Genomic DNA, 56,495 nt, shown 5'->3' on the forward strand with positions numbered 1-56,495 from the left:
CTAAAAGAGTTCCTGCAGGACAAACTAACCAAATACATGATTCCAACCGCATACATGCAGCTGGATGAAATGCCACAAACACCAAACGGAAAAACAGACGTGAAAGCTCTGCCGGAACCAAAATTAGACCTAGAAAATATTAAACCGGAAACTGAACTGGAAGAAAAACTCTTCGAAATGGCTGTAAAACTCATCAATACCGATCAGTTCGGTGTAACTGATGATTTATACGCAATAGGATTTACTTCATTAATATTAATGAAATTCAACTCAGTCATTTATGCTGAAATGGGAGTTAACCTGGATATTGCAATATTATTCAATGATCCGACTATCAGAAAACTCGCATCAGAAATTGAAAATACTGATGAAGACACCAGTTTAAGCGAAATTATCGAACTGGCAAACAACATGGATTACCTGCCACTGACAGATAACCAGATCGGTGTATACTATGAATGTATGCAGAGTCCTGACGAAATCAAGTATACCATGCCGACTACAATGAGATTAGGCAGCGACGTTGATGCAGATAAATTAAAAGAAGCCGTTATTAAAACTGTAGAAGCTCACCCATATCTTAAAACAAGAATCGTAATGGATGATGAAGGTGAAGTGAAACAGAAAAGATGCGATGATATTGCAATAGATGAAATCGAAATTGCTGAAGTTGATTCCATCAGCGATGAAGAAATGATAGAAAATGACGTAAAAGCATTTTCATTAGATGACGAGCAGCTGTTCAGAGTCAAAATATATAAAACACCTGAAGAGACCGTACTGTTCACTGATTTCCATCATTTAATTACAGATGGAGTATCACAGATTAATTTCTTTGATGATATCGCCAATGCTTATGATGGAAGAGACCTTAACGAAGAAATCGTTGACGGTTATGTATTCAGCCTTCTTGAAGATAAACAGAAAAACAGCGATGCTTATGAAAAAGCTAAGGAATTCTTCGATGAGAAATTATCACATGAAGTCGAATCTACCGTATTAACACCTAACGTTAACGGTGATCCTGATGAAGGTAAATTAAAATATGTTATTGAAACAATTGATGCAAATGAAATTAAAGAATTCTGTAACCGCCATTCATTCAGTCAGAATTCATTATTCCTCTCAGCACTTTCATTGACATTGAACAAATACACCTTCAGCAATAAAACATTAATAACAACTATCTTTAACGGAAGATCAAATCCATACTACTACGATACCCAAGGATTCCTGGTAAAAACACTTCCATTAATATTTATCAGTGAAAACAGACAGGAAACAATCAAAGAATTCATAAACAGTGTTGATAAGACCTGGAAAGACACTATGAGCAACAGTATTTATCCATATGTTAATGTTGCTGAAGATTATCAGCTGAAACCGGAATTTTTCTTCACTTATCAGGAATTCAATGAAACAGAACCTCGTATGATAAACGGAAAAGTTTGTGAAGAAAGAGAACTGATATCAGAAGAGCTGAACGCAACCGAATACAAGATTAACTTTGATATTGATGTTTCAAAAGAGTCAATAGACTTCGTAATTCAGTATAATGATGAATTATACACCGAAGAATACATTAAAACATTTATAGAATCAATAAAACTTGTTTTAAAACAGTTCATGGAAAATGATGTTAATGAACTGATGATTGGCGATGTGGAGCTGGAAACTGCAAAAGAAATACCTACATTCTCTCCTGTAGAAACTCCGTTTATCCACAAACGCTTCGAAAAACAAGTCCAGGCAAACCCCGATAGCATTGCTCTTGTTGCAACAGATGCAACATTAACCAATAATGAGCTCAACATGAAAGCAAATCGCATAGCCAATGCACTTATCAGAAAAGGTGTAAAAGCCAAAAGCAATATTTTAGCAATGCTTCCAAGGGACAGCAACTTAATAGCTGCAATAATTGGTATTTTAAAAGCAGGATGTACATTCATCCCTATTGATTTGGAATATCCTAAAGAGCGTATTGACTACATTTATGAAAACAGTCAGGCAGACTACATCATTACCGCTGACGGAAAAGGAGACAATGCGCTGGACATATATGAACTGCTTGATGAGAAAAATACCGCAAATCCTGATGTGGACATTTCACCTGATGATTTGGCATACATGATTTACACCTCAGGTTCAACAGGACTTCCTAAAGGAGTAATGATCGGACATAAAAACGCATGTAATCAGGCCGAGTCAAATCCTAAATGTGAATACAATAACCTGTTAAGTATCGCTACAATCGCATTCGATACATCCCTGGAGGACATCTTAACAGGTATTACAAACGGCATTAAAATAATATTTGCTAACGATTCAGAAATTAAAAACATTGTCGATTTAATCAGACTGATTGATGAAAACAAACCTGAAGTAATGGAATTCACTCCTTCAAGACTGATATCCTATCTGGAAGTAGAGGAATTCTGCGAAGTAATCAGTTGTGCAAAATGTATTGTAATGGGAGGAGAGCAGTTCTCAGCAAAAGCATTCGACGGAGTCAAACAGTACACAGACGCTAAAGTATACAACAGTTACGGACCGACAGAAGCAACAATCGCATCCAACTACAAAGAAATCACTGATCCTGAAAACATTACAATCGGAAAAGCACTTAAAAATTACGTAACTGAAGTAAGAGATATCGACGGAAAACTCCTGCCTAACGGAGTAATGGGAGAGCTCTACATCGGTGGTGTCGGCGTAGGTAAAGGATACTACAACATGCCGGATAAAACCGAAGAAGTATACCTTAAAATCAACAACATCCCATACTACAAGAGCGGAGACTATGCAATAGAACTTCCTGACGGAGACATCGACATCAAAGGAAGAATCGACAACCAGATTAAACTCAGAGGATTAAGAATAGAAATCGGAGAAATCGAATCAAGCATCAACAAATTTACCAATATCAAAAACGCCGTTGTTGTAATCAAGGAAATCAACAACAACGACCACTTATGCGCTTACTTCACAGCTGAAAAAGAAATTGATAAGGATGCATTGAAGGAGTTCCTGAAAGAGAGGTTAACCTATTACATGGTTCCAACAGTATTCATGCAACTGGACGAAATTCCTCAATTGCCAAACGGTAAGACAGATACCAAAAAACTGCCTGAACCTAAATTGGAACTTGAAAATGTAAAACCTGAAAACGAAACCGAAGAAAAATTATTCGAAATCATCTCAGAGCTGATCGGAACCGATGAATTCGGTACAACTGATGATTTGTATGCTATAGGATTCACTTCTTTAACATTAATGAAACTGAACACATTAATCTATAAAGAAATGAATGTAAACCTTGACATTTCAATATTGTTCAACAGTCCTACCATCAAAAAGCTTGCAGATGAAATTTTAGGCAGTGAAGAGCAGACATCACAATTAAACGAGCTTATTGAAATGGCTGATGAGATGGAATACTTCCCTCTTACTGAAAACCAGTTAGGTATTTACTATGAATGCATGCAGAATCCTGATGAAGTCAAATACACTATGCCTGCAGTTACCAGATTCGGTAAGGAAATTGAAGCTGATAAATTAAGAGAATCAATTATTAAAGTAATTGAAACTCACCCATATCTTAAAACAAGAATTGTAGTTTCAGATGATGGAGAGTTAAAGCAATATAAAAACAATGATGCTGAAATAGATGAAATCGAAATCGTTAAAGTTGATTCAATAACAGATGAAGAAATTACAGAAAATGACGTAAAAGCATTTTCAATTAACAATGAGCAGCTATTCAGATTCAAAATATATGACGGCAATGATGAGACAGTATTATTCTCTGATTTCCACCATATAATTACAGACGGTGCATCACAGGCAATATTATTTGAAGATCTTGCTGAAATCTATGAAGGTAAAGATATTACATCTGAAATCGTTGACGGATATGTATTCAGCCTTATTGAAAATGAAATGAAAAATAGTGAAAGATATGAATCCGCTGAAAAATTCTTTGATGAGAAATTATCACAGGAAATCGATTCCACCGTGCTGACACCTGACCTTAACGGAAATCCTGAAGACGGAAAAATCGAATTTACCGGCAGACATATTGACCTTACAGACATTAATGAATTCTGTCTTGAAAATTCAGTTGGTCACAACTCACTGTTCATGTCCGCACTTATACTGAACCTGAATAAATACACATTCAGTGATGATACCCTGATAACAACAATATTTAACGGAAGAACAAATCCAAACTATTACAACACTCAGGGATTCCTGGTAAAAACACTTCCATTAATTATTAAGAATGAAGACAGAGATCAGACAATTGATAAATTCATCAAATCTGTAGATAAAATATGGATTGATTCAATAAACAACAGCATTTATCCATATACCAAGATTGCAGATAAATATCAGTTAAAACCGGAAATATTCTATTCATATAATGAAGGTTCCGGTTCCGAAAGTCTTGTAATCAACGGCAATGATTATGAAAACTATGAACTCACAGATGCTACTGAAGAGACTGAATATAAAATAGACATTGCAGTATTCAAACAGGACACTACCCTTGGAATCGGTATATCATATAATGACCAGTTATATTCCAAAGCCTATATTGAAACATTCCTGGATTCAATTGAAACTATTTTAGACCAATTCGTCAACAATGACATTAAGACAATGAGAATCTGTGATGTTGAACTTGAAACTACTAAAGAACTGCCGACATTCACACCTCTTGAAAATCCGTTTATCCACAAACGTTTCGAAGCACAGGTTGCTGAAAAACCGGATGAAATTGCACTTGTTTCAAATGGAAAAGAGTTCACATACAAAGAATTGAACGAGTTAAGTAATAGAGTTGCAAACGGATTAATCAGCCGTGGAGTCGAACCAAGACATAATGTTTTAATCATGCTGCCGAGAACCGAATCATTAATTGCATCAATAATCGGTGTTTTAAAAGCAGGCTGCGGATTTATTCCGATAGATATGGAATATCCTCAAGAAAGAATTCAGTACATCTATGAAAACAGTCAGGCAGATTATATAATAGCTAATGTGACATTTGAGGGATCATTGGATATTAAAGACCTGCTTGAAGAGGAAAATATCGAAAATCCTGACGTTGAAATAAATCCTGACGATACCGCATACATGATTTATACCTCAGGTTCAACCGGAAAACCTAAAGGAGTAATGATCGGTCATGAAAATGCATGTAACGAAACTGAAGGAAACCCTAAATGTGAATATGACAATTTATTAAGTATCGCTACAATCGCATTCGATACATCTCTCGAGGATATCTTAACAGGTATTACCAACGGTATTAAAATCATCTTTGCAAATGACTCAGAAATCAAGAATGTCGTTGATTTAATCCAGCTGATTAAAAAAGAAAAACCGCAGGTTATGGAATTTACTCCGTCAAGGTTACTGTCATATCTTGAAGTAGATGAATTCTGTGAAGTAATTGACTGCGCCAAATGTATAGTTATGGGCGGAGAACAGTTCTCAGCAAAAGCATTCAACGGAGTCAAACAGTACACAGACGCTAAAGTATACAACAGTTACGGACCAACAGAAGCAACAATCGCATCCAACTACAAAGAGATTACCGATCCAGAAGTTATTACAATCGGAAAAGCGCTTCAAAACTACGTGACTGAAGTAAGAGACATCGACGGTAAACTCCTGCCGCAGGGAGTGATGGGAGAGCTCTATATCGGAGGTACAGGTGTCGGTAAAGGATACTACAACATGCCTGAGAAAACCGAAGAGGTATATCTCACAATCAATGATATTCCATACTACAGAAGCGGAGACTATGCAATTGAGCTTCCGGATGGAGAACTGGACATTAAAGGAAGAATCGACAACCAGATTAAACTCAGAGGATTAAGAATAGAAATCGGAGAAATCGAATCCAACATATCCAGATTCCCAAATATCAAACAGGCAATTGTTGTAATCAAGAAAATCAACAACAGCGAACATTTATGCGCCTACTTCACAGCAGAGGAAAATATCGATACAAAACTCCTCAAACGTTACCTCCAAAACAAGCTGACAAAATATATGGTGCCTACAGCATTCATCCAAATTGATGAAATGCCTCAGACCCCTAACGGAAAAACAGACATCAAGAGACTGCCTGAACCTTCCCTATCACTTGATCTGGTTGAACCGGAAACAGAAACCGAGAAAAAGATATATGATATCGTTTCATCCCTTACAAGTGCTGAAGAGTTCGGTATTACAGATGACCTCTATTCCTTAGGATTCACTTCACTGACACTGATGAAACTGAATTCAATGATTTACAATGAAACTGAAGTAAACATTGAAATAACTGACCTGTTCAATAATCCGACAATTCAAAGCCTTGCAGATAAAATAGACAATAACCTTGATGTTCAAATTGACATTAAGGAACTTATCAATACTGCAAAATCAATGGATTTATTCCCACTGACATCAAATCAGTTAGGTATCTACTACGAGTGCATGCAGACAGAAGAAATCAAATACACAATGCCTTCCACAATACGCTTCGGCAGTGATATTGATCCGTCAAGACTTAAACAGGCTATTATAGATACTATTGAAGCACATCCATATCTTAAAACAAGAATCATAACTACTCCTGAAGGAGAATTAAGACAGAAAAGATGTGACGATGCAGAAATTGATGAAATTGAAATTGTAGAAGTGGATTCAATCACAAATCAGGAGATGATGGATAACGATATCAAATACATTCCACTGGATGACAATCAGCTGTTCAGATTCAAGATTTATCAAACCCCTGAAGAAACTGTGCTCTTCTCTGATATCCACCACATTATTACAGACGGTGTTTCAATTGATCTTCTTTTCGAAGACATTATCAGCATGTACAACGGTGAAGATATCAATGAGGAAATTGTCGACGGATATGCTTACAGCTTAATTGAAGAGCAGCTCAGTGAAAACGAAGTTTCAAAAGAGTACTATAAAAACAAATTTGCTCAAGGATTTGAATCTACCGTTTTAACTCCGAATTTAAACGGAAATCCTGATGAGGCTGAAATCAAACTTATCGGTGAGAGAATCAACTCCAATTTCGTAAGATTATTCTGTCAGGATCATTCAATAAGTCCGAACGTGCTCTTTATGAGTGCTACAGTCCTGGCCTTAAACAAGTTCACATTCTCAGACAAGGCACTGATAACCACTATCTTCAACGGAAGGTCAAACTCCAATTACTACAATACCCAGGGAATGCTTGTAAAAACACTTCCTATAATGGTGAGCAGTGAAAACAGGGAGATGATGATTGAAGACTTCATCAAAGTAGTGGACAAAACATGGAAAGATTCATTAGTGCACAGCAATTACCCATATACAAAACTTTCCGAAGAGTATCAGCTGAAACCTGAATTCTTCTATGCTTACCACGGTGCATTTGAAACCGATAATCTGGAACTTAATGGAAACCGCTATGCTATGGAAGAACTTGACGGCACTGTTGCAACAGATTATAAAATCAACATGGACATTTACGATGACGGAGAAAACATTGGAATGTATATTGAGTACAATGACCAGATATACTCAGAGGATTATGCAAACGAATTCATGAGATCTATAAAATACATACTCTTCCAGTTCTTCACAAACGACATGGACAAATTAAGAATCAGTGAAATTGAACTTGCACCAAACTTCATGCTTCCTGAGTTTGAAGAGCTTGACAATCCTATCCTGCATAAACGTTTCGAAGCACAGGTAGCTGAAAAACCGGATGAAGTCGCTCTTGTTGCAAGTGATGAAACACTGACCTACCGGGAACTTGACGATAAGGCAAATCGTATAGCAAATGCATTAATCAGAAAAGGTGTTAGACCAAGAAGCAATATATTGATTATGCTTCCTCGTACTAGTGACCTGATTGCTTCAATTATCGGTGTATTAAAAGCAGGTTGTGCCTTCATACCACTCGATTTAAAGTTCCCTAAAGAAAGGATTGAGTACATATATGAAAACAGTCAAGCAGATTACATAATAAATATAGATGGCATCTCACCAAATTCACTATCCATTAAAGAATTGCTTGAAGAGGACAACACATCCGCTCCTGATGTAAGCATTACAAAAGATGACCTGGCATACATGATTTACACTTCAGGTTCAACAGGAAATCCTAAAGGTGTAATGATCAGCCATGAAAATGTATGTAACGAAACTGAAGGAAACCCTAAATGCGAATACAACAACCTCTTAAGCATTGCAACAATCGCATTCGATACCGCACTTGAAGATATCCTCACAGGCATAACAAACGGTATCAAAATCATCTTTGCAAATGACGATGAAATAAAAAGCATTGTTGAGCTGATTAGCCTGATAAAACGTGAAAGTCCGGAAGTAATGGAATTCACACCGTCAAGATTACTGTCATACCTTGAATTTGAAGAGTTCTGCGATGCAATCGGATGTGCTAAATGTATCGTAATGGGAGGAGAACAGTTCTCAGCAAAAGCATTCAACGGAGTCAGACAATACACTGATGCAAAAGTATACAACAGTTACGGACCGACAGAAGCAACAATCGCATCCAACTACAAAGAAATAACCGATCCTGAAAACATTACAATCGGAAAAGCACTCAAGAACTACGTAACTGAAGTAAGAGACATCGACGGCAAACTCCTGCCTAAAGGAGTAATGGGAGAGCTCTACATCGGAGGTATCGGAGTAGGTCAGGGATACTACAACATGCCTGAGAAAACCAAAGAAGTATACATGACCATTGATGATATCCCATACTACAAGAGCGGAGACTACGCAATAGAGCTTCCTGACGGAGACATTGACATCAAAGGAAGAATCGACAACCAGATTAAACTGAGAGGTTTAAGAATAGAAATCGGAGAAATCGAATCCAACATTTCCAACTTCCCAAATATCAAACAGAACATCGTTGTCATTAAGGAAATCAGAAACAACGAACATCTATGCGCATACTTCACAGCAGAAGATGAAATCAACAAGGACGAGCTTAAAGCATATCTGAGTGAAAGACTTACCCAGTATATGGTTCCAACAGTCTTTATGCAGATTGATGAAATGCCGCAAACTCCTAACGGTAAAACTGATGTTAAAGCATTGCCTGAGCCTAAATTAGAATTGACTTACGTAGCTCCTAAAAACAAGATGGAACAGACAATCTGTGCAATATACTCATCCATTTTGGACATAGACATCGTCGGTGCGGAAGACAACTTCTTTGAAATAGGAGGAACATCACTTATAGCATCCAAGCTAATCATTGAACTGCTCAAACAGGACTATAATGTGAAATATGATGATATATTCAGAAACCAGACTCCAAGAAAACTGGCAAGCTTCCTTTCAGGTGATGAAATGTCAGATGACCTGGATGTTGACATCATTGAAAACTATGATTACTCAAGGATTAATAGCCTTCTTGAGAAAAACACCTTTGAAAACTTCGCAAAAGGTACAAATCTGGAATTAGGAAATGTGCTGCTTACAGGAGTTACAGGATTCATGGGTATCCATGTATTATACGAATACATTAAAAATGAAGAAGGAACACTGTACTGTATGCTGCGTAAAGGTAAATTTGACAGCTGTGAAGAACGTTTAATCGATTTAATGAATTATTACTTCGATGAAGACTTAAGCGACCTTATCGGATCACGTATCATATTAAGTGAAGGAGACATAACCGAACTTGATGACTTCAAAAAGCTGGACGAATATCCTATTGACACAATTATCAACTGTGCGGCTATCGTAAAACACTACACTCACGACGATTACATCTTCAGAGTAAACGTAGACGGAGTAATTAACGGACTCGAATTTGCTGAGGCAAATAACATCAATTACGTCCAAATATCCACTACAAGTGTTTTAGATGAATACACAGAAGACACAGACATTACAGATATCCACTGTGATGAAAGAACCCTTTACTGGGGACAGGACTTATCCAACAAGTATCTCAACAGTAAATTCCTTGCAGAAAGAATGGTTCTTGAAAAGGCACTTTCCGGCCTTAACGTGAAAATCATCAGGGTTGGAAACCTTATGGGACGTGACTCAGACGGTGTGTTCCAGAAAAACTTCGATACAAATGCATTCCTGAACAACATCAAAGCTATCAAAAACTTGAAAGCCACTATTGCACCAATATCTGAAGAAATGGTTGAATTAAGCCCGATTGATTACGTTGCAAAAGCAACTCTCGAACTGGCTAAAACACCGAAAGAATGTACAGTATTCCATGCAGTCAGTGACAAATTAATACCTAACAGAGACATATTTGATGTTATCAGCTCATTCGGATATCCTATTGAAGAGGTCAGCCCTGAAGAATTCAGAGAAATCTATGAGCAGAATATGAATGAAAATATTCAGGGAATGATTACAGCCGATTTATCCATCAACGATTTCGATTTGGATGAAGATGCAGACATCGAAGAATATGAAGACGATGACGGCGAACTTGTCATGATTGACCAGACACTTGAAATACTTGATTCATTAGGATTCAACTGGCCTGAATGTGATAAAGATTATCTTACAAGATTTATAAATTACTTAAATGAGGTACATTACTTTGATTAGATGAAGGGGATAAAATGAATTTCAAAATAGCAGACAGCAAATTTAAGGAATTATTACTGCCAACTTTACTTATGGTTATGGCTTTAAACATAAGTTCAGTTGTCGATTCATTTTTCGTAGGGTCATTTATAGGTCCGAATGCAGTTGCAGCAATTGACCTTTTAGAGCCTATGATTCTATTAGTAACCGTTTTTGAATGGTTATTCGGACTTGGAGGACAGATTCTAGCTTTAAATAAAAAAGCAGAATTTGATATTGATGGAAGTAATCGTTACTTTACAACATCCATAGTCGTGTCATTCATAGCGACTCTTATAATGACCGTTTTATGTTTAATGTTCATGGATCCTATCGCTACACTTTTAGGTTCAGATGCAGTTACAAAACCTCTTGTTATGCAATATTCCACATACTTATACGGATGTTTTGTTGTATCTACAGTCGCAGCTGTGCTTGCACAATACATTCGTGTAGACGGTCAGCCAAATTTCGCATCAGCAATTATTATTATAGCTAATGTAGTCAATATCATCTTTGATTATCTGTTCTTATCAGCAGGAATGGGTATGGCTTCAGCAGCACTTGCATCATTTATTGGATACACTGTTGGTCTTGCAGCATGTTTACTATACATCCGCAGCCCGAAAAGAACATTTAGATTCGTGCGCAAAGCACTTGAAATTAAAACTTTCATAAAAACAACAGCTAAAATGATTAAAGTAGGTTTCCCAGGTGCAAGTATCGGTATTTTTGATGTAATATTTGTGTATTTTATGAACCTTTTCCTGGCTGCAACCTTAGGAAATCTGGGACTGACCACATATATGTTATGTATGGATGCGCTGGTACTCGGAAGTATTGTTGATATCGGAATTTCAGAAACCCTGACATCAATTGTTCCGATATATTATGCAAAACACGATTATGCAAATATAAATCATCTGATTAGGCTCTCATTAATAATTACAGTAATCTGTGCAGTAGTACTGACAGTTATCACATGGATATGGCCTCAAGGATTTTTAGCTCTTTACAATTTCAATCATTTAGAAATGGCAGGCTTTGCAATTCATGCACTGCAATTATATTCATTCTTCTTCCTCCTATCAATACTGCCAAACATGTTGGTATTCTATTACGAAGCTATCGAAAGGTCAGTTTTCTCAAGCATCGTATCAGTCCTGTTCACATTAATATTCCCGTTACTTACAGTAATCGGATTATATGAACTGATTGGAAATGATGGAATATGGCTCGGATTTCCGGTCAGCTGTATAATCTCAATGATTTTCATTATCGTGTCTGTTAAAGTTATTCAAAAAAGAGAACCAAAATACGGAGGACTGTTATTTTTTGAAAATGACCTGGTTGATAAAACTGAAAACTTTGTTTTAACAGACAATGATGAAGATGAACGAAAAGAATGTTTGAATCATTTGAAAAACTTGAATGCTGATGAAGAGTTCTGCAACAATACAAATAAGATATTTGATGTGATTTTTGAAACAAATCCTCATGACACATATGTTGAAGTACTGGTTATTGATTATCCTGACAATATCCACCTTGACATCAAGTACGACGGGGAAAAGAAAAATCTTGATAACCTTAAAAAGAAATTCCCTGAAGACCTTCTCAAATATGCGGAAGTTCTGGGATTCAATACCATCGAATATGTTATGGACAAAAGCTAAATATATTTTAGCTTTTAATTTTATTTTTTTTAAAAATTTTGAATTCGGCAATTTTTGCCTGAAAAACTAAAAGTATATTAATGATATTAAACTAAAAATATAATATTATCATATCACTGGATGATAATTTATTATTTTAACACTCTATGTTACTAGTATTTATGGGCATTTACAATACTAGGTCGCTGATAACATAGATTTATACCCAGACTACTAATTAAGAGGTAATAATATGCAAAGATCAAGAGGATTAAAAAGTAGATCCAGAAAAAAAATGACTAAAGTACAAAGACCGGGAAGAACTAACCCAATTACAAACAGACTCCAAAGATTTGAAGAAGGAGATTTAGTTCACATTACTATTATGGTAAAACCGGTAAAATTGTCGGACAAAAAGGAAAAGCTTACTTAGTTGCTTTAAAAGATGGAAACAAAGCTAAAGAGTTAATTGTTAGACCTGACCACTTAAAATTACAAAACTGAGTTTTATGATTGGAAAAGAAGTTATTGAAAGCCAACCTATTCCAGGTTCTAAAGTTAAAGAAGTTCTTGAAGAGTTTAGAGAAAACGATAATGAACTGAACTACGAACAGAACATTACTTTAAACCACCTTGAAAGGTTTAAAAGATTTTCCGTTGAAGACGCAGAGGAAATTGTCGAAAAGCTTCAAAGCGAATTTGGCCTTAGAGAAAAAGTTGCTGTTCATATTGTTGATTTAATTCCACAGGATTTGGCTGACTTAAGATTAATTTTTGCAAAAGAACCGGGCCAAGTTGACAAAGAAGATATGGAAAAAATTTTAGAACTTCTTGAACAATATGATGTTATTGAATAGTTTCATAACTATTCCTTTTTTTATTATTTTTTACCCCATTTAACCGACTTTTTTTAGATATGTTTATTACATTTAAAAATAATATTTATAAATAATATTTATATTATGTCAAATTTTTGACTTATGAAAAACATTAGTGAAGTGATAAAATGAAAAATAATAATAAAAAAGAGAGAACTCCACCAGTGAAAAAAGAAGAATATGCAGTTATTCTTGATTACTTAAGCAGAGGATATGTTAAATCAGACATGTCAAAATTTGGTGGAAAAGCTGTTGCTCAAGCAATTGGTACTGAACAATTCACTTTACTAGAATTAGCTCCGAAAACTGGTGTAGATTTAGAAATTCAAGATACCGTTTACATTGGAAAAGGCAAAAGGGATAAAATCTATAGGGTTTTAGGAAAACTAGATTTCGAAAATTTAACTGCAACCAGTAGAATTGAATTAGAATATGCTATTAGAGATATTGTAGAAGCAAATGAAGAAAAATATGTTGATTTCTTCAATACTACTGATTCATTAAGCACAAGGCTTCACAGCCTAGAGTTAATTCCAGGAATTGGTAAAAAATACATGTGGGACATCATTAAAGCAAGAGAAGAAAAACCTTTCGAAAGTTTTGAAGACATAACCAAAAGACTGCCAACATTAACTGATCCTGCAGGAATGATTGTTAACAGAGTAAAACAAGAATTAGACACCTCCACTGTAAACAGAAGAGGTAAAAATAAATATTACATATTCACTCAAGCTCCAAGAAAACCTAGAAGATAAAGTGATAATTTGACTAATGAGTCTTTATCTAAAACAACTAAAAACATTTTAAATAAGCATGGGATAAAACTGAATAAAAATCTCGGTCAGAATTATTTGATTGATAAAAATAAAAGAGACCAGATTATTAATTTTGGAAATCTCACAAAAAATGATGTTGTACTGGAAATCGGAACAGGTATTGGAACTTTAACAATCGAAATTGCAAAAAGAGCCGGGAAAGTAATAGCTATTGAACAGGATACAAAAATAGCTAATATTTTAAAGGAAAGGCTTGAAGAAGAAAAAATCGATAATGTAGAGCTGATAAATGATGATGCACTGAACGTTGATTTTCCTAAATTCAACAAGATCATCTCAAATCTACCTTATCAAATCTCATCACCAATCACTTTTAAATTTTTACAATACGATTTTGACCTTGCCGTTTTAATGTATCAGAAGGAATTTGCAAGGCGAATGAACGGTCAGGTCGCAACTAAAGACTATTCAAGATTATCTGCAATGCTTTATTTTAAATGTGACGTTACAACATTAACTGATGTAAGCTCAGAAAGCTTTATTCCAAAGCCGAAAGTTGATTCGACCGTTGTCGGCCTAACTCCAAAAGAAAATAAAATCAGTGCCGACGAGTTTAAGGTCTATTCAAATTATACAAAAGCACTCTTTCAGCACAGAAACAAAAAAATCCGCAATGCATTAATCGACTCCAGACATGTAATCTGCGCTCTTGATAAAAAAGAGATGAAAAATAAGATTAATTCCATTGAAAATGATGAGATAAACGAATATCTTAAAAAAAGAGTAGTGGCTATCGAACCTGAAGAGATACTGTACCTGTCAGGTGAACTGAACCGTATTTTAAACGGGTAGATATTATGAGCGAATTTATTTTAAATACTGACGAGAATGTTTATATTCCTGCTGAAGACAGTTATTTGCTTGCTGAAAATTTAGAAATTAAAGAAGGTGCAAGCGTTTTGGAAATCGGAACAGGTTCGGGAATTGTGGCAATGTATGCATCCAGACTGACAGATAAAATTGCCGTAACCGACATCAACTTTGACGCATGCGAACTTGCAAGGAAAAACTTTGAAGACAATAATATTGAAAACATTGAAATTCTATTTGGAAATCTCTTTGAACCTGTAAAAAATAGAAAGTTTGATGTAATTTTATTTAATACTCCATATCTACCTACCGAAGAAGACGAAGTTATTGACAGCAATTTAAATTATGCATTCGACGGTGGATTAAATGGTAGGAAAGTTATAGATCTATTTTTAAATGAAGTGCCAAATCATTTAAATGATGGAGGAATTGTCCAGATGATACAGTCTTCATTTTCAGACAATGATTTGACATTGCAGAGATTTGACGAACTGGGCTTTATTGCTGAAATCAAAGCCAAGGAACATTTCTTTTTTGAAGATATTACATTAATCAACGCGTATAAAATATGAGGTGAAAAAAATGGACAGCGGAATGAGATCAATCATAATCGGAATTGTTTTTTTAGTTGTTGCAGTTGTATTCCTTTTAATTACAACAAAATACTCCTATCTGGGAATACTGTTAATTATTCTAGCAATATTAATGATGATTACCGGATTTATGAGAAAAAATAAGTAAAAAAAGGAGAATTAATATTCTCCGTCAAAGACAAGCTCTGCAGGACCTTCCATAAAGGCTCCAAGAGCTTCTTCTTTTTCGTAAACTGTAAAGTTTAAGTCTCCGCCAGGAAGGTGGAGCAATATATTTTCATCAAACAGACCTAGTTTGAAACCTGAAATGGCTGTGGAAGTTGCACCGGTACCGCATGCCAATGTAACGCCAGCACCTCTTTCCCATGTAATCATTTTACCTTCGTTTTTAGATATGACTTCAACGAAGTGCACATTTATTTTTTCAGGGAAAACTTCATGAGCTTCAATAGCAGGACCGTATTTGTTGATGTCAACTTCATCGACGTTATCTACAAATATTATAGCATGAGGATTTCCGACGCTGATTGCGGTTACGTTGAAAGTGGTGTCGAGAACTTCAAGTTCACCGTCAAGGAACTCTTCCTTATCAGATGTCATTGGAATTTCAGGAGTTTTAAATGTGGATAAACCCATGTCCACTTTGAAGAGCACCGGTTCATCATTTTCCAATGTAATTTCAATTGTTTTGATTCCTGCTCTGGTTTCAACAGTCATTTTTTCCTGTTTTAAAATACCTTTTCTGTAAACGAAATCACCGAAACATCTTATACCGTTTCCGCACATTTCAGCTTCGCTTCCGTCAGGGTTGAACATTCTGTATCCAATGTCAGCTACTTCAGACGGTTCTACAAAAAGTACTCCGTCCCCACCTACACCGAAGTTTCTGTGACATAGTATTCTGCATGCTTCCGGTTTGTCTGCTTCAGGAATGACTTCTCCTTTGCTTTCATCGATTATTGGAAAGTCATTGCCTATTCCGTGCATTTTTGAAAATTTCAGTCCTTTTAAATCTACCATGTTATCAACTTATTTTAAATGTGGTGGAATGCTTTGTTTTGCATATAAGTCTTCAAAGGTTTCTCTTTCACGTACTACATTGCATTTACCGTCAGTAACTAATATTTCAGAAGTTAAAGGTCTTGAATTGTAGTTGGATGACATTGTAAATCCGTATGCTCCGGCATTCATTATACCTAATACGTCTCCTTCTTCTACATCAGGCATTGGCCTGTCACGTGCAAATAAATCTCCGGATTCACATACGTTACCTGCAATGTCCACTTCCTGAGTATCTGGAGCGTCCATTCTGCTTGCATCTACGATGTGGTGGTATGAGTCATACATTGCAGGTCTTAAGAGTGTGTGGAAACCTGCATCTACACCGATGAATTTTCTGTAACTTTGTTTTACGCTGTTTACTGTTACTAAAAGTACAGCCGCATCTCCGACAAGGTATCTTCCAGGTTCGAGATACATTGTTGGGTTGCCCATGTCATATTCTTCAAGTTTTTCTTTGAATAATCCTATGTTGACTTCTGCAAATTTGTCCAAATCAAGAAGTTTTTCTTCAGGAGTGTATGGAATTCCTACACCTCCACCGAAATCAACGAATTCAAAGTCAATTCCGGCTTCCTGGTGAACTTTACCTGCAATGTCCATTGTGGATTCAATTGCTAGTTTGAATGGTTCAGGGTCTAAAATTCCGGATCCGATGTGTGAGTGCATACCGACAGGATTGAATCCTAATTCTTTAGCCATGGTATAAACTTCAACAGCTTCATTGTCCATTATACCGAATTTGCTCATTACACCACCGGTGATACAGTGGTCATGGTGTCCTGCACCGACCATAGGGTTTACTCTGAAAGAAATTTTCAGTCCTTCAGGATCTACCATTTTAGCTAATCTTTTAAGTGCTGATACAGAATCGATGTTTAAAACAGCACCTTCATCGTGAACAAATTTTAACTCGTCATTGGTAATGTTGTTACCTGTGAATAATATTCTGTCACCTGAAAAACCTACCATTTTTGCAATGTGGACTTCACCAGGGGAAACTGCATCAATGCAGCATCCTTCGCTTTCCAATATTTTCATTACAGCAATGTTGGTATTAGCTTTACATGCATAAAATACTTTGAAATCAGGATAATATTTTGAAAAAGTAGAGTAAAATCTGTTATAGTTATCTCTTATCCTGTTTTCGTCAATTACATAGGTTGGAGTTCCGAATTCTTCTGCGATGTCTATTGCATCTGCACCACCAATGTCTAAATGGTTTTTATCGTTTACTTTAATATTTAAATCCATAATAAAACTCCTAAAAAGTTGCATTATAAATTTATATATATCTTCCAATCTATTTAAAAGTAATGCAGGAAAAACGTTTTCCGTTCAAAATATTGGTGAAAATATGAAAAAAGCTTATGGACTTACCGTTAGAGGAATAATTAAAGACAATGATAAGATTTTACTCGTAAAAAGACATCCGAAAAGCAGAACCGACCCTGAAATGTGGGAACTTCCAGGAGGCAAGATTGAAAAGGGCGAATTTTTCGCAGATGCACTTGTACGTGAAATTAAAGAGGAAACAAACCTTGACGTTAAGGTTGGTGATTTTTGCGATGCAGTTCAAAACGATTATATGCACAAGCGTACCGTGCAGATTATGATGTATTTTGATAATGTTGAAGGTGAGATAAAAATCAGTGATGAGCACACAGACTGGATGTGGGCAAGTCTGGATGAAATCAGAACCCTTGAGATTTCAACATCACTTAAAAAATTATTGAAAAAAAGAGATTGGGAAATTTAATCGATGAAAGTTCGATTAACTAATTTCAATTCCCCTTTCGCACAGCTTGGACATTTGGAAGATTCTCCCAATACGCTGAGTTCGCCTGCGCAGAGCGGGCAAATTGCATAAGTATCATCAATGAATACTGTCAGTTCGTTAGTATGGTCTTCTAAAATTTCTTTTATTAAAGATTCGTCCAAATCAGCATTGTTTTCAAAAATTACAAATTTGTTGATTTGTTTTGAACAGTCCCTGCAGTAATAACCGTAGTATTTTCCGCTTAAATCAAGTGGCTTGTCTGAAAAATTGAATTTTGAATCTTCTATGCAGAAGTTTCCCTCACTGTCAAGGGCGAATGACTTTTCCAGTTTCAAATCAAGGCTTTTTCCACAGTTTATGCAGTTCTGGAATCTGTTGTCAAAATCGATTATTTTAACATTGTCGTCGAGCTTTTCTAGAAGAAAAATTATTTCCTCATTGCCTATGCCTTCCTCTTTTGAGGTTATGTGGAAGTTATAGATAACTTCCCCGCAGTCATAACAGTAATATTTATAGATTCCTCCGGAAACCAGTGATTTTGAAGCTTCAGAAGATGCTTTAACGGTTAAAATGTCCACATGAACATTTTTATCCCAGTCAATCCAGAAGATATTTGAAGAGTCCTCTAATTTGAATCCGCATTCACTGCAAGAATATTCACTATGGACACCCATCAAATCACCTATAATATTTCATCTAAAGCTTTAACGAACTGGTCTATTTCTTCTTTTGTAATTATTAGTGGTGGAACGAATCTTAAGACATTGCCTGAAGTACAGTTAATTAAAAATCCTGCTTCTCTGAGCTTGTCAACATATTCTGCTCCAGGTTGGGTCAGCTCCAAACCGACCATTAAACCTTTACCTCTTACATCAGCTATAATTTCCTTATCCAATTTTTTAAGTTCGCTGATGAAGTATTCACCGACTTCATTAACATTGTCAAGAATGTTTTCTTCATCAAAAGTATCCAGTACGGCATTTGCTGCTGCACATACTAAAGGACCTCCACCGAATGTGGTTCCGTGATCTCCAGGTACAAATGCACTGGCTACTTTTTCGGTTGCAAGGATTCCGCCCATTGGGACTCCTCCGCCTATTCCTTTAGCCATTGTCATTATGTCAGGTTTTACGTCAAAGAGTTCATGAGCAAACAATGTTCCGCATCTTCCGAATCCTGTCTGAACTTCATCTACAATAAAAACAATGTCTTTTTCATGACAGATTTCTTCAATCTGTTTTAAGTAATCTTTATCAGGAACGTTTACTCCGCCTTCACCCTGAATAGGTTCAACAATGATTGCTGCAGTATTTTCTGTAATAGCATCTTTAATAGCGTCAATGTCATTGTAAGGCACATTAATAAATCCTTCAGGAATAACAGCCTTGAATGGCTCATGATATTCTTCATGACCTGTAGCTGCAAGTGTCATTAATGTTCTTCCGTGGAATGAATCTACAGTTGAGATGATTTCGCTTTTTCCGGTGTATTTGACTGCTAATTTAATAGCTCCTTCGTTTGCTTCAGCACCGCTGTTTGCATAAAATATTCTGTCAAAACTGGTTTTATCGATTAATTTTTTAGCGTAAATCAAAGCAGGTTCATTGTAATAGATACTTGAAATGTGAATAAGTTTTTCAGCCTGATCCTGAATAGCTTTAACTAATGCAGGATGATTGTGACCTAAAGCATTAACTGCAATACCTGCAAACATGTCCAAATATTCATTTCCATCTATATCCCATACTTTAACACCTTCACCATGGTCTAGGACAACTGGTTGTCTTGTAAAAGTATTGATAAAATAATCATCTTCAATCTTAATTAAATCCTGAGTATTCATTTTATCCTCCATTAACTATTTATTCAATAATACTTATAGTATTAGTATTATATAAAAATAGGTGATAAAATGAAAGTCGCAACTATTGAAACTGATAAAGGGAATATCGTTTTAGAACTGTTCCCGAATGAAGCACCTGGAACTGTAGCTAACTTTGAAAAATTAATCAAAGAAGGTTTCTATGATGGATTAACATTCCACAGAGTTATTCCTGATTTTGTAATTCAGGGAGGCTGTCCTAGAGGAGACGGTACAGGCGGACCAGGTTACACTATCAAATGTGAAACTGAAGGAAACCCTCATAAACACGGTACCGGTGCTCTATCCATGGCACATGCAGGTAAAGACACTGGTGGAAGCCAATTCTTTATTACCCACTCCCCACAGCCACACTTAGATGGTGTACACACCGTATTCGGTCAAGTTATTGAAGGCCAAGACGTTGTAAACGCTATCCGTCAGGGAGACAAAATGAACAGAGTGACCGTTGAAGATAGATAATTCTATCTTTCCATTTTCTTTTTTTAAATAAACCTATTTAACCTCGTTAAACATTGAAAAAAACAAAAAATTGTACGGGTGTGTGAAATTGCTCCCGTTTAAAACTGCTTATTTTAAGTATTTAAAGAAATAATGATTTTTTAACTTGCATCACTGGATTTGATTCCCACAAATGAAGCAAATACAGATGCTATACACAATACAATACAAATCAGACAGGTTATCTGACAGCTGCTTATCAGCAGAGGATAGTATTGCTCAATCATAGGCACGTTACCCATCACAAATGCAAATACCAATGTTAATATTCCCATACTCATTGCCTGACCTACTGTACGCATTGTTGCAACAGCCGCTGAGGCGATTGAATTATCCTTTGGAGGAACAGAACCCATAATGACATTTGTATTCGGTGGAGAGAACAGTCCGAAACCTATACCATATATTATCATTGCCACAAATAAAAATAGCATTGGAGTAGCGCTGTCCAGTGATGAGAACAGAAACAGAGACACAGTACCTAATCCCATTCCGATAGCTGCAAGAATCTGCGGTACAAACTTGTCTGACAGTCTTCCTGCAATCGGGGCAAGGACAACCTGACACAATGGTGCTACAAGCAGCATCATACCTGCAGTCTGTGAATCAAATCCCTTGATGTACTGCAGATGATAATTTAAAATTGTTGTAACGGCATATGTCGCCAGATATGCGCAAAGTGATGCAAAATTTGCTGAAAGGAACTTATGATTTTTGAAAAATCTTACATCAAATACAGGATAGTCCTCTTTAAGCTCAATTAAAGCGAAGACAACCAGAATTATTATTCCTAAAATTGTTAAAATGATTCCAGTAGTTGTATTGAGTACTGTAAAGCCGTACATGAAAAGTACCATTCCGACAGCATATGCAAGTGAACCTTTAATATCAAGCGGAAAGTTTTCAAAGGAAGTCCATTCCTTATCGATTTTTGTTAAAAGCAATAGCAAAATCACAAACATGAAAGGTACGGCAAAAAGCACTACTGATCTCCATCCCAGGTTATAATTCAGAATTCCACCAAGAACCGGTGATAGGGACAGTCCTAGATAAACTCCTGTGATATTGATTCCCAATGCTTTTCCGCGCTCTTCTCCGGGAAATGATGAAACGATTATTGCCATTGAAGTTACATTAATAAATGCCAATGAAATTCCCAGAATAAATCTGCAGATCAGAAACTGCTCCTGAGATGTTACAAAAACATTGGCTATTGAAATAATTATAAAAAGAATTAAATTGAATATTGTGACTTTTTTAAGGCCGTATTTTCCTGAAATCTGGCCTGCCGGAACCGACAGCACAGCCACAACTAATAAAAAGATAATAGTAACCCAGTTTTGAATAATATTGCTCATTCCGTATTCAGCTGCAATTGACGGAATAACGATTGTAACTCCGTTTACAGCAAAAACCGTGAAAAATGACAGTATCGTACAGATAATTAATATTATATTTTTGGTTTCCATTAATGTATATATTATATTTATAGAATATATACTCTTGATTATATTGGAAAACAACTTTAACATCAGGGTTTAGCTATTGAAAACTTGTTTTTCAAAAGGCTTTCATATATATCCCCAGTTGAAAATCAAATTCAAATTCAAAATGCTTGCCGTTAAAGTAAAATTCGCTCAATTAAAATAAAGAGAAAAAAGACAGGTATTGGAAAAATTAAGCTTATCTTTAACAATTCAATAGCTTCAGCGCCGATGAAAATTTGAAGCTACTTCAACTTTGCCATCAGACCTGATTTGCGGGCATAATGAAACATGTAAAGCTGCACATAACCTGCATAATCTCCGAACTCTTCCATTCCGAATTCCCTTACCTTCGGAACACTTATATCCTTTCCGTCAAAGTAAAGGTATGAAACTATCCTTTTAATCCAGACATCACTTGGAAAAGCCTCTTTAAAGTTGAATCCGTAAAGCAGAATGCAGTCTGCCACTTTCGGACCGACGCCCGGAACCTTCAGAATTGTTTCAAATGCTTCATCATATGACATTTTTGGAATTTCCGAAAGGTCCATTTCAAGTGTAAACATTTCAGAAGCCTTTTTCATATATGGTGCCCTGTATCCTACACCGCACTCTTTAAGGTTATCTCCCTGACATTTTCCGCAAATGAGAAGTTCCTCTTCATCGTCTTCATACAAATCACGAACTACTGATTTATCCGGAAATGTGTAAAAATCATTGAAATAATTTGTACCCCATTTGCTTTTCATATCACTCATTGACTTTGTCCATCTTTTAATGGAATTATTCGCTGAGCATATTGATGAAATAATGCACTCAAAGGGGTCTTTTGCCAGAAACAGTCTTAAACCGTTGCAGAACTCGGACATTTCACAAAGTTCATCATAATTGGAGAGGTATCTGTAAAACTTATCCAGGTCAAAGTCCAAATCGTAAATGTATTTTAGTCTTGAAACTGCATCACTTTCTTTAACGTTTCCTTCAAAATTAAAATCAAGATAATCGCCGGATTGAGCTACATCAAAAAGAACCGCTTCATCATTGACTCTGACAACTTCCCTGTATGAATTTCCATCAAAAATCCATGGAGGCTGTGAAGTCTGACCTGACAGCTGTGTCAAATCCAAGTCAATAGGTGCTTTGATTATCATAAACGGACAGCCACATTATTTTCTTTAAGGTATTCCTTTACAGTGCCTATTGAATACTGATTAAAATGAAATATGCTTGCTGCAAGAGCTGCTGAAACATCTGTTTTTTCAAACACTTCAAGAATATGTTTAGGTTCTCCAACACCACCGCTTGCAATTACTGGAATGTCAACTGCATCATTGATTGTTTTGTTAAGCTCAATATCATAGCCGTTCTGGGTTCCGTCACCGTCCATACTTGTCAAAAGTATTTCTCCGGCACCTAAATCCTGACATTTCTGAGCCCATTGTATTGCGTCGATACCTGTAAATTCACGTCCTCCGTAAATACTTGTATCAAACCAGCAGTATCCTTTCTCAGTTTCTATGACAGTTTTGTCTTTGGCGTCATCAGGATGGTCTACATATCTTCTTTTCGCATCGATTCCGATAACGACCGCCTGAGATCCGACAACTTTTGAGGCTTCTGTCAGCAGTTCAGGATTTTTAATTGCAGCAGTGTTTGTTGAACATTTGTCTGCTCCTGCTCTTAGCATTTTAATATAATCGTCGACTTTTCTTATTCCTCCGCCTACGCAGATAGGCATGAAAACGTTTTCAGTTAATCCGTCAATTACATCTGCCATTGTTGCTCTTCGCTCATGGGATGCAGTAATGTCCAGGACAACTACTTCATCAGCTCCTTCTTCATAGTAGCGTGTCGCCAAATCTACAGGATTTCCGGCATATTTAATCTCTTTAAATTCTACTCCTTTAACGACTCTGCCTTCCGGAACCTGCAAATCACAATCTAAGCAAGGAATAATTCTTTTAGTCAACATAGTATCAAATAAAAAAAAGTAGTATTGTTTTTTAAAAAAAACAATAATATTAAGCTGAGTATCTTAAAACGAAACAGAATATCGCTACGATAACTGTTGCAATTAATACGTGCTCAGGTGAAAGTTTTGGACCTAAACTTTCTTCATCAAAGTATCTTACTAAACCTGCACCAGTTTGAGGCATAGAAATCTTATTATCTTTTTTTGCCATAATAATCTCCCATTAATTTAATTTTAAAAAATAATTGAATATAATTATTTTTTTCATCATATATAAACTTTAAATTTTTTCCTTTTTGATTACTTTAATATCACTAATTCTTGTATCCGGATATTGACCGTTCTCATCTTTCTCAACTGCTTTGACCATATCCCATACAGTTAAAAGCGCTACACTAACGCCAGTAATAGCCTCCATTTCAACACCTGTCTTGCCTAATGTATTGACTGCACATCTGGCTATGATTTCATCGTCTTTTACTTCAAAATCAAGCTCAATTCCAGTTAAAGCCAGCGGGTGGCAAAGTGGAATTATTGAAGAGGTGTTCTTGACAGCCTGAATTCCGGCAATCTGGGCAGTGGTAAGTACATTTCCCTTTTTGATTTCTTCGTTCTGTATTAGCTCAATGGTATGTTTATCTAAAAATATGCTGCCCTGAGCAATAGCTCTTCTTTTTTGGTCAGGCTTAGATCCGACTTCAACCATGTGTACGCCGCTTTCTGTTAAATGTGTAAATTCTTCTGCCATAATATCATTTCTCGCTAACTTCCAATACATCCAGCTGTTCGCAAATTGCATTGATGCCTAAAATTTCAGATACATTAGGATTGCTTCTTCCCTCATCGCCTGAAATTAATTCCTTAATGTACAATCCTCCTTCTGTTTTAATGCGCATGCTGAATGTTGTATCATCAATAATTTCATATTTTAAATCAAGCACATGCTTTACACGCACCATGTCAGCACGTCTTCTAAGTACTCTTAAAGGTGTCTGCTGATTTATTTCATTAAGTTTTGTCAAATCTTCAAGTTTATCTGCATCATATGCTTCATCGCATTTGACAATAGCATTGTAAATCTTATAAGTGTCCGGAGATGACTGCTTGATTTCAGCTTTTCTTGACCTTTCACAAACATGGAGGTTATGATATGAAGTTTTTCCTTCATTCATTTTATTTATGTCCTCTTCAAGCTGTTTATAATCAAGTTTTCTGATTTTTGGCTCTTTGATTTCCAGAACAAATGGTCTTCCTGATCCCAACATTAAAACATCAATGTCTTCACGGCCTGCACCATGGAATTTTGCTTCACGTCCCCGAGTTAATTTTAATACATGCTCGGATATTAACTCTTCTACGGACTCGGGATATTGCTTTCCGGTGAAGTTGCACTCTTCGCATCCTCTTCCCTTACATTTGGTACATGGCCATTTGGTCTGAGGTATTCCACGTTTCAGTTTATTGTATTTTCCTTCAATATAAAGCGGATTGATTTGTATTTTGACTTTGGGTTCCGCTCTTAAATCAACATTGAAAACTATATCCTGCCTTTCAAATTCGGCATCCTTGTCATAACGCTCCCAAATTCCAAGACCTATCAGTCTGTTGACTTCCTTTTTGATTGTTTCAACATTCAGATTGAATTTTTCAGAAAATGCTTCATCTCTTTTTTGAATATCCTTTTCAATCTGGGAACCTACAAGGAATGTGTCAAATTCGATTTCAAGCTGATTTATTTTGGCATCAATTTTGCCGTATAACTCATCATCAAGCTTATCAAATAGATTGCCGCATATTGCGCAGTCAGCATCATTCAAATCAATACCCAGCTCTTCACATACCTTGTCGGCACGTTCAATATTGTTGGTACCTTCAATTGTTTTGGAAAGTTTACGTCCAAGACAATTTTTACAAATCTTGTAATCGCATTCCTCTAAAATTCTTTTCGCTAACTCTAACATGCTTTACCTGTTCATGAATTGTCCCATCATACGGTTCATAGCTCCGCCGCCTAAACGGCCCCCACGTTTTCCGATTCCTTTCATTGTCTTTTTGGTGTTGTTGTAATATTTAAGAAGCTCTTTAACCTCACTTTCCTGTACACCTGACCCTCTTGCAATTCTTTGAATCCTTGACTGCTTGATTATTTTAGGGTTAAGCATTTCCTCTTCGGTCATTGAAGACATCATTATCTTGTAAGAGTCAATCTTGTCTTCAGTCATTTTAGAGGCTTCTTTTGTAATCTTGTTTCCCATACCCGGAATCATATTGAGAACCTGCTGCATAGGACCCATGCTGTTCATCATGTCAAACTGGTTTTTCATATCCATCAATGTGAATTTACCTGTGAGCATGTTGTTCATGGTTTTTTCTGCAACGTCTTCGTCGATTGTTTCTTCTGCTTTTTCTATAAGGGATTTGATATCTCCCATTCCCAGCAGTCTTGAAATGAATCTCTGAGGGTCAAAAAGTTCAAAGTCATCTACCCTTTCACCTGTACCGATGAATTTGATTGGAGCGCCGGTTTCTGCAACAGCGGACAGAGCACCCCCACCTTTTGCTGAACCGTCAAGTTTTGTAATAATGATTGAACCTATGTCTGTTGCCTGTGAAAATGCTTTAGCCTGTTCACCGGCCTGCTGACCTATGGTACCGTCAATTACCAGAATAGCTTCATTCGGATTGATGATATTGTCAAGCTCATCCATCTCAGCGATAAGATCTTCTTCCTGCTTGTGCCTACCTGCAGTATCGAAAATGATGACTTTTCTGTTTTTAAATTCCTTAAGACCTTTCTGAGCAAGGTCAAGTGCATCCTTGTTTTCAGGATCTCCATAGAGAGGAACATCCATCTCTTCAGTTAGCTGTCTTAACTGCTCATAAGCAGCAGGTCTCCATGTGTCTGTACATACAACAGCAGGGTTGAAACCTTTTTTCTGGAGGAATCTACACAGTTTACCGATTGTAGTTGTCTTACCACTACCCTGAAGACCTAAAAATAAGATTTTATAAGGTCTTTCATTGATGTCGAGACTTACTGCTTCGCTTCCAAGCAGATTTACCATTTCTTCATAAATAATTGTTATAACATGTTCTCTTGGAGTGATACCTTTAGGAGGCTTTTCTTCAAGAGCTCTTGATTCGATAGTTTTTGATAATTCCAATACTAATTTAATATTAACGTCTGATTGAATTAATGCACGTTGTATATCCTTTACAACTTCCTTGATTGTTTTTTTATCAATAACAGACATTCCTACTAATTTTTTCATAGTATTAGTAAGATTTTCTCCTAAATTTCCGAGCATAATAATCACGTTTATAGATAAATTATTTAATTATATTATAATATATTTATATTTATCTATGCATTAAAATTTTTTGTGTGATACTATGTTAGAAGAAGTAAAGAAATCTCTAGAAGCATCCCCAATTGTAAAAAAAGGTGACTACAACTACTTTGTAAATCCAATCAGTGACGGAGTTCCTGCAATGGAACCTAAAATGCTGCGCGAATTAGCCAGATCAGTACATAAACATGCGGATTTAAATATTGATAAAATTGTAGCTGTCGAAGCTATGGGAATCCATTTAGCTACTGCACTGTCCCTTGCAACAGACATTCCATTCGTTGTTATCCGTAAAAGACAATACGGTCTTGAAGGAGAACAGGAAGTCTATCAGAAAACCGGATACGGATCTTCAAATCTCTACATCAATGACCTCCACGCAGGTGAGAAAATACTGCTCATAGACGACGTTGTAAGTACCGGAGGAACATTAGTCGCTTTAATTGACACATTGAGAGATTTGGATTTGGAAATCAAATCTGTTGTAGCAGTTATTGAGAAAGGAGAAGGAAAAGAAATTGTTAAAAAAGAAACAGGCGTAGACGTAATATCTATTGTCAAATTAGATGTTATTGATGGAAAAGTAGTTATTGAAAGAACAATCGAAGATTAAAATGTCAATGTATGATATGGATCTGGATAAGGCAATCCGGAAAATCAACTCAAAGGATGCCAGAACCGTTGGTCTTCAGTTCCCGGAAGGGCTGAAAATGCAGGCGGTAAAAATTGCAAAGGCAATTGAGGAGGAAACTGAAGCGACAGTCATAATATCAGGAGACCCATGTTTTGGAGCCTGTGACGTCAGTGACTGGAAAATGAAAGGTTCAGTTGATTTAATCATCCACTACGGTCACACTCCTCTTCCGTTGAAATATGAAGTTCCAACACTTTTTATTGAAGCCTTTTCAAAAATCGACGTTAAAAAAGACCTTGAAAAATGCTTAGAAGAGCTTAAAGGATATTCAAGGGTCGGACTTGTTACAACAACACAGCACCTGCATCTTTTAAACGAAATCAGAGATTATCTTGAAGACAACGGCAAGGATGTTATACTGGGCTCATCCCCGTCAACAAGAAAGGGTCAGGTTTTGGGATGCAACTTCTCATCAATTAAAAATCTGGACACTGAGGTCATCCTTTTTATCGGAAGCGGAAATTTCCACCCTCTGGGAATCAAATTATTTTCAGATGCTCCAGTCATAGCTCTTGATCCATACAACAATGAAATTCGAAAAATGGATGAATATGCAGATAGAATTTTAAGAATTAGATTTGCAAGAATTACAAAGGCAAGAACTGCCACAAAATGGGGAATAATAGTATCCTCCAAGGAAGGACAATACAGAATGGCTCTAGCCAAAGAAATCAAAAAGACACTTGAAGAGCAAAATATGGAAGCCTATATCATTCTGGCAGACAACATCAATCCTGATATTTTACTTCCATATATGGAACTTGAAGCATTTGTTGTAAGTGCATGTCCAAGAATTGCAATAGATGATTCACAAATGTATAAAAAACCGTTATTGACCCCGCAAGAGCTGGAAATAGTTTTGGATAAAAGGGAATGGGAAAATTATCAGCTGGATGAAATCCTTTTCCATGAACGTTACCACTAAAACTATAACTTTTTTCTTTTTTTAATGAATTTAATCAATTTTTAAATAGCTTTAAATATTAATTAAAATAAAATTATTATATTAAAGAAATTTTTATAAATCTTTAATTTTGGTGATTTTAATATGAGTAACAAAGAGGAACAAATAGTAATGCCTGGAGAAAAATTAGGAATAATTGAACAATATCTTCCAGGAGAAGGTACTTACGATGACAATGGCGACATTAAAGCGTCAGTACTGGGCAATGTTAAAATTAATCAAAAAATGAAGGTTATTTCTGTTGAAGGTGATGCTAAACCGGCTTTATTAAAAGTCGGCGATATCATATATGGTCAGATAACTGACATTAAACCTCAAAGAGCTAATGTGAATATTGAATGTATGAAAGATAATGCAAGACCATTGGCACTGCCATATATGGGAGCTATCCACATATCACAAGCAAAGAAAGATTATCTCGAAAAATTATCTGATGCTTTCAGAATAGGAGACATCATACAAGCAAAAGTAGTTAAAATAACCGGAGATAATGTTGATTTAGGTACTGTAGATGATGATTGTGGAGTTCTAAAAGCAATGTGTACCCGTTGCAGAGACTATATGCACACTACTAAAAGAGAAAATGAACTTCAGTGTAATACTTGTAATAAAAAAGAGAAACGTAAAGTTTCCAAAAACTATGTTAATGATTAATTATGGTTGATAAAATGAAAAATATTGAAATTATTGAAGACAAAACTTTAGAATTGACCTTTCGTATAAATGATGAAAGTCACGGAGTTTGCAATGCCTTAAGACATATTTTAATGCAAGATGATGATGTTGAATATGCTGTTTACAACATTGATCACCCTCTTACTGGAAAACCAGAAATGACTATCAAAACAAAAAGAGGAAAAAGACCTAGAGTTGTCTTGAAAAAAGCAGCTGAAGAACTCCAGAAAGAAAGTTCTGATTTTAGAAAACTTATCGATGAAGCTTTATAGCTTCAAATTATTTTTTATGTGATTTAATGGCGAATTACAAGATTCCTTCTGTAACTACCGATATCTTTATTTTTGATGATGATTTGAATTTCATTTTAATCAAAAGGAAAAATGATCCGTATAAAGATTATTGGGCAATACCTGGAGGATTTGTTGAATATGGTGAAACTGTCGAAAATGCAGCAGTACGGGAAGCAAAAGAAGAAACCCATATCGATGTGGAACTTAAAGACCTTGTGAATGTCTATTCCAAACCAGATAGGGACCCTAGAGGACATACAATTACAGTAGCTTATACAGCACAAGGAAACTTTTCCAACAAAAAGGCAGATAGCGATGCAAGTGACATTTCAGTTTTCAATGAAAAAAAATTGGATGAAATAAAAATTGCATTCGACCATGAAGAAATTATTAGAGATTGCCTAAAAACAGTAAAAAAGAACATTTAATGCCATATATTTAAATAATTTAAAAAAAAGATTTATTGAATATATAAATAAATTTAAATGAGGGAGAGTTAAATGGAATTTTGTCCTGACTGTGGAGCTATGTTACTTCCGAAAGATGGGAAGTTAGAATGTAGCTGCGGATATACTAAAAATTTATCAGATGATAATGAATATGAAGTTTCAGACAATAGAGAAGCTGATGAAACCGTGAAAATGCTTGGAGAAGATGTTGAGGTAGGTCCTACCGTAAACGAGATTTGTCCTGAATGCGGACACGACAAAGCAACCTACAAATTAATCCAAACCCGTAGTGCTGATGAAGCACCAACCAGAATTTTTAAATGTTCCAAATGTAAACATACTTGGAGAGCATACGACTAAGGGATTTTTATGAAAGATTCTAAAGATAAAGAGCATAGGATTTCAAATCTCAAAGAAATGATCGGTAATGTCTCCGAAGTCGATGAAAATCAGAATACTGACGACATTGAAGAAGACATTGAACTGATCAACTATCTTAATGAAGATAGGATAGACGGAGATTTTGAAATCGATGATGAATATATTTATCATCCCGGCAAAGACAAAGGACATGCTATTAATTTAGAAGAAAACCCTGTTAATGAAGATTATATAATAAAAGCTCCTAAAGAAAAAGAACTGGAAGATTCAGACTCAAATGAAGGCGAAGACTTCCTTGATGACTTCAGTGAAGATTTAAGCGAAAGCTTTGATAACATTATTCATGCCAGAGTTGGAAGAACACCTATAATGGCTATTGTAAGTTCAATTTTAGGACTGATTCTCATAGCTATTTCCGCATTTGTCTTTTCATCACGCAGTGACCGTGTTATAGATAATGTTGTTTCAGGTGAAACCAACTTTATATCCATCATATTTTTAATATTTGGATTGTTATTATTGATTTTTGGAATATACAAGATATTCGGACTTAAAAATCCATTGGAAGGGATGTCAAATAATATAAATTCTATTGAGAATAACGAAAAAAAGCCATCCCCTAAAAAAGAGGAACCTGCTGAAAAAGTCATACCAAAAAGCAACATACCTCTTGACAAGGAATCCTACAAAATAGGAGAATTCCATATTGGGGACATTAAAGAAAAACTTAAACGACCATCCAAACCAAAAAAACCGACCCCACCAACTCAAGAGGAATTAGATAAAATCCCTCCTGCTCGAGAAAAACCTCAAGAGAAAAAAGGATTAACTACTGAAGAAATCGAAGAAATCGAATATGAACAGGTAGTTCGAGACAGTCAGTCCATTGATGATATTTTTGCTGAAGTTGAAGATATTGAAGATATTCCAATAATCTCCGTTGACAGCGAAGATAAAAAATAAAAAAAATATTTTAATTTTATTCGGGCCTGTGGTCTAGTCAGGAATGACGCAGGACTTCGGATCCTGAGATCGGGGGTTCAAATCCCTCCAGGTCCGCTAATTTTTAATTCTTACAACTGCTTCTTTAAAGAAATCAGGAATCAGTGATCTGTACATCGGGCTTTTAAAGAGCATGTTAATGTCACTGTCGATAATGTATGTGTAACATGAATCGTCTTCAGCCCTCATTCCACGACCATACGCCTGCATAAGAGTCATTACAGTCTTGTAAGCATACCATTTTTTATCCCTTTTCATTCTCATGTTTACCTGCTTGTCTCCAAGATATGGGAATGGCATCTTATAGATAATCTGGAATCTGCATTTGTCATAAGGCAAATCCACACCTTCACTCATTGACGGTGAAACAAGAACCAAAGGATTTTCATCTTTCTCAAAGAAATCCAATATCTGTTCCCTGTTTTGTGATGTGTGTGAAACCAGTCTGGAATTATAAAGATTATTGAGAATATACTGCTGGCATTTATAGCTGTGAGTGTGTATCAGTCCCTTATCCCCTTCATGTTTTTTAAGAATTTCCTGAAGAATAGGAATAGTTTTGGGAGCAGTATTCTTTATTCTATTTGCAGACATCTTTCCTGCAAGATTAAGAATAATAGGCCTTTTTTCTTTTGTAAACGGACTGTCGACTTTAATGTGATAAACTTCATTAGGATTCAGTCCCAGCCATTTGGAAAACATCTTATGGGAAAGTATTGTTGCGCTCATGAAAATGACTACATCACCATATTTGAGAAGGTTATCCTTGGCGTAATGATGGACTCTTAAAGGTTTGAAGGTAACTCCGCTTTCCTCTGCATCAATAACCCAGTTTTTAGGTTCTTTTTCAAGGTTATTTGTTAAAGTTTTTAGTCTGCCTATGGTTGAGCGGATTCTGTCGGCCTTATTTTTCTTAACATCCTTCAAATCTATTTCCTCATAGCTTTCCCTTATGGCATCAATTTCCATTATCCAGTCTTTAAGTTCCCCGTCCTTTAGGGTTTCAGGGGAAATGTGTTTGCTGATGTCATTTTCAAGGGTTCTGTTGTAGAGTGTGACTTCCATTGTAGCCATCAGCTTGTTTTCAATGTTGTGGGCCTCGTCAAGAATCAGAAGAGAACGTGGGGCGAAATGCTTTACATAGTTCAGCTCAACAATTGCATAATCATAATTCATCAGTGTTATAGGTGAGTTGATAGCATTGGCTTTCTGATTCCAGTAATGGCAGTGGTTAGGTGACTGGTAAAATACTGTTCCGCCATGTGAATCTTCAAATGCGAGCTCTGCATCCAAAGAAGGATTTTTTGCAACACCATACGGACAGTAGAAATTGCTGGATGCCGGTGCAGTTTTACATAATCCCATATCACATGAAAGGTCCAAATTCGAATTCAGACATGCGAAATTGCCCCTTCCTTTAACAAGTGGAAAATCGAACTCATTTGAATACTGGGACTGCAACTGCTTGGTCATTGTCAGTATGTATGCTGATTCATACATTTTGGCAAGAGTTGTTGCGATAGCGGATTTTCCGGTACCGGTACCTGCCTCAAGAATTATGTATTTGTAACCCTGCTTAATTGCATCGTTGATATCCTGAATAATATCCAGCTGACCGAATCTAGGCTCTTCAAAAGGGAAATTTTCAATTATCTCATCGTCGATATGAGGATATATCTCTTTAATATAAGCTGCAGTTCCCTCATCCAGCTTATGATTATCGACAGAATAAACTTCAGGTATTTCATCATCCAATATAGACCTTTTTCTAGGCTTTGAAAAACTAAACAGATTTGTTGGACCGCCGGACTTCTTATTACTTGAATTCTCACAAGTACAATTACTTTTTAACATCCCACAATTTGGGCAAAATAACGAATTTGACATTAAAGATATATTAGTTAGTATAATATAAATAAATTATAGAAAGAGCATTTGAAAAGTAATATTCAAAATAAAATATTGTTATAAAAAGTGATTATATGGCTAAAAAAGGAAAATTGATTGGAATTGGTGTTGGACCGGGAGATACAGAATTACTTACATTAAAAGCAGCAAGAATATTAAAATCAGTCCCTGTTGTATTTTCACCAAAATCCGCCAAAGAAAAAGAAAGTATTGCACTGTCAATTGTTAGACCAATACTTAAAGAAAGAAAAGATTACAAAAGATTAATGCTTGTTGAACCAATATTTCCAATGATAGAAGATAAAGAGGAGTTAGAAAAAGTCTGGACAAGTGCGTCTGAAATGATTGCCCAATACCTTGACAGCGGAAGAGATGTTGCATTTATTACTTTAGGAGACAGCTCCGTATTCAGTACTTATTCTTATGTGCAAAAGAAATTAGCCGGAAGATATGAAATTGAAACCGTTCCGGGAATTACTTCATTTACAGCATGTGCGGCTGCAAGAAACAAGGCATTGGTCGAACAGAACCAGATTTTAACAATTGTGCCTAAAATAGATGACAGGCTTGAGGAAGTTCTAGAATACAGCAACTCAGTTGTCCTTATGAAAGCTTCCAGAAACACTTCCGATTTGGAAAAAACAATTGAAGAAAAAGAAAGACCTAAAGAAATCTATTCCGTGCAGAACTGTACACGTGAAAATGAAAAAATAATTGAAGGATTTTCAAACGAAAAACCTTACCTTACAACTACAATTATAAAATTTGACGATTAATTTGATTTGATACCGAGAGGTTCAATTTCAAATACACATTTTTCATCTCCCATAGTATAGCATTGAGTTTCAATGACGCTGACGGGGAGATTGAAAAATTCAGTGAAAAGACCTTCAAGAATACCGGTGTCCAAAAAGCATGCCGGTTTTCCTGTTTTTGGAAGAAACTTGCATTCAAAGCAGTCATAGGTTGTGATTTTTATAATCTGACCAACTTTAAATGTCATCCTTCCCAAACCTTTTCTTTGCCAGAATTCGGCAAGATTTTGCATGAATACATCCAAATCATCATCATATAATTTATCAAAAATGGATCTGCCTATGCTGTTTCCTGTTGACTGCATTATCGGGTCAATATTTATTCCTTCCTGGATAAGCATTGACTTTAAGGTATGAAACAGCAATGTAGAAAACTCTTCGTCCTCTTCAACAAGGTTTTTAATTAAATAATCAGATTGGGTTTCATGTATTTCTTTTGGCTCACCTGTATCTACAGAACCTATATATTTGGAGTTTAAATAGAATATTTTTTTTCTGTTATCTACCGGATGAACCTTATATGAGATAATACCACGTTCACGTAGACTTTTGAGATGAACTGATACTGTAGATTTTGATTTACCAGTATTACTTACAATTTCATCAAATTCCATGTCCCGGTCCCTTAGCATTTCAAGAATTGTAAGTTTTACCGGACTTTTAACCACATTTACACCAATGTTGTCATTGGGATTTGAAAAAATTTGGATAGGTTTCTGTTCGCTCATGTTTTATATCCCCCAATATATAATATTATTTAACATTTATAGGTTAATAAATATATCTATTAATTAAAAAAGACATTTCGTTCAAAAATTTATTATTAAAATGAACAAAATAAAAAGCAATGAAAAAAATTAATACGAACTGTTCGTTCAAATCCAAATAAATAGTTCGTATACTTAACGTTTTTAGCATTAACAGGACATTTTTTAAATTGTGCAAGGTCATATTTTAAACAGTTTTTTTGCATTGCCGGCAGTTATTTCAATGACTTTATCTTCATCCATTTCCAGTTCTTGAGCCAGTTTTTCTGTGATACAGCTTAAATTCAGCGGAGTATTAACTTCTCCCCGTTTCTGTTCAGGAGCAAGATATGGTGAATCAGTTTCAACAAGAATATGATTAACATCAATGCTTTTTGCCATTTTCCTTGTTTTCTTGTTGTTAGTGTGAGTGATAGGTCCTGCAATTCCAATGAAAAAACCCAATTTGATGAACTGCTTTGCCATTTCAGCTGAACCCAGATAACAATGCATAGATCCAGCCACATCATGCCTTTTCAGTATGTCATAGGTATCCTGCATCGCCTTTCTTGAATGGACTATCACAGGAAGGCCGTGTTTTTCTGCAAGACCTAGCATATTTTCAAACAGTTCAATCTGGCGGTCCCTGTTGTCCTTTGTGTGATAATAGTCAAGGCCGATTTCTCCTACTGCGACAACATTTTCATTTTTGAGCTGCTCATCCAACAAAGTGACATCATCATCTGTCAGCTTATCTGCAAATGAATAAAGATAGCCTAAAGCGGCATGGACATTTCCGTATTTTTCAGACATCTCCAATACTTCCAGGTTACTTTGAGGGTCTGTCCCATTCACTATCATATGTATATCCCTTTTTGCAGCTTCTTTTATGATTTCTTCCGCATTTTCCATTTCGCTTTTGTAAATGTGGCAGTGAGTATCTATTATCATGAAAAATCCCTAATTGCATAATTTTTTATGTCATCTAATCAATAGTTATATTGTAAATTAAATTATATTTTTTGGTGAAATGAGATGGATGAAAAGTTTTCAAGAACAGAAATGTTAATTGGAAATGACGGAATGGACAAATTGAGCGATGCCAAAGTTGCCATTTTCGGACTTGGCGGCGTAGGCTCTTTTGTCTGTGAAGGACTTGCAAGAAGCGGAATAGGGAATTTTGTTTTGGTTGACTTTGACAAGATAGATGAAAGCAACATCAACAGACAGCTAATTGCAACCGTTGATACAATAGGAAAGCATAAAGTTGACGTGATGGCTGAAAGAATCCATAAAATCAATCCGGATGCGAATGTTGAAACATATAAGGAATTCTACATGGCCGACTGTGAAATAGACATCATTACCAAAGATTTGTCCTATGCCGTTGACTGCGTGGATACGATAATGGCGAAAATCGCAATTATCTGCAAATGTGATGAACTTGGCGTTCCTGTAATCTCATCAATGGGAACCGGTAACAAGTTGGATCCGACCATGTTTGAAGTTGCAGACATTTATGAAACTTCCGTATGCCCGCTTGCCAGAATAATGAAAAAGGACCTTAGAAAAAGAAATATTGAAAAATGTAAGGTCGTATATTCACAGGAACATGCAATAAACACCAATGACCATCCGATAAATAAGGACCTGAAATTCAAGGTGAAAGGAAGCGTTTCATTTGTGCCGTCTGTAGCCGGACTTACAATTGCAGGTGAAGTGATAAAAGATATTGCAGGCAAATAGTATCACATTTAGGAGATGATTTTATGGATGAAGAAATAATTTTTAAACCTGTTGGCTACATAAAGTCCCCCTACGAGGATGTTAATAATATGCCAAAGTCCACTAGAGAATCCGGAGATGTTGAAGCGGAAATTATTATCAATGAGGAGTATCTGGAAAGCATGTCCAGCATGGAAGCCGGTGAAGAATACATGGTATTATTCCATTTTCACAAATCAAAAGGATTCAAGCAAAGAGTCCCTTTTAGAGGAAACGGCCCAGTAAAGGGATTGTTCTCAACCCATGCCCCGAATAGGCCGAATCCGATTGGAATTTCCACAATAAAAATTAAAGAGATAAACGGCAATGTCATCAGGTTTACCGGTGTTGACATGCTGAACGGCACCCCAGTACTTGACATTAAGGATATTATTTGAAAAAAGAATAGATAAAATGTCAAATGAAAAAGATGCACTAAAAGAATTAAGAGCTATAACAAAAAATAAGGAATGCTGGAAAGAAAATACTGACAATGTTGCCAGCAAATTGAATGAAAATTATTCGTCAAACGTTAAGGCAAAGGCATTATGGATTCTTGGAGAGATGGGACTGAAGTACCCTGAAGAGATAGAAGGATATGTCAGAGATATTGTCTGCTACATGGAAGACGAAAATCCCAAATTGCGGGAAAGATCAACAAATGCAATAGGAAGAATCGGCAGGGCAGATAAAAATCTGATACTCCCCACTTAGATAAACTAATGACTATGAAAGACGATGAATCTGAAAACGTCAGACATGCATTCATATAGGCCTGTGAAAACATTGCAACAAACGCTCCCGAACTATTTTTAGAAAATCTTGAAATTTTTTTAGAAATGATTTCAGATTCAAGCGATAAGGTTTGGATAGAAGCTCCTGAAATGTTTAGAGTTGTCGGAAAACAAAAACCAGACCATGTAAAACCCTACCTGAAAAAATTAGAATGGATTGCAGAAAATGATGAAAACCCTATTGTCCGAATCCACAGCGAGGGCACAATTCGAATTACAAAAAGAGCCTTGAAATAACATATATATCACAAAGTCTAAAAGTGTAATCATGGACAAAAATGCAAAATATTTCATTCTAGCTATATTACTGATTGCGAATTTAATTTACCAATGCACTTATAATTTTAGTTTATGGAATATTTTCACATCTTCCCTAGTAATCATCATTCTGGTTTACCAGTTTGCCGATATCCCCCAAAATAAAATTTCTAAATTCCTAACATATGTAATGATGGTTGTTTGTCTTATTGAAACTTATATCGGAATAAAAAACAATGACTGGCTTTTAGCATACGGATATTTTGGTTTTTTATTGCTTTTGCTCTGGGTATGCCTCGAACCTACATTAGACATGCTGGCCAGATTCTTTTTAAGACACAATCATTTTTCAACAGCTTTAAAATTTGCAAACTGTTCCATATTCATATTTGGAAAGAAATCTTACATTTTAGCCGTCAAAGGGAGTGCTTTAAACACGCTCAAACGCTACGATGAGGCATTAGTTAGCCTGGAAGAATCCGAGAAACTAGGATATGACCATCCGTTCCTTTATGCAAATCTAGGTTATTGCAACAGTTATCTGGGAAATTATGAAAAAGCACTAGATTACTTCAAATTAGCATCGGAGGTTGAACCTAATGAATTTGGACATTTATATGCCATTTCCAAAATATCAATTGGATTGGGAAACTACGATGAAGCATTATATTATATAAATAAGGCACGTGAATTAAATGAGAATGATGAATTGTTGGATGAGCTAATTGAAGACATTGATAATCTATCCGATTAACTAATAAAACTGTTCGTATAAAACAAATGATAAAGTTGTCATACTTATCAATTTCCAGAACTAAAATCTATGACAAAAAATTTAACAACCGCCGATACAATAACATTCTTAATAATTCAACGAAATCACTAAATTAAAAATAAGAAATAAAAATGAAATCACACGATTATGTGATAACCAAGGGAACACCCCTACTTTGAAAAATTAATTCCATTTTTTATAGATGGACCTTCTAGGACCAATATCAATTATTTCAACCTCTTTAGTTGATTCCTTGATGAAATATATAATCCTATAGTTGCCCACTCTTGTTTTTTTACATTTCGGACATTTTTTGCTTTTAAATGAACTTTCTGCTTCTTTATATGGATCAATTGATAATTGAGAATATTTATCATATATTCTTTTTATCAGTTTTTCATCATCAGAATGATTATCCATGAACTTTATTGCTTTTTTATCTTCAAAAAGTTCATATTGTACTTCAGGATTATTTTCTGATGGCATTTAAATCAACTTTTCTAGTGCCAGTATAATCCCCATTTTCAAAAAGTCTGATTCTCTCATTGTAATAATCTGCTTCATCATCACTTAATTCTTCTTCAAAATACATTTTTTCATACGCCTCAATTAATCTAGCTATAATATCATTATATGTTTCTGATTTTAAACCTAAATGAGCTAGTTTTGTGTGAATCTCTTCAGTTACACGAATTGTTTTCATAGCCATGACAAACTCTCCAGATGTTAATTAGATATAATTAATTATATTTAATATAATATTTATAATTAATATATTAAATATATGTTATCAACCATCAACTGAAGACTATTCCAACAAGAAATATGTTTTTGAAAAATAATAAAATAATTGGAAGTGCGACAAAGCGCAAAATCACAAATGTGAAAAAGTGCATAGAATTTGAAACATTACAAATAATCATTAACACATCTAGTGATGCATTACCCTAAAGTGCCAAACTACAAACTGTTCGTATAAAACGTATGATATAGTTCGCAACCTTATCGATTTGAACTACTAAACTCTGATAAAAAATTTATTTTTTGACAATTATAAAATTTTTGGAGCACTTCGAATAGGCCCATTATCAAATTTATATAAAGGATATAATAAAAAATATAATACAAAAAAATTGGATTGAAACATTCCACCAGCAACAGTTGACATAGGATTTTGATTTATACAATTGACTAATTTTTTTTACAAATTTCTGTTTCATTGTTTACAGAATTTTGGAAAAACACATGCCTTATCTTCAAATTTTTTTCTCAAAAAAATGAACAATTTAACATTAAAAAACTAATAGAAATGTTTATATATTCATTTTGACAAACTATGATTAGCCATTACCAAATGAAAGCAATTTTACGAAGTGAAAGCAATTTTTCATACTCGTACAACTTTTTTTTGGTGAGGCCTGAAAATCAATTTAGTGAGGTAAAATATCAAGAAAAGTTACGAAAAAATGAGATCATGAAAAAAGGATTATAAAAAAAATTTGTAATGAATAACGAGCTATAAATTTTTTAATATAATCCTTGGGTCAGTTAGAAAAATAAAAATAATTAAACAGAGCCGACAAACTTTGTTAAAAATTAATACTTTCCAAAACTTAACCCAATATTTAGTTTATTTCAAGGAATATATAAAGATTATTAAACCAAATAAACCACAAATTATCTTATTCTAAATATTCGGTGAAGAACGGAAAACTGATTTACTTGAATACTATTTTTATTTTTCAAATTGTCTGGCCCAAATGATTTTGAGATTTTCGAAGAATTGCTCTCTATTAATTGTTCAGATTGATGAGAGTGTGAAATAATGGAGACATCAAAACATGTATGGACAAATAAGACCAATGCCCCGTGAAGTAATTGTTTCAAATAACTTCCAGGCACTAGAGGAAGCGATTGCTGAAATTTCCGAAACCGAAAACATCAGCAATGAAAAGGAATTCTTTGATTTGTACGAAATCAAGATAATGAAACTGGATCAATAGCTTTAATCCAGTAGACTGTTGAACTAAAGTTTAAAAAGATTAACGGAGCCGACAAACAATGATAGAACAAGATGTAAATGGTGTGCCTCATGTTTTAGTACCAAAAGAGGCATGGGAAATTGTATCAGAAGTTTTTAGTAAACTCGATAAAATGGGTGAATAGAAAATGAATAGCTATTGCCCATTTGAAAGACATTGCATTAATGAGGTTGATACATCATGACAACCTCAATTAATCAATTCGAAGATAATTTCCATGGCATTTTAACTCACAGCGGTGAAATCAAAATTGCCAAAGGAGATGTTGAACAGGAAATCCTCTACATTGACGATGACGGTATCGTATTAGTTGATGGTGGAAAAAAAGCATACCAGACACTAATACATTCAAAGTTATTGTCTTTAATTCATTATGCAACTGAAGGAGATACTGCATTAGTCAAATTCATAAGAGGAGAAGCCTACATTGTAGGATTCAGGAAACACAAAAGGGATGATGAACATGGAAAATGCAATTCTTGAAATGCAAAAGAATCTGGATGAAGGACATTTCATTGCATTCGTATCTGCAAATGAAGACCCGTATTGTGCAGTAATGAAATCAGACGAATTGAATTTCCCAGACAATAAAACAGTTGTTATTAGAAAAAAAGGTGGAAAAACTACAATAATTAACCTGAATTTAATTATTGAGGTTTGCATCAGGAGGTTTGGTCAGTATGCCTAAACCAGCAAGATTATATCCAAAAGAAGAGCCGATGGATCCCAATCCAAAAATGATTTTCATCGGAAGCATGTTATTTGCTGTAGCTATCGGCTGGATTGGAATAGCAACAAGTACAGGAGGATTATAAATCAATCCTCCCAATTTTTCAAGGTGATAAAAATGGTAAAAGCAGAACTTATAGAAGAACCACAGGTTTCCCCGGAAACTGAATTAGTTAAAGTTGATAATGTCCCAGATGTGGATGTCGCCATTGAACAGTGGGACGCTTATCAAAAACTCTGTAAAGGATTGTTGAATGATACAGACTATCAGGAAATAATCGTTAAGGAAAAAGATGAAGACGGCAACTACACTAAAGTGAAAAGGCACTTCAAGAAAAAGTCAGCATGGCAAAAACTCTCAAGAGCATTCAATGTTGATACTGAAATTGTTGATCGTGACCTTGAAAGGACAAAAACCGGAAGGATAAAAGAAGCATACTACTGCGTCAGGGCAACACTGCCAAATGGACGTAGTGTTGAATCCGATGCGTTATGCTCCCGTTCTGAAAAAGGAAAGGACAAAGTTTCAGACCACACAATAATGTCCACTGCAAAAACCCGTGCAACCAACAGGGCCATTGCAGAACTTATCGGTGCAGGAGAAGTGTCAGCAGAGGAAATGTCAGCTGAAAGGACAGTTGTTGAAAGCAAGTCAAAATTTCTAAAAGAGGATAATAGCTAATCCTCTTTAATATTTTTAGGAGAGAATCAAAATGAGCTTTGAAAATACTAAACAAACCATATTTACAGGTACCCAACTAGATTACGAAGAGATTGTAGAAATCCCGGAAGGATATGAAAAAGCGGAACTAAAAGACTTTGAAGACGGAACCCTACTTCGAGGCAGACCACAAATGTCTTCAGTTACATCATACACCTTTGACTATGACGGTGAAGAAAAAACCGTAAACAGGTTCAAGCTATTCATCTTCCAGGATGACGACCAGCTTTACATTGAAATCAACGTAAACCTCAAAAACGACGGTGACGACCACAAAGACATCAGAAAAGGAAGCGTACTCTTTGACTTCATTACTTCCATTTTAGAATTGGAAAATGCAGGTTCAGTCGGAAAATCCAACATTGTCAGAAACGTCAATCTTGCCGAATACCGTGAATTCGTTAACAGATTATCCGAGATGACAATTCAGGTCAAAGAGAAATCCGGAACCTATGTCTACTACAGTTTCATTGTAAAAGATGTTCAAGTCTAGATGGAGTTAAGAAATGAGTAATGTAGCTGAATTACCAACAAAAGATACAATAACCCTTATCATCAACAGAAAGAATGTGGATAAGGTTACGTATGTATTTAAAAATCAGGATGGTAATAAAATTGGAGAATACTTAAATAAAACTCCAGCTACATTATCTTCTCAAAGTAATGTCGCAAGACAATTCAAACAAATCATAAATCCCAATGGAGAGATAAATCCGAAACTTGTCAACAACCAGTTTGCAGAAGTAAAACAACTTCTCCAGCTCAACTATGAAAACGAACTGTCTGTCATCGAACAGGAAATAACTGACAAGAAACAGGCCGAGCAGGAAAAGGATACTGTCAAATTAAAGGAAGCTATCACCAAACTTCAATCTCTAAGCCGTCCTTTAATTTATATTGGCAGTCTTGTCGAATGGTTTACAGCAGGTGAGAGAAACAACATAATGTATGCATTTACCGTATATGCAGGCCAAGTAGTTTTGGGAAATCCGGTATCTGTAATATGTCTTGGTGAGGCAAGCAGTGGCAAATCCCACATCCAGGAAACAGCACTGAAACTGATTCCAAAACGCTTTGTCGTCAATGAGAAAAAGATTACCGAAGCGGCACTCTTCAATCGTGCCAAAAAGGACAGATATTTCTATGACGGCAAAATCGTTAACTATGGAGATATGGGAGGAAACAACGACCATGACTTTATGGAAGAATCCAAAAACCTCATGAAGGAACTGCAGTCAGACGGTTTTCTAAACAAACCCTTAAACATTCCTGACGGCGAAGGGGGATGGGAAGTGAAGGATCTTGAACTTGTTGGAAGGCCTTGTCTTACATACACTACTGTACCCAATCATTATTTTGATGATCAGGAAATGAGCAGAAGCATTTTCATCACACCGAGAATGGACAATCAATTTATATTCAATCGCAGAAACAGTGCATTGGAATTCAAGCATGGCAAAAGCTACAAGATTCTAAAGAAATATGAAAAGGAAGCTGAGCTAGTTCCATACATGCTGCTGCACCTTAAGGAAGTATTTGAAAACATTGTAATAATAAATCCATATGTTTACTTTGTAATCAACTTCCTGAAGGACTCTGCTTTCTATAAAAGAGATTTCGACAAGTTTAACGGCATACTGAAAACAATAACTGCCCTGAACTACTATAATCATGAAGTCTATGACATTGACGGCAAGAAAGTAATCCTGACCAACATTGCAGACGTGCAGGAATTCATGAGTTTGCTTAAGCCATACAAGGAAAGCATATCTGCAAACCTGTCTCCTAAGGCAGTTGAGGTTTTAAATGACATCAGAAACAATATCGAGGACTGGCGAATGAAAAAGGATAGGGAAGTATTGGATATGGGAATCACAACCAACGAATACTTCTCACTTCAAAATCTTGGATTAAGTAAGGCATCAGTCAGGAAATATATGTATGAATTGGCAGATAAGGGATTTCTTCAGATAACAACACATTCCGGCAGAGCCAATGTATATGACTTAGCAAAGAGTGAAGTTGCATCTATCAACTATGACTTAAAGCACATTGACGATTCAATATATGAAAATATCTGCTATGAAGTTGGTGAATGGGTTGTAGACATTATGAGAGAAGATGAATTTATTGAGGGGTTAAGTATCATGAACTTTGACAGTGAGATTAAAAAACCGAAATGGATTGTTAAAAAACCATAAAAACCAATAAACTTAAAAAACCATGAAAACCTTAAAAAACTTTGGTGAAAGTTTTTATAAAAAACTGCTGATAATTGTTTTTAGGTTTATTGGAGAATTTTCAGTGGGAATTGGTAATGGCTTTTCAAATGAAAATCCGCATATTTCAGGATAAGGGGGAGGTAACTTTAACAATACCTCCCACATACCCTGGAAAAAAAATAGTTTTTTAAAAATACATCTTGATGAAAATTCCTAAGAACCATTATTTTTTAATTTAAAGGATTTTAAAAGCTATTTAAAAAAACCATCCAAAAATTTCTCAATAGTTTTTATGGTTTTTATAAAATCATTATTTTGATATATTATGAAGTCTATAAAACAACAAATAACAGAAGCCAAACAGGAAAAGCGAGAAAGGGAAAAAGAATTGTGGTTTGTAGATTACTGCAACAACTGCAAAACAGGATTGGCTTCAAAATGTGATGTTGCCTGCCATCATCCATGGTACTGCTGGCATAAAGGCGAAGCAGCTATTGTACAGGCAGAGATTGTCAAGATAGATGAGTATCGAAGACTGCATGGGCATATCACATCACAGATGTATTGGGAATATAAAGAGTTAAGAAAAAGGCAACGCCAGTTAATATGGCGAGGCAGAAGAAATTTATTAAGGAGTTAATAATCATGTTAGTTGCATTAACAGAAGATGGAAATAGAATTTATGCTGATGAAGCACAAAAAAAAGATCAATACGGAAATAGAAATAAATTTTATTGTCCAGATTGCGGATCTGAATTAACACTAAAACAAGGCACTAAAAACATATGGCATTTCAGCCATAAAGACGGAAACACAATTTGCATATTTAGAAAAGGCAAAAAGGGGGAATCAATCATTCACCAAACTATGAAAAAGAAAATCAAAGAAATTATTGAAAGAGATAATGAAGTAATAGTTTCAGAATTGGAATGGAAAATAGGTTCAAGGATTGCAGATTACTATTGTGAACTTAAAGTTCATTTTGGTAACATTCGTAAAGTAGCTATTGAATGTGTACACCAACACAATGATATTGACGAATTTCGTGCAAAAAGCAAATATTATTATGACAGGGATATTTACTGTTTGTGGATTTTTAATTTAACCCGTTTTTTAGATAAAGATAATTCCTTCAAAGAAGAAGTGAGAGTTAATGAAATTATTAAAGAAGCACATACATCATATTTTGGAAAAGTCTTTGCTTTAGATATAGCTAATGAAATCATATATGCCATCCATTTATCAAACATACTTCGTGAAACAGAATCGGTTACATTATATGATGAATGGGGTGACGAGTACGATGTGGGTGGAGAATCTTATTTTTTAAAAGGAACTAAATCTCCCTCTCCCGTTTTAGTCAATGAATTAAAATTGAATAAATTTACTAGAAAAAAAGCAGATACTTTTTTAGGATATAATCGTAGCATCTGCATGGTGGATTTACCTAAATGGTGGTGAATTGATGAGTTGATAAATAGCTATTACGTGGAATACCACCTATCCACATCAACTCTTTGAGTTTGAGTTTCTGCAGTAATTTTTTCATAACCACCAGTGAATGCCACAACACAGTCATCGTGAATAGCTTCATTTGGATATGCTGTAATTTTTTCCAGAAATTCCATTGCCCACTTTTTCGTAAACCCTGTCCTATCCTTTCCAACCAGGAAAATTCCATTCTTTTGAATATCAGCTGAAACTCTTCTTGCCCTATCAATTTTATTCTCTCTTGAGTTACCAGCACCTGTAGTGAACCCTCTTCGGTTTAACTCATCAATTATAAGCAATCCAAAGTTTTTACCTGTACTGCCGTCGAGTTCAATATACTGCACGTCGGACTTGTCACGTGCTGCAGTATTTAATATTTCATTGATCAGGTTTCTTGACTCAAGCTGAAACTCATATGAGTCTAGGATGTAAATGTTGCCGTTTAGATCTTTGGCCAGCATGACACCTGCGGTATAATCCGGGTCACTTCCTCTCAATTTGTCATCGTTCAATACTTCAGTAGCTGCAAGATCCCAATATCTGATAACCCTAACGATTGGTATTTTCATGTATTCATCATGAGAGATTATGTGGAAGTATGATTCATCGAATAGCTGACCTTTAACACTGGCATACCAGTTACCGTTCATCAGCTGTTCCCTTGTTACCCTATCCAATCCCATAAGATATTCTTCATAATCATTACGGTCTAAATAAATGTTATCTAGATAGCTGGAGCTAATAAAACGAATCTGTGATTTATCCTGAATGTCAGTGTCTATTTTTTCTATGAATCTTTCACGTACCCATTTGTTTCCACGCTTTCCAGGGTTTGATGATGCCATTAGTTGTGTTGGAAGCCTGTTGTCTTTGGTTTTCCTTACTCTGGATCTCATGTAGATATATTTGAATCGTTCAAGCTGTGTCAGCTCATCAATACCAATGAACTGATATTCGGAACCTTGGTAAGTATCGAGGTCATTGATGTTTCTCAAATATCCGAAAGTCAGTGAGTTTCCATTGGGAAATGTCCATGAATGTTCTGTTCCATCCCACTTCGGTTTGATGCTTTGATTATTCTGAATTTCCTTTCTGTTAAGCCATTGACTGGCTTTATGTATTAATGCTCCTTTTCTTTTAAGGTCAGATAATGTTCTTCTCAATATCAATGCATGGTATTCGTTGGCATCATCCTGAACATAGAACAATGCTCTCATGAGTAGACTTGTTGATTTGGAACCTCCAGCGGCACCTCCAATCAGGACTTCCTTTTCAGTTGCCAGTATCATTTCAGCCTGCTTTGGAAATGGATTGAAGGGAATATATGGATTTTCATATACGCACTTCTGAAGAATTGCCTTATCCCTGGCACTTAAATAGAATTCACCGTTTTCATCATACATTGTTATCGTCAATTTGTTTTGCAAGGATTTCTATTTCATTCATTATGTCCTTTTGTGAGATTTCAATCTTTTTGTCTTCCAACTCTAAAACTCTGTTTTTGAATAATCTGTCCATTTCATCTTTGAATAATCTGTTTTTGGCTTCAAATGCTTTAACTGACAATTCCAGATATCTGATTTTTAGTTCTGTAAGGTCAATTAGGTATCTTGCAAGGCTTTTTTCGTTGGCGTTGTATCTTACTTCCTGATCCAGTTTTGCAAAGTCAATTTCAATGCCTACAGCATTTTTGGTAATCTTGTCAAGATTGTCAAGACCTGTTTTGATGTCTGTGACCTGCTGCTGGAGTATTGTATCAATAGCCAAATCGATATTGTCCTCGTGAACGTTGTTGTCTGTTATTTGCCTTTGAGTGATGGCTCTGTCTGTTAATGCTTCCTTGTTTTTTGCTCTTGGGTCTTTTTCATTATCCGTTAGATGGTATTTCTTTTTGAATCTTGAAAATGTTGCCCTGCTCACTTCAAAGTCATGTTCATCATCCAGCCATCTTCTCACGCTTTCATCAGTAGCTCCTTGAGTTTTCATGACCATTATTTCATCTAAAAGTGTTTCCAGGAAGTCTACTTTGGTCAGTTTTAATCCTGCTTTGAATCTTCTGAAGGTGGTTTCGGGAACTTCACATTCATATTTTGTTTTTAACAGTTCTATGATTTCCTTGTTGCTCATTGCCTTCTTGCAGCAGTTTATTATTTCCTGTTCGTGCTGCTCAAGAAAGAAAATGACGTCTGAATTTCCTCGGCCCATGGTAATGGTTCTCCTATAAATCTCTTAATTCCCTTTCGAGCTGGTGTTTTCTCTCTTCGATTAGTCTGTACTCAGTCTGTTTTATTGTTTTATGATAATTGGGATTGTTGTGTATCAGTGTTATGGTATCTTCAGCATCGCCGATAGCTATAAGCATTGCTCCAAGTTCGTATGCGTCCTTGTGGTTAAAACTAGATTCTTCTACTATTTTTTTGAGTGTTATTTCAACTCTTGCGCTGATGTTGGTTTTTTCGGTTATCATAATACATATATTTATTATGTATTATATATAAAATTTTATTATAAAAAAAATATAAAAGTAATAATAAATTATTACTTTTGCCTATGAAAAACAGTTTTTCTTTTGAAGAGTTACATACCCGAGATATATTTTTTGAAGCTATTCTTCGTCACCCATTTCGTCAAGTTCCTTTTGAAGGTCGTGGATTTGCATTTCCTTGTAGAACCTTTCAAACTTTCCGACTTCGATGAGATATGCTGAAACTTCAAGAGCATCCCTAAAGGTATAATTGGACTCTTTGATAATTTGCTTTTTGTCTTCATCCATATAGGATGAGGTATTATTTATATTGGCCATAGCTATTACAACCTGTATATAATAATTAATATAATATTTTATTATTTCAATTATATAAATTTATCATTATCAGTTTCAAAACCTCAAGTTCGGGAATAACAATTTTCATCTTTGTTTTTCTCATTAGTTTCCAAGAAGATACGGTTAATATAATCAATATAATATATCATAGTATTAATTTAATGAATTGAAATTTACATTAACGGAAGGGTTTTTGGAAATCCGATATGATTTGAAATCAGAATATATATGAAATTGTTTAAAAAGTAAGTTTCCTAACTTGATTCCCAATACCAACGTTAAAAAAAAAGAAAAATAGTTAACATTAACGTTAACTACTATACAAGTCAGTGAATATCCAAGATGGATCATAAGCTATGAGGTATCCATCTTCACACCATATTGATCTGACATTTCCTGAAGTTGTATCTGCTACTGCAGCCGGATCTCTGTTAATCCAGTTACCTGAAGTATGTTTTTTATGTTTAAGCCTTAACCTAATATGGCCTGTTCCACTAACACGGCATTTAACGTGGACAAACTGCACATCATATCCCAATGATTTGGCTATTCTGTAATAGACTTGTCCCCAGTCCACGCAATTGGAACCTTTACCCTGACTGGCATCATTGATTGTTTTCTTGTCTGTTTTTTGTGAATCAAAGTATTTGCTGTATAATTTCTTCTTTGCTATAATAGCTAAAGCCTCATCTATTGTATTTCCCTTGAAGTTGAATGTTTTTACAAACAGTTTCATTGTGGAATCCTTGTAGTCGGGCAGTGTTGATATTCTATATACGATGGCTGGAAGCCTTTTATTGGCTTTGATATAAGCTTCTGTCCTTATGGCCATGTCCACATATTCAGCTTTGTCGATTTTCTCACCGTTTTTAAGTGTCACATAGTTTGGAAGAAAGTCCAGTGACTTGTTATCTTTTATTAAGTCCATCGTATACATTGCCACCAGCTTATTGCTTCCAAGCTTTTTGGCTTTCTTTTCTACATCCTTGCAGCTACCTTTCATTGTCAATATTTGGTAGTAGTCTCTTTTCTTGTATTTCTTTTTGTTTTGGATGAGCCAGTATGCTATTGAATTCATTGCCTGGCAAAAACTTGTCCAACTAATATTATCTTCTGTCATGTAATATAATTTATATTATCTCATTTATTATATTTTTTATATATTTTACATAATAAAATTGTTATTCAAGTGTTGAAAAATAGCGGTTTTAATAGACTTAATTTAATTCAAGCCTATTGACATTAACTACAACAATTATAAATATCAATTTGCTTTTTAAACAACTACATATAATTTTTAAACTAATTAAACAATAAATAAATAGTTTAAATTAATTTTTAAAAAATAAGAAATAGTAGATGTGGTGTGCATCTACTTAATTTTAATGTTTACTTTTTTAGTTACTTTGTTGAAATATTTGCTGCCTTTGTATGTAATGGTGGCTTTGAAAGTTCCTTTTTTAGTCAACTTGGTAATTTTGAATGTTGCCTTACCTTTGCCGTTGGTTTTAGCAGCGTAAGTTTTACCGTTGACTTTAATATAGACTTTAGTGTTTTTCATAACTTTGTTCTTGTTGTTTTTTAAAGTTATTGTGTACTTTTTGGTCCTGACTGATTTTTTAAAGGTTTTTTTGGCAGCAGCTATTTTTGGAGTTGCCTTCTTAACTATAACGCTAGTTTTTAAAGATGAAGAAATGTAATTATTTCCACCAGAGTAACTGACTGTTGTTGAATATGTATTCGGAGCTAAATTTATTAATAATTTAACCTGACCTTTGGAATCAGTAACCCTATTGTAAACATTACTGCCCACCTTAATTGTAACGTCAGATTTGACTAAATAATTGCCACTGGCATCTTTTAAAGTTACAGTTAAGTATTTACCATCATTATAAACCATGGAAACCTTAGGAGCAGTAATTTTAGTGGCAACTTTACTTACAACTACAGAATTAGAAACTGTCTTTCCAGTTACAGGATTAACAGAAGTTATATTATAACTGCCCGCATTGAAATTAATGGCAAACACTGCACAACCATTTTCATCAGTAGTAACATTAACAATATCACCACCAATATTGAAGCTTACAACAGTATTAATTAGAGGATATCCAAACTCATCAGTGAAAACCGCTGAAAAGACAGACTTGTCACCATAAACCGCACTAACATCACCAGCGACAATACTCTTATCCGTAGTTACATTAACAGTTCTGAAGATACTTTGAGATGTAACTGGATTTATAACCTCAACAATGTATGATCCTAAAGCCAAATCAATATTAAAATATGCAGTACCATTCTCATCGGTAGTTGCCTTAATTAAATCCCCACCAATAGAAAATGTAACATTAACGTTAAATAATGCATCACCCCAGATATCTGTGAAATTAGCAACGAATTTACTGCTATCACCATATATTAAATTAACATCCTGTGCAAATACTGTGATATTTACTGTTTTAAGAGGAACGACCTCCGCAATAGGATTTGACCAATCCACAACAACATCATCCCCATCACTTGTAAATTTATAACTTTCACCACCAATATTTAAAACAGAAATTATATTATTTGTTTCATCTTTAACATAAACGATTCCAACTGGCAAGTTACCATCATAATCAAGTAACTGTTTGCCATCACTAAGTTTAAACTTGTAAAGGCCATTTTCCTGAACTAAAACTAACCAATTATTAGGTGAAAATGTTTTATCCATATGTTGACCATCATTTTGGATATCAACAATAACTGGCTTATCATTACTTCCCCACCAATTATAGTTCAAATCCAAACCATTAGGGAAATCATATGTCCTAAATCCAATTTGATCAATAACAAATTCATCTGATATGAATATTGAATTAGATATATTGTATGTAGGATTTTCCCCTTCAGTTAAACTTCTTGCAATTGCACTAAAGTTTTCGAATATGCAATTATCAAATATTCTAGTCGCATTCTCAAAAACATTGGTCATCCAAATCATTTGGAAATTAGAAAATGTGGAATTAACCGCATAAACATTAACTGGACTTTTATGGGCAGTATCCATATTTGGACCTCCCCTAGCACCAAATGCTATAAATGCAGCCTCATCAGCACCATAATCAATATTATTTTCCATAGTGATATTAGATACGGATATGTCAGTTGCCATTAAGGATAAAAATGGAATTAATAGATTTCCACCATATCCACCAATGCTTAAAATGTCTTCTGAAGCATTTCCAGAATTATAAATTTTACAATTTAAAGCGTTTATTGATTGGGTTGCAGTTATAAAAAGATAACCTGTATTTAAGATAAAGTTATCTTTTATTTCGCAATTTTCCATATCTAGTGCTTTAACATCAATCATACTATATTGACCAAAGTTAGCAGTCATTAGAGTATTATTAATTACTACATATCCTCCAGAAATAATTCCTTTTGATGAATAACCGTTATATTTAAATTCAGAATTTTTAATAGTCAAATTTCCATTATTTTCAATTATTGCATTACCACCATGATTTTCAATGAATTTAACATTATCAAATACCACATTAGAATTTCCAATAAAGATTGGTGAGAGGGAATTGATTATTCCAGATTTTGAATTGTTAGGATTAATGTTTTGAATAGTTAAATTATTAAACATGACTTGGTTTCTACCTTCAGTGATTTTAATAATTTTATTAGCGTTTTTACCATCAAGTACAGTTTTTTCACCTTGACCAATGATTTTAACATTAATATTTGATGAAATTATTAAATCACTATCATATGTTCCTTCTTTTAAGTAAATTACAATGTTTCCAGAATTTTCTGAAGCAACATCAAATGCATGACTAATTGTTTTAAATGGACTTTCCGAGGTTCCAATATTTTCATCGTTTCCATTTTCTGAAACCCACACCTCGCATAAAGATGATGAATTTAAATCGACAATGATTGTTCCATCAGCAATTATACTTGAAGAGGATGCTGAGGACGTAGATCCGGATAAAGTGTAAACCCCATCCACAAAACCAAAGTATTTTAAAGTAGAAGAAGAATTCACAATTGGAGCGGAACCAATTTTTTTACCATTAAAAATAAAATCTAAATTATTTCCTGAAACATTTGACCCACATGGCCCAATAACAGTAGCAGTTAATGTATTAGCATAAGATTTAATATTTAAATCATCAAATTTGATTGTTAAATTTATTAAATCAAGTTTATATTTAAAACCCTCATTTAAATTATCGGCATCCAAATAAATTCCTGTATTGTTAAATTCCACATTTTCAAAAGTAATCTCATCATAATCAACATTTTTTGTAATTTCGATTGGAACAATAACAACCTCATAACATTTATCATCTTTAAATGAGCAATCAACTAATTTTCCTTGTTTTAAACCCAATACTCCTTTTTCAGCATTATTTGATATGAAAGTACAATTATAGAATTCCGGAATTGAAATTACCTGATTTCTACTACCAACACCAAATACTGCATAATCTTGAGCACTATTGTTAATATAAACATCGTTTATAAAGTAATGATTTTCAGCAGTTAATCTAAATACACCCGAATTTATTGCATAATTTCCCTCATAATAGTTATTTAGGCTTGTAAATCTCAAAGCATAGTTTAAATTTATTACACTCCCATCACGAGCAGTGTTGTTTATAAATTTACAGTTTTCAATAACAATATAATCTTTAGATACATAAATAAAACCATAATCATTAGCAGAATTATTATTATTCGCAAAGTAACCACTGGATAAATTATTAGAAAGATAGAGTACTCCCTTATTGTTGGTATAAACCAAATTATCAGATTTGACATTGCTTAATACATAACCCGCAATAGCGGATCCTGTGCTAAAGTAAATATATTCTGCAGTTGAATTAGTTACAATACAATTATCAAGATAAACACCTGAAAGTAATACTCCTCCTTTAATATATCCATTTGTAAATGTTATATTTTTAATAGATAAATTGAGTTTATCAATATTCATAAAAATGTTTGAATTTTGGGCATCAATAATTGTTTTTGAATATTCCTCACCAATAATTTCAACATTACCCAAATTAGAAAGAGAAAAACCTAAATTCCCATCATCAGCATATGTACCTTTAGCTAGATGCACAACAACATTAACTGTGTATTGGAGAGATTTAACAATAGCATATTCAATTGTCTTAAATGGAGCATTTTTAGTGCCGGAATTTGCATCATTACCATTAGGAGCAACCCAAACTTCTACTAACTCATCAGTTAAATTAATATCAATAACACTAACTTTGTTTTCACCATAATAAACATCATATTTGCCATTTGGAAGTACACTATCAAATGTTAATGTAATTTTATTATTATCAATAAAAAATGTATTTTTGTATGTTTTATTAACTCCAACATATTTTAATTCAACTCGTTCAGATTTAATGATATTTCCATTATCATCTTTAAGATTAACAGGTATTACAATACCTTCATTAAACGAAGTGATGTTAAATTTAATTTCACTAGGAATTTCTAAAATAGTATCATAGGCTATTCCAGAAAGGTAAACATTACCTATAGAATTTTGTGAATTAATAAAAGTATTGTTTTTCCATGTATAATTTCCATGACTTAAATGAACTATTGAATATTGAGTTGATTCCATAGAACAATTAATAAACTGATTATTAATTACAGTTGAAATTAAATTAGGATTATTTAAAAAAATTGAAGCGTCAAGAGTAGTGCCAGTTAAATTAATAAATTTATTACAGTTTAAATAAGTTTTAGAATTAGATAAAATCGCAACTCCTCTAAGATTAACATTTGCAAGTCTAATGTTTTTAAAAGTATTATTTTCCAAGTATAATTCTTTAACATTACTTGCATAAATTGCTCCACCCCCTTGAACATAAAATTCACGAGGATTATATTGATTAACTGAAGTCTTAATAAAGTCAGAATTTTTAACATTTAAAACTGCTTCATCACCCTCAACATAAATTGCCCCTCCACGATTAGATGTTGAATAACTATTTTCAATTTTACAATTGTCAATAGTTAAAATACCATAACTGGAAATTGTACCACCATTTTGCCCTTTAAAATTAATTAAAGACAAATTTTTAAGAGTAATATTGGTGTTAGAATTAAGATTTGCGAATTTAAAAGCGGATTGTCCATCAATAAAAGTTTTATTTTTACCTTCACCAATAAAAGTTAAACTTCCACCATAAATTTTATGATTTAAGTTAATATCAAAATTAGAATCATTATCACTACCAAAAGTACCTTGGCTTATATATATTGTTACATCCTCTGATGAACTTGAATTACTAATTGCCTTTCCAATAGACGCATAAGGACTAAGATTCGATCCAGTATTTGAATCATCACCCGTATCCGAAACATAAATTTCCTTAACATTATCCTGATTAGCAATATCTGTAGAATTTAAATCTGAAGCACAAACTGCACCCATGATAAAAAATGTTAACAACAAAAAGAAAATAATTCTGTGGGCTTTCATGAAAAACACCTCAGCATTGAAAAAAAAGAAATAAAGAAAGAAAATTAATTCTTTCTATTTTTTAACAGTTATTTTTACTTTTTTAGTCACTGCTTTGAAGTTTTTGTTACCTGCAAATTTAACAGCTGCTGTGTATTTACCTTTAACTAATTTTTTAAGGTTGAATGTCGCCTTACCATTATTTTTTGTTTTAACGGTTAATTTGACTTTTTTACCATTGACTTTAGTTGTTAGAGTAACTTTAACTTTTTTCATTGCTTTTCCTTTGTTGTCTTTTAAGACAATGGTGTATTTTTTTGTTTTTGTTTTTAATGTTTTTGCCTTAGCAGTCATTTTAGGAGAAGCTTTTTTAACTACAACTTTTACACTAGCAGAAGATTTGACATAGTTTGTGGTTCCTTTGTAGGTTATTGTTGCAGTGTAAGTTTTTACAGGCAATGTTATTTTCAAGCTAACTTGACCATTTGTGTTAGTAGTTCTTTCGAATGTTTTACCATTGATTTTGATGTAAACTTTTTGTTTTGCCAATGCTTTTCCATTAGCATCTTTTAATGTTGCTTTTAAGTATTTTCCAGTGTTATAAACCATTGTTAATTTAGAAGCTGATAACTTGGTAGCCAATGGTTTTACAGCAATTGATTTAGTAACAACTTGGCATGTAACAGGGTTTGTAATAGTTACGTTATAATTACCTGCATCAAAGACAATGGAAAATACTGCAATACCGTTAACATCAGTAGTTGCATTGATTGTGTTTTCACCAACTTTGAAAGTAACATTTGTGTTAGCTAATGCAACGCCATATTGGTCAGTGAAGTTAGCAGTGAATTTAGATGAAACACCATATGTTACAGTAACATCACTTGCTGAAATGGTTTCAGCAACAGTAACAGTAATAGCATAATCACGTCTTTCACCAGTCACCGGATTAACAACAGTAACATTATAAACACCAGCACCTAAAATTGAGAGATCATATGTAATGAT

54 protein-coding genes, 1 tRNA gene and 1 pseudogene are annotated in these 56,495 nt (G+C 34.7%); 33 read left to right on the forward strand and 23 right to left on the reverse strand.

Annotated features, from left to right (window positions below; genetic code table 11):
• Positions 1-12: 12 nt before the first annotated feature.
• The 8 genes and pseudogenes from QZN33_RS06640 (at position 13) to QZN33_RS06675 (ending at position 15,564) form a co-directional block, all read left to right on the forward strand.
• Positions 13-10,626, forward strand: coding sequence for a non-ribosomal peptide synthetase (locus QZN33_RS06640; protein ID WP_296790318.1), 10,614 nt, complete (start codon positions 13-15; stop codon positions 10,624-10,626).
• A gap of 14 nt (positions 10,627-10,640) precedes the next feature.
• Positions 10,641-12,320 carry an MATE family efflux transporter gene (locus tag QZN33_RS06645; RefSeq protein ID WP_296790192.1) on the forward strand — a complete coding sequence of 560 codons (1,680 nt, stop codon included), beginning with the start codon at positions 10,641-10,643 and terminating at the stop codon, positions 12,318-12,320.
• Between the two features lie 232 nt (positions 12,321-12,552).
• A pseudogene (locus QZN33_RS06650) lies at positions 12,553-12,803 on the forward strand (50S ribosomal protein L21e).
• Positions 12,804-12,808: 5 nt separating this feature from the next.
• Positions 12,809-13,156 carry an RNA polymerase Rpb4 family protein gene (locus QZN33_RS06655; RefSeq protein ID WP_296790194.1) on the forward strand — a complete coding sequence of 116 codons (348 nt, stop codon included), beginning with the start codon at positions 12,809-12,811 and terminating at the stop codon, positions 13,154-13,156.
• Between the two features lie 149 nt (positions 13,157-13,305).
• Positions 13,306-13,932, forward strand: a complete 627-nt coding sequence (locus tag QZN33_RS06660; RefSeq protein ID WP_296790196.1) for a DUF655 domain-containing protein — start codon at positions 13,306-13,308, stop codon at positions 13,930-13,932.
• A 9-nt stretch (positions 13,933-13,941) separates the two neighbouring features.
• Entirely contained in the window at positions 13,942-14,805 is an 864-nt protein-coding gene (gene rsmA, locus QZN33_RS06665) for a 16S rRNA (adenine(1518)-N(6)/adenine(1519)-N(6))-dimethyltransferase RsmA (RefSeq protein WP_296790198.1), read from the forward strand.
• Positions 14,806-14,810: 5 nt separating this feature from the next.
• Positions 14,811-15,395: a HemK2/MTQ2 family protein methyltransferase gene (locus QZN33_RS06670; RefSeq protein WP_296790201.1), complete on the forward strand. Its 585-nt coding sequence runs from the start codon at positions 14,811-14,813 to the stop codon at positions 15,393-15,395.
• A gap of 10 nt (positions 15,396-15,405) precedes the next feature.
• Positions 15,406-15,564 carry a hypothetical protein gene (locus QZN33_RS06675; protein WP_296790204.1) on the forward strand — a complete coding sequence of 53 codons (159 nt, stop codon included), beginning with the start codon at positions 15,406-15,408 and terminating at the stop codon, positions 15,562-15,564.
• 11 nt (positions 15,565-15,575) lie between these two features.
• Here the strand turns inward: QZN33_RS06675 and dapF are convergent, their stop codons facing one another.
• Together dapF and lysA are read right to left on the reverse strand one after the other, a co-directional pair.
• The gene (dapF, locus tag QZN33_RS06680) at positions 15,576-16,436 is read right to left on the reverse strand and encodes a diaminopimelate epimerase (protein WP_296790206.1); all 861 of its coding nucleotides are present in this window, start codon (positions 16,434-16,436) and stop codon (positions 15,576-15,578) included.
• 9 nt (positions 16,437-16,445) lie between these two features.
• Positions 16,446-17,729: a diaminopimelate decarboxylase gene (lysA, locus tag QZN33_RS06685; RefSeq protein ID WP_296790209.1), complete on the reverse strand. Its 1,284-nt coding sequence runs from the start codon at positions 17,727-17,729 to the stop codon at positions 16,446-16,448.
• Between the two features lie 103 nt (positions 17,730-17,832).
• Between lysA and QZN33_RS06690 the strand changes: the two genes are divergently transcribed.
• Positions 17,833-18,234 carry an NUDIX domain-containing protein gene (locus QZN33_RS06690; protein ID WP_296790211.1) on the forward strand — a complete coding sequence of 134 codons (402 nt, stop codon included), beginning with the start codon at positions 17,833-17,835 and terminating at the stop codon, positions 18,232-18,234.
• Here QZN33_RS06690 and QZN33_RS06695 read toward each other — a convergent pair.
• Complete coding sequence (locus tag QZN33_RS06695) at positions 18,231-18,929, reverse strand: hypothetical protein (protein ID WP_296790214.1); 699 nt, start codon at positions 18,927-18,929, stop codon at positions 18,231-18,233. The genes QZN33_RS06690 and QZN33_RS06695 overlap by 4 nt on opposite strands.
• 8 nt (positions 18,930-18,937) lie before the next feature.
• On the reverse strand, positions 18,938-20,098 hold the full coding sequence (locus tag QZN33_RS06700; protein ID WP_296790217.1) for an acetylornithine transaminase: 1,161 nt from the start codon (positions 20,096-20,098) through the stop codon (positions 18,938-18,940).
• 69 nt (positions 20,099-20,167) lie between these two features.
• Between QZN33_RS06700 and QZN33_RS06705 the strand changes: the two genes are divergently transcribed.
• Positions 20,168-20,599 carry a peptidylprolyl isomerase gene (locus tag QZN33_RS06705; RefSeq protein ID WP_296790219.1) on the forward strand — a complete coding sequence of 144 codons (432 nt, stop codon included), beginning with the start codon at positions 20,168-20,170 and terminating at the stop codon, positions 20,597-20,599.
• 140 nt (positions 20,600-20,739) lie between these two features.
• On the opposite strand, the gene QZN33_RS06710 is transcribed toward QZN33_RS06705, so the two are convergent.
• From QZN33_RS06710 to QZN33_RS06740, 7 genes are all read right to left on the reverse strand, one after another.
• A complete protein-coding gene (locus QZN33_RS06710) occupies positions 20,740-22,107 on the reverse strand; it encodes an MFS transporter (RefSeq protein WP_296790221.1) in 1,368 nt (455 codons plus the stop codon).
• Positions 22,108-22,367: 260 nt separating this feature from the next.
• On the reverse strand, positions 22,368-23,273 hold the full coding sequence (locus QZN33_RS06715) for a DNA glycosylase (RefSeq protein ID WP_296790223.1): 906 nt from the start codon (positions 23,271-23,273) through the stop codon (positions 22,368-22,370).
• Positions 23,270-24,094, reverse strand: a complete 825-nt coding sequence (hisF, locus tag QZN33_RS06720; RefSeq protein WP_296790225.1) for an imidazole glycerol phosphate synthase subunit HisF — start codon at positions 24,092-24,094, stop codon at positions 23,270-23,272. The genes QZN33_RS06715 and hisF overlap by 4 nt, the downstream gene beginning before the upstream one ends.
• A 49-nt stretch (positions 24,095-24,143) precedes the next feature.
• Complete coding sequence (locus QZN33_RS06725; RefSeq protein ID WP_296790227.1) at positions 24,144-24,305, reverse strand: preprotein translocase subunit Sec61beta; 162 nt, start codon at positions 24,303-24,305, stop codon at positions 24,144-24,146.
• Positions 24,306-24,374: 69 nt separating this feature from the next.
• Positions 24,375-24,842 (reverse strand): cyclic pyranopterin monophosphate synthase MoaC, encoded by a 468-nt coding sequence (gene moaC / locus QZN33_RS06730; protein ID WP_296790231.1) that lies wholly within the window; start codon positions 24,840-24,842, stop codon positions 24,375-24,377.
• 4 nt (positions 24,843-24,846) lie between these two features.
• A complete protein-coding gene (locus QZN33_RS06735; protein ID WP_296790233.1) occupies positions 24,847-26,055 on the reverse strand; it encodes a tRNA pseudouridine(54/55) synthase Pus10 in 1,209 nt (402 codons plus the stop codon).
• A gap of 3 nt (positions 26,056-26,058) precedes the next feature.
• Positions 26,059-27,408: a signal recognition particle protein Srp54 gene (locus tag QZN33_RS06740; protein WP_296790324.1), complete on the reverse strand. Its 1,350-nt coding sequence runs from the start codon at positions 27,406-27,408 to the stop codon at positions 26,059-26,061.
• Positions 27,409-27,487: 79 nt separating this feature from the next.
• On the opposite strand from QZN33_RS06740, the gene hpt reads away from it, so the two are divergent.
• The 8 genes from hpt to QZN33_RS06780 all read left to right on the forward strand — a co-directional run bounded on the left by hpt (position 27,488) and on the right by QZN33_RS06780 (position 31,959).
• A complete protein-coding gene (hpt, locus tag QZN33_RS06745; protein WP_296790235.1) occupies positions 27,488-28,057 on the forward strand; it encodes a hypoxanthine/guanine phosphoribosyltransferase in 570 nt (189 codons plus the stop codon).
• Between the two features lies 1 nt (position 28,058).
• Positions 28,059-29,063, forward strand: coding sequence for a diphthamide biosynthesis enzyme Dph2 (dph2, locus tag QZN33_RS06750; protein ID WP_296790237.1), 1,005 nt, complete (start codon positions 28,059-28,061; stop codon positions 29,061-29,063).
• Positions 29,064-29,186: 123 nt separating this feature from the next.
• Positions 29,187-29,756: an exosome complex RNA-binding protein Csl4 gene (locus QZN33_RS06755; protein ID WP_296790239.1), complete on the forward strand. Its 570-nt coding sequence runs from the start codon at positions 29,187-29,189 to the stop codon at positions 29,754-29,756.
• Positions 29,757-29,758: 2 nt separating this feature from the next.
• On the forward strand, positions 29,759-30,049 hold the full coding sequence (locus tag QZN33_RS06760) for a DNA-directed RNA polymerase subunit L (RefSeq protein ID WP_342764143.1): 291 nt from the start codon (positions 29,759-29,761) through the stop codon (positions 30,047-30,049).
• A gap of 26 nt (positions 30,050-30,075) precedes the next feature.
• Positions 30,076-30,498, forward strand: a complete 423-nt coding sequence (locus tag QZN33_RS06765; protein WP_296790243.1) for an NUDIX hydrolase — start codon at positions 30,076-30,078, stop codon at positions 30,496-30,498.
• Positions 30,499-30,570: 72 nt separating this feature from the next.
• Complete coding sequence (locus tag QZN33_RS06770) at positions 30,571-30,879, forward strand: transcription factor S (protein WP_296790245.1); 309 nt, start codon at positions 30,571-30,573, stop codon at positions 30,877-30,879.
• A 9-nt stretch (positions 30,880-30,888) separates the two neighbouring features.
• Positions 30,889-31,863: a topoisomerase IV gene (locus QZN33_RS06775; RefSeq protein ID WP_296790247.1), complete on the forward strand. Its 975-nt coding sequence runs from the start codon at positions 30,889-30,891 to the stop codon at positions 31,861-31,863.
• 22 nt (positions 31,864-31,885) lie between these two features.
• A tRNA-Arg gene (locus QZN33_RS06780) sits at positions 31,886-31,959 on the forward strand.
• Here QZN33_RS06780 and QZN33_RS06785 read toward each other — a convergent pair.
• Entirely contained in the window at positions 31,960-33,789 is a 1,830-nt protein-coding gene (locus QZN33_RS06785) for a helicase C-terminal domain-containing protein (RefSeq protein ID WP_296790249.1), read from the reverse strand. It abuts the tRNA gene before it with no gap.
• A gap of 95 nt (positions 33,790-33,884) precedes the next feature.
• Here QZN33_RS06785 and cobI point away from each other — a divergent pair, with 95 nt between their 5' ends.
• Positions 33,885-34,586 (forward strand): precorrin-2 C(20)-methyltransferase, encoded by a 702-nt coding sequence (cobI, locus tag QZN33_RS06790; protein ID WP_296790251.1) that lies wholly within the window; start codon positions 33,885-33,887, stop codon positions 34,584-34,586.
• Here the strand turns inward: cobI and QZN33_RS06795 are convergent.
• Together QZN33_RS06795 and QZN33_RS06800 are read right to left on the reverse strand one after the other, a co-directional pair.
• Positions 34,583-35,353 (reverse strand): V4R domain-containing protein, encoded by a 771-nt coding sequence (locus QZN33_RS06795; RefSeq protein ID WP_296790253.1) that lies wholly within the window; start codon positions 35,351-35,353, stop codon positions 34,583-34,585. The two genes, cobI and QZN33_RS06795, sit on opposite strands and share 4 nt — an antisense overlap.
• 219 nt (positions 35,354-35,572) lie before the next feature.
• On the reverse strand, positions 35,573-36,322 hold the full coding sequence (locus QZN33_RS06800) for a TatD family hydrolase (RefSeq protein ID WP_296790256.1): 750 nt from the start codon (positions 36,320-36,322) through the stop codon (positions 35,573-35,575).
• Between the two features lie 84 nt (positions 36,323-36,406).
• Here QZN33_RS06800 and QZN33_RS06805 point away from each other — a divergent pair, with 84 nt between their 5' ends.
• The 5 genes from QZN33_RS06805 (at position 36,407) to QZN33_RS06825 (ending at position 38,941) form a co-directional block, all read left to right on the forward strand.
• Complete coding sequence (locus tag QZN33_RS06805) at positions 36,407-37,117, forward strand: tRNA threonylcarbamoyladenosine dehydratase (protein ID WP_296790258.1); 711 nt, start codon at positions 36,407-36,409, stop codon at positions 37,115-37,117.
• Positions 37,118-37,140: 23 nt separating this feature from the next.
• Positions 37,141-37,533, forward strand: a complete 393-nt coding sequence (gene tsaA, locus QZN33_RS06810) for a tRNA (N6-threonylcarbamoyladenosine(37)-N6)-methyltransferase TrmO (protein WP_296790260.1) — start codon at positions 37,141-37,143, stop codon at positions 37,531-37,533.
• A 16-nt stretch (positions 37,534-37,549) separates the two neighbouring features.
• Complete coding sequence (locus tag QZN33_RS06815) at positions 37,550-37,849, forward strand: HEAT repeat domain-containing protein (RefSeq protein ID WP_296790263.1); 300 nt, start codon at positions 37,550-37,552, stop codon at positions 37,847-37,849.
• 125 nt (positions 37,850-37,974) lie between these two features.
• Positions 37,975-38,166: a hypothetical protein gene (locus tag QZN33_RS06820; RefSeq protein WP_296790265.1), complete on the forward strand. Its 192-nt coding sequence runs from the start codon at positions 37,975-37,977 to the stop codon at positions 38,164-38,166.
• Positions 38,167-38,197: 31 nt separating this feature from the next.
• Positions 38,198-38,941: a M48 family metallopeptidase gene (locus QZN33_RS06825; RefSeq protein WP_296790267.1), complete on the forward strand. Its 744-nt coding sequence runs from the start codon at positions 38,198-38,200 to the stop codon at positions 38,939-38,941.
• A 204-nt stretch (positions 38,942-39,145) separates the two neighbouring features.
• On the opposite strand, the gene QZN33_RS06830 is transcribed toward QZN33_RS06825, so the two are convergent.
• Together QZN33_RS06830 and QZN33_RS06835 are read right to left on the reverse strand one after the other, a co-directional pair.
• Entirely contained in the window at positions 39,146-39,448 is a 303-nt protein-coding gene (locus QZN33_RS06830; protein WP_296790269.1) for a type II toxin-antitoxin system RelE/ParE family toxin, read from the reverse strand.
• Positions 39,432-39,671: a hypothetical protein gene (locus tag QZN33_RS06835; RefSeq protein WP_296790271.1), complete on the reverse strand. Its 240-nt coding sequence runs from the start codon at positions 39,669-39,671 to the stop codon at positions 39,432-39,434. The genes QZN33_RS06830 and QZN33_RS06835 overlap by 17 nt, the downstream gene beginning before the upstream one ends.
• 1,132 nt (positions 39,672-40,803) lie before the next feature.
• On the opposite strand from QZN33_RS06835, the gene QZN33_RS06840 reads away from it, so the two are divergent.
• From QZN33_RS06840 to QZN33_RS06880, 9 genes are all read left to right on the forward strand, one after another.
• Positions 40,804-40,965, forward strand: a complete 162-nt coding sequence (locus tag QZN33_RS06840) for a hypothetical protein (protein ID WP_295609686.1) — start codon at positions 40,804-40,806, stop codon at positions 40,963-40,965.
• 219 nt (positions 40,966-41,184) lie between these two features.
• Positions 41,185-41,487 carry a hypothetical protein gene (locus QZN33_RS06845; RefSeq protein ID WP_296790273.1) on the forward strand — a complete coding sequence of 101 codons (303 nt, stop codon included), beginning with the start codon at positions 41,185-41,187 and terminating at the stop codon, positions 41,485-41,487.
• Positions 41,462-41,692, forward strand: a complete 231-nt coding sequence (locus QZN33_RS06850; protein ID WP_296790275.1) for a hypothetical protein — start codon at positions 41,462-41,464, stop codon at positions 41,690-41,692. The genes QZN33_RS06845 and QZN33_RS06850 overlap by 26 nt, the downstream gene beginning before the upstream one ends.
• Positions 41,685-41,819, forward strand: a complete 135-nt coding sequence (locus QZN33_RS06855; RefSeq protein ID WP_295588924.1) for a hypothetical protein — start codon at positions 41,685-41,687, stop codon at positions 41,817-41,819. Before QZN33_RS06850 ends, QZN33_RS06855 begins: the two co-directional genes overlap by 8 nt.
• A gap of 32 nt (positions 41,820-41,851) precedes the next feature.
• Entirely contained in the window at positions 41,852-42,415 is a 564-nt protein-coding gene (locus QZN33_RS06860) for a hypothetical protein (RefSeq protein WP_296790285.1), read from the forward strand.
• A gap of 31 nt (positions 42,416-42,446) precedes the next feature.
• Complete coding sequence (locus tag QZN33_RS06865; RefSeq protein ID WP_296790287.1) at positions 42,447-42,947, forward strand: hypothetical protein; 501 nt, start codon at positions 42,447-42,449, stop codon at positions 42,945-42,947.
• A gap of 13 nt (positions 42,948-42,960) precedes the next feature.
• The gene (locus QZN33_RS06870) at positions 42,961-44,655 is read left to right on the forward strand and encodes a hypothetical protein (protein ID WP_296790290.1); all 1,695 of its coding nucleotides are present in this window, start codon (positions 42,961-42,963) and stop codon (positions 44,653-44,655) included.
• Positions 44,656-45,001: 346 nt separating this feature from the next.
• A complete protein-coding gene (locus QZN33_RS06875; protein ID WP_296790293.1) occupies positions 45,002-45,316 on the forward strand; it encodes a hypothetical protein in 315 nt (104 codons plus the stop codon).
• A gap of 5 nt (positions 45,317-45,321) precedes the next feature.
• Positions 45,322-46,137 (forward strand): competence protein CoiA, encoded by an 816-nt coding sequence (locus QZN33_RS06880; RefSeq protein WP_296790296.1) that lies wholly within the window; start codon positions 45,322-45,324, stop codon positions 46,135-46,137.
• 23 nt (positions 46,138-46,160) lie between these two features.
• On the opposite strand, the gene QZN33_RS06885 is transcribed toward QZN33_RS06880, so the two are convergent.
• The 7 genes from QZN33_RS06885 to QZN33_RS06915 all read right to left on the reverse strand — a co-directional run.
• A complete protein-coding gene (locus QZN33_RS06885; protein ID WP_296790298.1) occupies positions 46,161-47,570 on the reverse strand; it encodes a phage terminase large subunit in 1,410 nt (469 codons plus the stop codon).
• Positions 47,563-48,372 (reverse strand): hypothetical protein, encoded by an 810-nt coding sequence (locus QZN33_RS06890; RefSeq protein WP_296790300.1) that lies wholly within the window; start codon positions 48,370-48,372, stop codon positions 47,563-47,565. The genes QZN33_RS06885 and QZN33_RS06890 overlap by 8 nt, the downstream gene beginning before the upstream one ends.
• A gap of 13 nt (positions 48,373-48,385) precedes the next feature.
• Positions 48,386-48,634, reverse strand: coding sequence for a hypothetical protein (locus QZN33_RS06895; protein WP_296790307.1), 249 nt, complete (start codon positions 48,632-48,634; stop codon positions 48,386-48,388).
• A gap of 138 nt (positions 48,635-48,772) precedes the next feature.
• Entirely contained in the window at positions 48,773-48,970 is a 198-nt protein-coding gene (locus QZN33_RS06900; RefSeq protein WP_296790310.1) for a hypothetical protein, read from the reverse strand.
• 331 nt (positions 48,971-49,301) lie between these two features.
• A complete protein-coding gene (locus QZN33_RS06905) occupies positions 49,302-50,111 on the reverse strand; it encodes a hypothetical protein (protein ID WP_296790314.1) in 810 nt (269 codons plus the stop codon).
• 252 nt (positions 50,112-50,363) lie between these two features.
• Positions 50,364-55,460 carry a DUF1565 domain-containing protein gene (locus tag QZN33_RS06910; protein WP_296790316.1) on the reverse strand — a complete coding sequence of 1,699 codons (5,097 nt, stop codon included), beginning with the start codon at positions 55,458-55,460 and terminating at the stop codon, positions 50,364-50,366.
• A 102-nt stretch (positions 55,461-55,562) separates the two neighbouring features.
• Positions 55,563-56,495, reverse strand: a 933-nt coding sequence (locus QZN33_RS06915) for an Ig-like domain repeat protein (protein ID WP_342764144.1), incomplete at its 5' end; no start/stop codon positions are given.

Origin of the sequence: uncultured Methanobrevibacter sp. (genome assembly GCF_900314615.1) — an archaeon.
In the GTDB taxonomy this organism is placed as follows: Archaea; Methanobacteriota; Methanobacteria; order Methanobacteriales; family Methanobacteriaceae; genus Methanocatella.

Coding starts and splice junctions, on each gene's coding strand:
- QZN33_RS06715 (WP_296790223.1), bottom strand. CDS start 23,273: ATGATAATCAAAGCACCTATTGACTTGGATTTGACACAGCTGTCAGGT.
- QZN33_RS06805 (WP_296790258.1), top strand. CDS start 36,407: ATGGATGAAAAGTTTTCAAGAACAGAAATGTTAATTGGAAATGACGGA.
- QZN33_RS06885 (WP_296790298.1), bottom strand. CDS start 47,570: ATGTATGATGAAAACGGTGAATTCTATTTAAGTGCCAGGGATAAGGCA.
- QZN33_RS06705 (WP_296790219.1), top strand. CDS start 20,168: ATGAAAGTCGCAACTATTGAAACTGATAAAGGGAATATCGTTTTAGAA.
- moaC (WP_296790231.1), bottom strand. CDS start 24,842: ATGGCAGAAGAATTTACACATTTAACAGAAAGCGGCGTACACATGGTT.
- QZN33_RS06755 (WP_296790239.1), top strand. CDS start 29,187: ATGAGTAACAAAGAGGAACAAATAGTAATGCCTGGAGAAAAATTAGGA.
- hisF (WP_296790225.1), bottom strand. CDS start 24,094: ATGTTGACTAAAAGAATTATTCCTTGCTTAGATTGTGATTTGCAGGTT.
- QZN33_RS06800 (WP_296790256.1), bottom strand. CDS start 36,322: ATGATAATAGATACTCACTGCCACATTTACAAAAGCGAAATGGAAAAT.
- QZN33_RS06675 (WP_296790204.1), top strand. CDS start 15,406: ATGGACAGCGGAATGAGATCAATCATAATCGGAATTGTTTTTTTAGTT.
- QZN33_RS06765 (WP_296790243.1), top strand. CDS start 30,076: ATGGCGAATTACAAGATTCCTTCTGTAACTACCGATATCTTTATTTTT.
- QZN33_RS06890 (WP_296790300.1), bottom strand. CDS start 48,372: ATGGGCCGAGGAAATTCAGACGTCATTTTCTTTCTTGAGCAGCACGAA.
- QZN33_RS06725 (WP_296790227.1), bottom strand. CDS start 24,305: ATGGCAAAAAAAGATAATAAGATTTCTATGCCTCAAACTGGTGCAGGT.
- QZN33_RS06875 (WP_296790293.1), top strand. CDS start 45,002: ATGAAGTCTATAAAACAACAAATAACAGAAGCCAAACAGGAAAAGCGA.
- QZN33_RS06855 (WP_295588924.1), top strand. CDS start 41,685: ATGCCTAAACCAGCAAGATTATATCCAAAAGAAGAGCCGATGGATCCC.
- dapF (WP_296790206.1), bottom strand. CDS start 16,436: ATGGTAGATTTAAAAGGACTGAAATTTTCAAAAATGCACGGAATAGGC.
- QZN33_RS06880 (WP_296790296.1), top strand. CDS start 45,322: ATGTTAGTTGCATTAACAGAAGATGGAAATAGAATTTATGCTGATGAA.
- QZN33_RS06900 (WP_296790310.1), bottom strand. CDS start 48,970: ATGGCCAATATAAATAATACCTCATCCTATATGGATGAAGACAAAAAG.
- QZN33_RS06775 (WP_296790247.1), top strand. CDS start 30,889: ATGAAAGATTCTAAAGATAAAGAGCATAGGATTTCAAATCTCAAAGAA.
- QZN33_RS06690 (WP_296790211.1), top strand. CDS start 17,833: ATGAAAAAAGCTTATGGACTTACCGTTAGAGGAATAATTAAAGACAAT.
- tsaA (WP_296790260.1), top strand. CDS start 37,141: ATGGATGAAGAAATAATTTTTAAACCTGTTGGCTACATAAAGTCCCCC.
- QZN33_RS06655 (WP_296790194.1), top strand. CDS start 12,809: ATGATTGGAAAAGAAGTTATTGAAAGCCAACCTATTCCAGGTTCTAAA.
- QZN33_RS06835 (WP_296790271.1), bottom strand. CDS start 39,671: ATGGCTATGAAAACAATTCGTGTAACTGAAGAGATTCACACAAAACTA.
- dph2 (WP_296790237.1), top strand. CDS start 28,059: ATGTCAATGTATGATATGGATCTGGATAAGGCAATCCGGAAAATCAAC.
- QZN33_RS06850 (WP_296790275.1), top strand. CDS start 41,462: ATGAACATGGAAAATGCAATTCTTGAAATGCAAAAGAATCTGGATGAA.
- QZN33_RS06670 (WP_296790201.1), top strand. CDS start 14,811: ATGAGCGAATTTATTTTAAATACTGACGAGAATGTTTATATTCCTGCT.
- cobI (WP_296790251.1), top strand. CDS start 33,885: ATGGCTAAAAAAGGAAAATTGATTGGAATTGGTGTTGGACCGGGAGAT.
- QZN33_RS06840 (WP_295609686.1), top strand. CDS start 40,804: ATGTATGGACAAATAAGACCAATGCCCCGTGAAGTAATTGTTTCAAAT.
- QZN33_RS06830 (WP_296790269.1), bottom strand. CDS start 39,448: ATGCCATCAGAAAATAATCCTGAAGTACAATATGAACTTTTTGAAGAT.
- QZN33_RS06820 (WP_296790265.1), top strand. CDS start 37,975: ATGATTTCAGATTCAAGCGATAAGGTTTGGATAGAAGCTCCTGAAATG.
- QZN33_RS06645 (WP_296790192.1), top strand. CDS start 10,641: ATGAATTTCAAAATAGCAGACAGCAAATTTAAGGAATTATTACTGCCA.
- QZN33_RS06710 (WP_296790221.1), bottom strand. CDS start 22,107: ATGGAAACCAAAAATATAATATTAATTATCTGTACGATACTGTCATTT.
- QZN33_RS06660 (WP_296790196.1), top strand. CDS start 13,306: ATGAAAAATAATAATAAAAAAGAGAGAACTCCACCAGTGAAAAAAGAA.
- hpt (WP_296790235.1), top strand. CDS start 27,488: ATGTTAGAAGAAGTAAAGAAATCTCTAGAAGCATCCCCAATTGTAAAA.
- lysA (WP_296790209.1), bottom strand. CDS start 17,729: ATGGATTTAAATATTAAAGTAAACGATAAAAACCATTTAGACATTGGT.
- QZN33_RS06905 (WP_296790314.1), bottom strand. CDS start 50,111: ATGACAGAAGATAATATTAGTTGGACAAGTTTTTGCCAGGCAATGAAT.
- QZN33_RS06695 (WP_296790214.1), bottom strand. CDS start 18,929: ATGGGTGTCCATAGTGAATATTCTTGCAGTGAATGCGGATTCAAATTA.
- QZN33_RS06815 (WP_296790263.1), top strand. CDS start 37,550: ATGTCAAATGAAAAAGATGCACTAAAAGAATTAAGAGCTATAACAAAA.
- QZN33_RS06785 (WP_296790249.1), bottom strand. CDS start 33,789: ATGTCAAATTCGTTATTTTGCCCAAATTGTGGGATGTTAAAAAGTAAT.
- QZN33_RS06860 (WP_296790285.1), top strand. CDS start 41,852: ATGGTAAAAGCAGAACTTATAGAAGAACCACAGGTTTCCCCGGAAACT.
- QZN33_RS06845 (WP_296790273.1), top strand. CDS start 41,185: ATGACAACCTCAATTAATCAATTCGAAGATAATTTCCATGGCATTTTA.
- QZN33_RS06865 (WP_296790287.1), top strand. CDS start 42,447: ATGAGCTTTGAAAATACTAAACAAACCATATTTACAGGTACCCAACTA.
- QZN33_RS06735 (WP_296790233.1), bottom strand. CDS start 26,055: ATGTTAGAGTTAGCGAAAAGAATTTTAGAGGAATGCGATTACAAGATT.
- QZN33_RS06760 (WP_342764143.1), top strand. CDS start 29,759: ATGGTTGATAAAATGAAAAATATTGAAATTATTGAAGACAAAACTTTA.
- QZN33_RS06870 (WP_296790290.1), top strand. CDS start 42,961: ATGAGTAATGTAGCTGAATTACCAACAAAAGATACAATAACCCTTATC.
- QZN33_RS06910 (WP_296790316.1), bottom strand. CDS start 55,460: ATGGGTGCAGTTTGTGCTTCAGATTTAAATTCTACAGATATTGCTAAT.
- QZN33_RS06795 (WP_296790253.1), bottom strand. CDS start 35,353: ATGAGCGAACAGAAACCTATCCAAATTTTTTCAAATCCCAATGACAAC.
- QZN33_RS06895 (WP_296790307.1), bottom strand. CDS start 48,634: ATGATAACCGAAAAAACCAACATCAGCGCAAGAGTTGAAATAACACTC.
- QZN33_RS06825 (WP_296790267.1), top strand. CDS start 38,198: ATGGACAAAAATGCAAAATATTTCATTCTAGCTATATTACTGATTGCG.
- QZN33_RS06700 (WP_296790217.1), bottom strand. CDS start 20,098: ATGAATACTCAGGATTTAATTAAGATTGAAGATGATTATTTTATCAAT.
- QZN33_RS06770 (WP_296790245.1), top strand. CDS start 30,571: ATGGAATTTTGTCCTGACTGTGGAGCTATGTTACTTCCGAAAGATGGG.